The sequence below is a fragment of the Amorphus sp. 3PC139-8 genome, from assembly GCF_040750475.1.
In the GTDB taxonomy this organism is placed as follows: Bacteria; Pseudomonadota; Alphaproteobacteria; order Rhizobiales; family Amorphaceae; genus Amorphus.
The window spans coordinates 54,034-107,241 of sequence record NZ_JABJVY010000020.1 but is presented as its reverse complement, the minus strand read 5'-3'; the positions used below and the strand labels follow the sequence as shown (position 1 = coordinate 107,241).

The window sequence follows — 53,208 nt, the reverse complement described above, 5'->3', positions numbered from 1 at the left end:
AGGGCCAAACTCATCCTCGGTCGCGTCACGACAGACACGACCCGCGGAGTGACGGCCGCCTGACCGCGTCGGGAGGCGTCGCCACGCCTTCCGACGCTCAAGCAAACCACAAATCAAACACACAAGCGGAGTTGGGGGGAACGACCGAGTAAAATTGGCGAACGCGGCGGCCGGCCGATCAGCCGGCCAGCATCCGTCGCCAACGGCCCGGCGCGAGGCCATAGGTCTCCTTGAACTGTCGGGTCAGGTGGCTTTGGTCGGCAAAGCCGGCGTCAACCGCCGCATTCGCAAGGCTCGCGCCGGAGCGGATCAAGGCGCGGGCTCGGTCGAGCCGGCGCATCTTGGCGTAGCGGTAGGGGCTGACGCCGTGCACGGCGCGGAACTGGCGATAGAGCGACCAGCGATCGTGACCGCTCGTTTGTTCCAGTGCTTCGATCCCGAGATCGGAAGTCACGGCCGCGTCGATCAGGGCGGCCACCCGGTCCATGGCGGGTTTGTCGATGAAGGTGGGGGACCCGGGCGGGTCGTCGGACACGGCAGCCAGGGCATCGGCAAGGGTGGCGACAATCTCGGTGGCCCGCATCTCGCCAATTTCGCTGTCGAATTCGGTCATGGCCGATTGCATCGCCTGGACCAGCCGGGGATCGCCACTCACCGGTTCGGCTAGGAACGGCAGCGCGCCACCGAGTGCCTCCGCAATTCGCTTCGGCGAGACGTAGAGCGCGCAATAGGCCAGTCCCGCCTCCGTGCCGGGATGGCCGTCGTGCAGCTCGTCGGGATGGAGCACGAACACCTTGCCGGAGACCGAGGCACGCGCCGCGCCGCGATAACGAAATGCCTGGATGCCGGTCAGCGTCATCCCCAGCGCGTAGGTGTCGTGGCGGTGCGGCGAATAGGCCTCTTCGGCGAGCACGATCTTGGCGCGCTCCAGCCCTTCGCTCCCGCCGCCATAGCGCACCTGGTCTTTCATCGAAGCTGCCTTGGCTCCAGGATCGTTCAAGAACGGGCCGCCCCCAAGCGCTAACTTCGCCTTCCAGAGATTGGAGGCGTGTCATGCTCGAAGCGGTTCTGGTGGTAATTTCGGTTGCTTTGCCGCTGATGGGAAGCCCGGGACCGGCGACCCTGTCGTCGGCGGCCGTGGGATCGGCGTTCGGGGTGCGCGCCGGCATTCCCTACGTGGCCGGAATTTGCCTCGGCACGTCCACTGTCGTCGCGATCGTCGCCTCGGGCGTGACCGGCATCGTGTTCGCCGTGCCCGGTCTCCTGCCGGTGCTGACGATCGCGGCCGCCGCCTACATTCTCTATCTGGCCTGGAAGATCGCGACCGCGCCGGTCGCCGTGGCGCGCGACGCCGGCAGGCGGGCGCCGTCGTTCCTGCCGGGTTATCTGCTGGCGATCGCAAACCCCAAGGCCTACGCAGCGTTCGGGGCAATCTACGCGTCGACTGCCACGCTCGGCGATGGCACAGGCGCTTATGTTGCGCTGCGCGTCGGCCTCGTCATTGCGTTGGTCTTCTTCGTGAATCCTGCTTGGCTGCTTTTGGGCTCCGCCTTTACGCGCGTGCTGGCTTCGCCGCGATGGGGACGGATCGTGAATGTCGTGTTCGCGGCCCTTTTGGTCGCGTCGATGGCGGCAATTTTTATCTGACCGGACGAAGACCCCTGCCGTGTGGCGCACATTCGTTTCGACGCATTTCCTGACGGCCAACCGGTTCCCACTTGGCCTGGAAATGCTTTAGGCCGCCAGCACCCGAGGAGCCGGGAAGGTGATGTCGACCACCGTGCCGCGGTTCGGTTCCGAGCGGATCTTGAAATCGGCGCGATTGGCTTCGGCGAGCGCCTTGGTCAGCGGCAGGCCGAGCCCTGTGCCGTTCTTCGGCGATTTGCCGACCCGTCGGAACGGCTCCATGGCGGCGGCGAGATCGTCCTCCGACATGCCGATGCCGTTGTCGCTCACCCGCAGGATCACCGCGCCGGTTTCGTCCTGGAAGGTGGAAAGCGAGACCACCCCGCCGGTACGATTGAACTTGATGGCGTTGGACAGAAGATTGAGCGTGATCTGCCGGAGCGACCGGGTGTCGGCGAGAATGCGCGGCAGGTTCTCCTGCAGCCGGCTGCGGATTTCCACCCGGTCCGATTCGGCCTGGGGCTCCATCAGGTTGGTGCAGTCGCGGGCGATCTCGTTCATGGCCACCGGCTCGAACGACAGGTCCAGCTTGCCGGCCTCGATCTTGGAGAGATCCAGGAGATCGTTCACCAGGCTCAAAATGTGCTGGCCGGAGATGGAGATGTCGCGCAGATAGTCCCGGTAGCGCTCGTTGCCGAGGGGCCCGAGCTTTTCCGCCAGCATCACGTCGGTGAAGCCGAGAATCGCATTGAGCGGCGTGCGGATCTCGTGGCTGATCCGGGCCAGCATGTCGGATTTCTGGGCATTGGCGGTTTCCGCGGCTCGGGTCGCCTCGGAGAATTGCGCCTCGGCCGATTTCCAACGCGCGACGTCGCGCATGACTGCGCAGAGGCGCGGGCCGTTGCCGACCAGCCCGATGGAGAGCGCCAGTGGGATCGGGCCCTGGTTAGGACGCAGCCCGATCACCTCGTCGGCAAGGCGCGGTCGGGTTGGATCGCTGCCCGTGGCGATCTGTTCGAGAAGGTCGTCGACAATCTCACCGCTGTCGCCGTCCAACAGGTCTTCCAGACGCATGCCGCGGAAGGCTGTGGTCGGACGTCGGAAGATCGCTTCCGCGCCGTGATTCGCTAACACCACTGTGCCGTCGGGGTCGATTACGAACACCGCATCGGGAATGGCGTTGAGCACGCCGGTCAGTTGCGGAGCGACATCCTCCGGCGCAGCCGGCGGGCGGCTGCTGCTGTCTTGGGAGCGCTCGTCGTCGCGATCCTCGCTCATTCGGGCCTCCTCGCCGCGATGGTCGGCGGGAAGTGCTCTGAGGATGACCAGAAGCGCGCGCTCCTCGCCCCAGGGCACGGTATGAAGCCGCACCTCCGCCGGGATCGTCGTCCCGTCCGCCTGTTTCAGAAGGATTGCGTTGTCCGCGGCCCCGGATGGGGAGGGCGTGTTCGCAAACAGCGCCGCAACGCCTCCGGCCTTCGCCAGCGCATCGGCATTCGGGTAGCCGAGCAGGGAGAGGGCAGCGGCATTGACATGCACCAGCCGGTCGCGTTGCGACACCACCAGGGCAAGCGGCAGCCGGTCCAGAATGCGGGTATCGGGTTGCGACGCAACGGTGGCGAATGCCGACGGCATCGGGCCGGGCCGCGCTTCGAACCGTGCCGGGCGGACGATGGATGCGGGTTTTGGCGCAGGCGCTGGCTGCTCCGCAGGCTCGGAAGGCGTTGGCGGGGTCTCGTCGCCTTCGAAGCGGGCGCCAAGCGCGGCCGCGATCATCCGGAAGGCTTCCCGCTCGGGTCGCGAAAGATGCGTCGTCGGTTGCGGCTCGGCCGGCTCATGGCGGTGCAAGCGAACCACATTCGAAGGCGAGGCGGCAAGAACCGGCTCGGTTTCGGCAACGTTCTCTTGGCTCGTTGCGGCGACCGCTTCGTCGTCGGGTGCGGGCGCGGAGCGCTCGAGCCCGGCGGAGGGGGGCGATTCTGCCGGTGCGACGCTGGTGTCGACTTCGCCAAGGCGGATCAGCCCGAACCCGCGAAAACCGACGAACCGGCGTTCGGCGTCCTGGATCGCCAAGCCTGCGACATCCACCGGGACGCGGCCGCCGGCGGCGGAGGTTGGCCAGAAGATGGTGGTTCCGCTCCAGGCGACCCGGTCCGACAGCGCCGCCATTAGCGTGCCGTCGGGATCGAAGGCGAGGCTGCGCGCCAACTCCTGCCAGGAGCGGCCGAGGATCGCATCGCTAGAGCCGAGTGCCTGGGCGAATTCCGGAGAGAGATAGGAGATCCGGTCGTCGGCGTCCGACTGCCAGGTGAAACGAACCGGCCGCGGCCGCTGGCTGGCGTCGCCCACCACAAGTCCGGTCTTCGCCGCCTCGGTTTCGGGCACGGTGTCCGATTGTTCCGGCGCGCGATCCGTCACGGCCTTGGCGCCAAGATCGGCTGCTCGGGGTGTCCGTATCGCATCGGTCTCCTCGAGGGGAAAGGATTGTGGGGGCGGATCCGGCAGGCGCAGCGTCAGTCCCGTCGCTCCGATGGGCACCCGGCGAGCTCCCGGCCGCGAATCGCGCAACCCGCGATCCCCAGCAACGAGCGTTCCGTCCGCGTTGACGATGGTCGCGTGCGAACCGCCGACAAATTCGGCGAAGGCAGCCAGGGGGCGGGCCTCGCGCTCGTCGTCTGGTGCAGGCGCCACCACGAGCACGCGCGCATACGGGCGAAGCTCCCCGGTGGAGATGGCGCGCACACGGCAATCGAGCACGATGGGCGAGAGGCCGTCGCGAATGCGACAGAGGGCGGTGCGCTCCCCACTGATGTGGGGACGGATTTGCTGGGCGAGATCGTGGGCAATCGTCCGGGCTCGTGACGCCATGCCGGCACCGAACTCGTACACGGACGACAGACCGCATAGGCGGGCGCCGGCGGCATTGGCCCAGACCATCTCGGCGCGCGCAAGCGAGACGACGAACGCCGGACGCACGTCCCCCACCGCATTCCCGACTTCGGGATGCGCGCACAATGTCAGGAAGGTCTCGTACGCGTCGTCCATCTTCGACCGGACCGGTTTGACCGGTGCCTTCTGCAACTGTCTCGTCCCGAACAGCCAATAAAAGCGCGGTTTTGGGCTAATTTCGCGTTAATACAAGGGCATAGCGCCAGGGTCCACAAAGGCGACCTCGGTCGGCGGCATCGATCGCTTTGAGGGTTAACGCGCGCGGTCGCGTTATTGCGGCGCAGCAACGTTCGTGCAAAGGTAGCATCGGTTCCGACTGGAACGAACCGGCGACCCCGGGCATATTCTTATTGGCTTCATATTGATGTGAGCTTTTACCCGGGTGCAGTTGACCCGCGCGGACCGTGTACGAGGGAGGTGTCCCCGATGAGTGACAAGCCGAACAATCAGTTCGAAATTCCCGACCAGCTTCGGACTTACGCCGAACAGAGCGTGACGCAGGCGCGCAAGGCGCTGGAAGATTTCATGCGGGTTGCCCAGACCACCGTGACGTCCGTCGAGGGCTCCACCCAGCAAATGCAGGCCGGTGCCGCCGACCTCAATAAGAAGATGCTCTCCTACGCGGAGGAGAACATCTCCGCCGCCTTCGATTTCGCCGAAAAGATGGCGAAAGCCAAGGACATGGACGAGATCGTGAAGCTCCAGTCGGAGTTCATGACCAATCGCATGTCGGCCTTTGGCGAGCAGACGCGCGAAATCGGTGACAGCGCCGCCAAGACGGCGAGCGACGTCGGCAAGAAGGCCGCCAACAGCTAATTCTCCCGAACGATCGACCGACGACGAGGAGCAGCATGGCTCTTCCTTGCCGGTTCGAGCGCGGCTTTCGCCTTTTTAGAAAGAGGCAAGGTGCGCGAAAGAATGCCAAAGCGCGACACTTTTCCTCGCGCTCCGGCACGATATCCGAGCCTGGACAAAATGTCGCAATCAAGTGGTTTCGAGGCGTATGGGTCCCGAAGCCACCAAGCGGGATCGCTTCCTGTAATTTCTAGCGGGAGGGCATGTGGAGACGGAATCTCCACTCCCAAACCTGCTCTCGAATTTGCGAATTTTCATCGGCGCGTCGGAGGGTAGTCGGCGCGCACAGGTGCCCTTGTCCTGCGATTTTGCTGCAGTGCAAAAAAGTTGTTGCAACGCACAAGGCATGCCCCTATATGGGAAGTGTCGCCCAATGGGGCTGATAGGCGGGACCATTTTGAGTTGCGGAGTTGGGCCAGTTCGACCCGTCCCGCCCGTGCACTCAATCGCGCGACTCGACGAACGGGTCGGCGCGCAGATTGAAAGGATATTGTCGAGATGACCGAGACAACGGAATCGAACGAGGCCGTAGATCCGGTGAAGGAAGCGGCCAAGGCTGCTGACGAGGCGGTTGCAGCGGCGCCGAGCAACGTCACTCCGTTCCCGGGCTTCGGAAACCAGAAGCTCGAGATCCCCGACACGGTCCGCGAGATGGCGGAACAGCACATCGATCGGGCCCGCAAGTCTTATGAAACGTTTAAGAACGCGGCTGAGGAGGCCACTGATATGATGGAAGATGCTTACGAGAACGCCCGCAAAGGCTTCGTCGACCTGAACCTCAAGGCGATCGACAACGCCAAGGCCAACAGCGACCGTGCTTTCGCCTTCGCGAAGGAGTTCGTTTCGGCCAAGTCGATGTCCGAGGCTGTCGAGCTGCAGACCAAGTTCGCTCGCGAGCAGTTCGAGTCCGTCTCCGGTCAGATGAAGGAGATGCAGGAGCTCGCCACGAAGATCGCGTCCGAGAGCTCGGCTCCGATGAAGGAAGCCTGGGAGAAGACCCAGGAGAAGATGAAGGTCGCGTAACGCGTCCTTCCCTTCGAGAGATTTATGAGAGAGCGCGCCAGGACCGCCTGGCGCGCTCTTTCCATTTGGTGCCCTTGAAGCCGAAATTCGACGCGGCCACATCGCCGTTTCGGTCAGTTGGCGAGCGACCAACATCCGTCCTGCGAGGGTGGCAATATCCCGTCCACAGGCGATCGCGAAAGCCGTGGAGGACGCAGTGCAACACGCCTTGCCAAATGCGTCCGTTGAAACTAGGGTGCCGCTCCACTCAAGCCGCCTTAGCTCAGTTGGTTAGAGCGCTGGATTGTGGATCCAGAGGTCCCCCGTTCAAGCCGGGGAGGCGGTACCATCCTATTTCCTCACAATTCGACGATGGCCCGGTGGGGCCAAAGCGCGTGGATGGCGCGGTCCAGGCCATGATGCGGCGGGTGGTCTCTCGGCGTCAGGTCCGCACGCTGAAGCGGCTCGCCCGATTGACCACCTCGCTGATGGCATTGCGGGCGAATGCCGCGGGACCAAACGCAACCTTCGACATGGGATCGATCACCAGCGTGCGCTGCCGCCCGATGGCGCGATAGGTCGCTTCGACCACGCGTTCCGGCGCGATCGCTCCGGGCAGATAGGGCCGTTGGTAGCCGGCATGGGTTCCGAATTCGGTCTTGACCGGTCCGGGGCAGACCGTGAGTACGTCGATCGGCTCGCCGGCAAGTTCCGCCGCAATGGCTTCCCCGAAGGACAGCACGAAGGCCTTGCTGGCGGCATAGGTCGCAAAGCCCGGCACGGGCACGAACGCCGTTCCGGAAGCGACGTTGACGAGGCCCGCCCGTCCGCCTTTGCCGTCCGCCTCGGCGATCAATGTCGGCACCAGCGCATGGGTGAGCGTGAGAAGGGCGGAAATGTTGACGTCGACCACCGCCTGATGGCGCTCGACGGGGACATCGAGAAAATTGCCGAATGTGCCGAGTCCGGCATTGTTGACGAGAAGGTCGATGCCGTCTGCTTCGGCCGCGTTGATGACAGCCTGGCGCCCCTCCGGCGTGGCAAGGTCCGCCACTACGGTGTCGACGCGCTGCCCTTTACCCCGTAAGGCCCCGGCGGTTTCGGCAAGCGCCTCGCCGTTCCGTCCGGTCAGGAGCAAGTCCGTCGAGGGCGACAGGCCTTCCGCAAAGGCTCGTCCAAGCCCGCGGGATGCGCCGGTGATCAGCGCGCGCTGGAACGCCGTGTTGCCTCGGCAGGACATCATGCTCGTCTCCCTCCGGAACGGGATTGGTTGCGGTTCTGGATTCGTAATTTAGGGCGGGGAACCGCTTGTGGCGACGCCGGCGCCGATCCGCCATTGGGCGGCACGACCCGATTCCGCTTGGGCGAAGCCTGGCTCGCACCCTTGTCGCCGCTGGCTTCGACCGCTAACATGAGCCATGAATCATGTTTCATGTTTGACGGGTAACAACGGATCATGGCGGCGCGGCCCCAACCCAAGACACCTCGCGGCGAGGCGACGCGCCGGGCCATTCTCGACGCCGCGGAAAAGGTGATCGGAACGGCCGGCTACAACGACGCTTCGATCGCGGAAATCACCAGGGTCGCCGGCGTCGCTCAGGGCACGTTCTATATCTACTTCAAAGGCAAGGAGGAGGTGTTCCGCGCGCTGGTGCTTTCCATGGGGCGGCATCTGCGCGGCGCCATCTCCGACGCGATCGAGGCGAGCCCGGATCGGATCGCTGCCGAGCGCGAAGGGTTGCGCGCCTTTCTGACCTTCGTTGCTTCCCATCCGGAGCTCTACCGGATCGTGCAGGAAGCCTTGTTCGTCGATCCGGATGCCTATCGCACCTACTTCCAAACCTTTGCCGATGCCTACCGAGAAGGCCTGGAGCAGGCCGCGGCGGCCGGCGATATCCGCTCCGGCGACGCCGAGGTGCGCGCCTGGGCCCTGATGGGCATGGCGAAAACGCTGGGCGAGCGTGCCGTGGTCTGGGGCGACAAGCGTCCGATCGACGAGGTGGTCGAGGCTGCTCACGATCTGATCGTCAACGGACTCGGTCGGAGCTGACGTCATGGCGCTGGTGCGGTCGGAAGTGCGAAATGGAGCGACGGTCCTCACGCTGGATCGGTCCAAACGCCACAATGCGCTCGTCCCGGAGCTGCTGGACGAACTGCGCGCAGCCATCGCCGAGGCCAGTGCCGCGGAACCGACCGCGCTGGTGCTGACCGGGGCGGGGCCGAGCTTTTCCACCGGCGGCGATGTCGGCGGCTTCCTCAAGGCGGCTTCTTCGCCGGAGGCGCTCGACAGCTACGCCTACCGCACCGTTTCCGCCCTGCATGCCACGATCCTGGACCTGCTTGCATTGCCCTGTCCGGTGATTGCCAAGGTCAATGGCCCGGTGACCGGGGGATCTGTCGGGTTGGTGCTCGCCGCCGACCTGGTCGCGATGGCGGAAACCGCGTTCATCCAGCCTTATTACTCCGAAGTGGGATTTTCGCCGGATGGCGGCTGGACGGCGCTGTTGCCGGAGCGGATCGGGACCGCGGAGGCGCTTGCGATGCAGGTTCTCAATCGACGGATTTCGGCGCAGGAGGCGCGCGACCTCCGACTTGTGACGACCGTCACATCCGCCGCGGATCTGGATGGCCTCGTCGAGACGTGGCTCGCCCAAATCGCCCAAAAGTCGCGGGCGTCGCTCGCCGCCACTCGTCGGCTGGTGTGGAGCGGCGAACGGGTCGCGCGCGTGGCCGTAGGGCTCGATGCGGAGTTGCACTCTTTCCTGGCGGAGATCGGTACGGACGAGACCCGGGCGGGCATGGTGCGGTTCGTCACCAAAGCGCGAAAACAAGCCGCTCAATAAGAAGCGCCACTGTCTATGGGGGAGGTCATGGACACCATCACCGACATGTCCGCCAAGCGGGCGGAGCTGATGCCGGACCGGCCGGCCTTCGTGGACGGCGTGCGCGGAACGCTCACCTTCGCCGACGTCGACGAGCGTGCCAACCGGCTGGCCGAGGCCTTGCGTGGTCTCGGCTTGAACCCCGGCGACCGGATTGCGGTGCTCTGCCTCAACCGGACGGACTTTTTCGTCCTCCTGTTTGCATCCCTGAAGGCGGAGCTGGTGCTGGTCCCGTTGAATTGGCGTCAGCCGCCGGCGGAGCTCGGCCCCATTCTCGCCCGCTCCGGCGCGAAGTACCTTATCCACGATCGCGCCTTTGCCGAGGCTGCCACGGAAATCGCCGAGGCAGGAGGCGTCGCGCGGATTGGGATGGACCCCGACCTCGACGCCGCCCACGACCTGGAGGCGCTGATCGCCGCTGCCTCTGGCAAGCCGTGCGGTCCCGGTCGGCGTGGCTCCGACGAGGTCTGGTATCTCTTGTTCACCTCCGGCACGACAGGCGAACCGAAGGCGGTAATCTACACCTTCGCCATGGCCTGGGCGAACGCCATCAACTACGGCCAAGCGTCCGACCTCACCTCGCGCGACGTGACGGTGAACTATCTACCGCTGTTCCATACCGCCGGTATCAATCTGCCGACGCTGCCGGTCTTTCTGGCTGGCGGGCTCAGCCACGTGCTGCCGAAGTTCGAGCCCGACGCGGTGCTCGACTTGATCGAGCGCGGCGAACTGACCCATTTCTTCGCCGTCCCGGCGGTCTATCAGGCGCTATCGCTGTCGGAGCGGTTCGCGACACTGTCGGCGCAGAGCGTCGGCTTCTGGGGCTGCGGCGGCGCGCCCCTGTCGGCTGCGCTGATTGCCCGCTTCGCCGAGCGCGGGATCGTGGTCTGCAACGGCATGGGCATGACGGAGACCGGCCCAACGGTGTTCCTGATGGATCGGGCGCACGCAGCGGAGAAGATCGGCTCGGTCGGAAAGGCGCAGATCCTGGCGGAGGTCCGTATCGTGGGCGACGACGACGCGGCGATCATTGGCGAAGGGGAGGGCGAGCTGCAAGTGCGCGGTCCCGGCGTCACGCCCGGCTATTTCGAGAACGACCAGGCAACGGCCAATGCCTTCACCGCCGACGGTTGGCTCAAAAGCGGCGATGTCGCCCGGCGCGATGGCGACGGCTACTTCTACATCGTCGACCGGATCAAGGACATGTACATCTCCGGCGGCGAGAACGTCTATCCGGCGGAGGTCGAGCGGGTGCTTGCCGCCCACGAAGGCGTGCTGGAGGCGATCGTCGTTGGCGTTCCCGATGAAAAATGGGGCGAGGTCGGCCATGCCTTCCTCCTGCCGCGCCCGGGCCAGACCGTCGAGCCCGACGCGCTTCGAGCGTGGTGCCGAGAGCGGCTCGCCGCCTACAAGGTGCCCAAGCATGTGAGCGTGGTCGCCGATTTCCCCCGCACGGCGGCAGGCAAGGTTCAAAAGCACGTTTTGAAAAAGGAACAGGCATGAGCGCGACCGAGACCGGTGCGATCGAAGCGCAGTGGACGCCGACGCAGGCGGAGTTCGATTTGTTCGCCAAGCTGTCCGGCGACGACAATCCGATCCATGTCGATCCGGAATTTTCGGCGCGCACCCGGTTCGGCCGCACCGTCTCCCACGGCATGCTGATCTATTCGCGGGTGTGGGCGCTGATCCGCACGGGCTGGCCGCAAGCCGGCCACGCCGCCCAGACGATGATGTTTCCGAACCCGGCCTATGCCGGCGAGCCGCTGACGATCCGCATCGCGCCGGACGCTGACGGCACGCTCCAGATCGCGGTGGCGCGCAAGGCGGACGGCGAGATCGTGTTTCAGGGAAGCTGCACGCTTGAGGAGGCAGCACGATGATCGAGGTCGGGCAACGCACCGAGATCCGCCGGCGCTACGATAAGCACGATGCCGCCACCTTCGCCGAGCTGTCCGGGCAGGAGGGGCTTCAAATCGAGGCAGTTCCCGAGCCGCTGATCGGGGCGCTGTTTTCCTATCTGCTTGGTGTGAAGCTGCCCGGTTTCGGCACCAACTACCTGAAGCAGGAGATGACCTTTCTGCGGCCCGCGCCGTTCGATGAGGACCTGACGGCCTCGGTGGAGGTCACGCGGATCCGAACCGACAAGGATCTGGTCGATCTCGCCACCGTCTGCCGTACTGCCTCCGGCGACGAGATCTGCACCGGCCGGGCGTTGGTACTCGTCAAGGATGTGGGAGCGTGATCAAACTCTCGCTGCGAAATCGCCCAGGAGCCGAATGAAGGCCTCCGGCTCTTCCAGGTGCGGCGAGTGGCCGGACTGCTTGAAGATCTCCAACTCGGCGCGGGGAAACTGCGCGACTTGATGTCTGCCGACGGCGAGATCGTAGATCCGGCTCTTCGCGCCGTGGATCAGCAAGACCGGCAAATCGAGGGTCGGCTGTAGCGCCCGAAAATCCTGCTGGGCGAGCGAGTCCCACATCGCCACCATCGCTTCCGGGTCGTTGGCGCGGACATCGTCCAGAAGGGCTGCCGTCTTGGCATCGGTGGGGGAGACGCCATCGGCGAACATGTTCTGGGTCAGCGCGCCGGCATAGGTCGTCCAATCCGTGCGCATCAGCCGCTGCGCAAGTCGGTTGCGACCTTCGTCGAAGCCGCCGGAAATCCCAAGCGTCCAGCTCCCATCGTTGACGATCTTAGGCGTCATGTCGAGGGACGCGAGCGCGGAGATGCGCGCACGGCCGTGACGTTCGATCACGGCGTAGGCGACATGGACCCCCATCGACCAGCCGACCAGAACGACGTTGGAGAGGTCGCGTTCCGCTAGCAGCGCAGCGCAAGCATCCGCCGCCGCCTCGATCGAGAGCGCGGGGCCGTCGGTTCCCGTCAGCCCATGGCCCGGCAGATCCGGCGCCAGGCAGTGGAAGCGGTCGGCCAGGCCGGCATTTGCATCGGCAAAGAAGCCGCCATGGCAGCTCCAGCCGTGCAGGAACAAGATCGGCCGGCCGGCGCCGGTTTCGCGCACATGAAGCCCACCGGTGCTTTCCGTCACGCCGAGCGGCCTCTGAGCCGGCCGACGATCCCGGTGGGGAAGAAATAGACCGACAGCACGAACAGGACGCCGAGCCAGAGCAGCCAGCGGCCGGGATCGATCAGATGGGGCAGGAGCGGGATGGATGAGGTCGCTTCGGAGGCTGCGCCCATCAGGGTCTGCAGATAGGTCTGGGCGAGAATGAACAGCGTCGCCCCGATGACGGCGCCATACATGGTGCCCATGCCTCCAATCACGACCATGAGGAGGATGTCGATCATGATCTCGAAGGAAAGCGTGGTCGCCGGCCCCGTGTAGCGCAGCCAGACCGCGATCAAAACCCCCGCCAGAGCCGCCATTGCCGCCGACAGCACGGTCGCGGCCGTCCGGTAGACGACGACGCGGTAGCCGATGGCCTCCGCGCGGAAGGCGTTTTCGCGCACTGCCTTCAGCACCCGACCGAACGGCGAATTCACCATTCTCAGCATCACCAGGAACAGGATGAGGGCGCAGACGAACACGAAATAATAAAGCAGCAGCTTGCCATCGAGCCGGACGCCGAAGAGCCGACCGTCCATCAGCTTGGTGGCCGGCTTGAAGACGCTCGGGATAGCGTAGTTGAGGCCGTCTTCGCCGCCGGTGATCGCCGACATCTGCGACACCAGGACCGCGAACGCGCTCGCCACCGCGAGCGTCACCATGGCGAAGAAGATCGCCTTCACGCGCAGCGAAAACAGGCCGATCAGGAGCGCCAACAGCATGGCGACAAGGACCCCGCCGACGGCGCCCACCAGGATCGCGGCGAAGCTCGCTCCCATGACGGTGATGGCGAGCGCCACCCCGTAGGCTCCGATGCCGAAGAACATGGTGTGGGCGAAGGAGACGATGCCGGTATAGCCGAGCAGGAGATCGTAGCTCGCCACCAGCACGATGAAGATGCAGATGCGCGCGGCGGTCTCCACCGAGCGGGTTCCGGGAAACAGGAACGGAGCGAAGGCGAGCGCCAGGAAGATGGCGAGCACGACAATTGCAAGAATAGGGCTGCCGGGCCGGTCGCCGGAAAGGAGCTTGGAGATCATCGCCGCCGCCTCATTTCGCTTTCACGACCGGGTAGAGACCTTGGGGCCGCCACATCAAAACCGCGACCATCAGAACGATGGTCGAGACCAGCGCGAATTTGGGCATCAGGAACGCGGCATAGTTGGACAAGAGGCCAACCAGCATGGCGCCGATGAAGCAGCCGCCGACGGAGCCGAGCCCGCCGATGATCACCACGATGAAGACCAGGACCATGATCTCCGAGCCCATGTGGGCGGTGATGGTCTCCTGGTAGAGGCCCCACATCACGCCGCCGAGGCCGGCGAGCGCCGAACCGGTCATGAACACGCCGAGGAACAGCCGGCCGATCCGATAGCCAAGCGCCTCGACCATCTCGCCATTCTCCACCCCGGCGCGCACCAGAAGGCCGATCTTGGTGCGGTTCAGAACGTAGCTCATGGCGAGGAACAGGATCAGCCCGACGACGACGGCGAGCAGGCGATATTTCTCCACCAGCGCCGTGCCGAAGATGAACGAGCCCTGCAGCGCTTCCGGTCGCGAAAGGTGGATCGCGTCGGGCCCCCAGATCACGATGATGAGCTGCTGGGCGATGATCAGCCCGCCCATCGTCACCAGGATCTGCTTCAAATGGCTGCCATAGACCGGCATCACGATGGTGCGCTCGAAGGCATAGCCGAGCAGGCCGGTGACGGCCATCGAGGCGAGGATTGCCAGGAACACGGCGGTCAGGTTGATCAGGATCGAGGGATCCGAGGTCCAGCCGGCGAGCCAGGCGAGCACCGTGAAGCCGACGAAGGCACCGACGGTGACGAACGCGCCGTGGCCGAAATTGATGACGTCCATCAGCCCGAACACCAGCGTCAGGCCGGAGGCCATGATGAAGATCATCATGCCCATGGCGAGGCCGGCGACCGTCAGCGTGACCCAGGTCGGAAACGAGCCGATCGCCAGGAAGCCGACGAGCGCGAGTGCCGGCACCAGGGCCAGCGGTGCGCGCGTTTTCAGGCTTTCCGCGAGGCTCGCGCGTTCGATTTTCGGACGGATTGCCGCGTCGCTCACTGGTGTGCCTCCAGGCTCAGTCCCATCAGCCGCTCCTGCAGGCTGCGGTCGGCGGCAAGCTCGGCCATCTCGCCGGTGTGGATGATCCGCCCGTCGTCCATTACCGCGACCGTGTCGCCGACCCGGCTCGCCAGCGAGAAATTCTGCTCCACCAAAAGGATGGTGGTGTCGGTCTCTTTCAAGGCTTCCAGCGCCTTGCGCACCGACAGGATGATCGCCGGCGCGAGCCCCTTGGTCGGCTCGTCGATCAGCACCAGCCGGCGCGGCTCCACGATCGCCCGCGCGATCGACAGCATCTGCTTTTGGCCGCCCGAGAGGTTGCCGGCCGGCATGTCCCAGAAGGTCTTGAGCGGCGGAAACAGCTCGAAAATCCAGTCGAGCCGGCTGTTGTCCATGGTGCCGGCGGTGGCGGCGAGCACCATGTTCTCGCGCACGGTCAGATCGGAGAAGATGCCCATGCTTTCCGGCACGTAGGCAATCCCGAGCCGGGCAATGTCGGGGGTGGAAAGTGCGGTGATGTCGCGGCCGTCGAAGCGGACGGCGCCGGAGGACGCGTGCCACAGCCCCATGATGGTGCGCAGCGTCGTGGTCTTGCCGGCACCGTTTCGGCCCAGGAGCATCGTCACGCCGCCGGCCGGCACCTGAAACGAGACGCCCTGCAAGATGTGATATTGGTCGATGTGAGTGTGGACGCCATCCAAGGCGAGGAGCGGCTCAGACATCTTCCGCCTCCACGCCGAGATAGGCCTGCTGAACGATCGGCGAGGCGATCACCTCCGCCGGGTCGCCGTCGGCGACGAGCTGGCCGTTGTGAAGCACGATGATGCGATCGGCGAGCGAGCGGATCACGTCCATCTTGTGCTCCACCAGAAGGATCGTGCGGCTGGTGTCGGCCTTCATCTGGGTAATCAGATCCAGGATCACGGGCACCTCGTCGACGCTCATGCCGGCGGTCGGCTCATCGAACATGAGCACGTCCGGGTCGAGCGCGATCAAAAGCGCGACCTCGAGTTTGCGCTGGTTGCCGTGGGAGAGGAAGGCGACTTTCTGGTCGGCCACCGTGTCGAGCCGCACCTGGGCGAGCACATGGTCGGCCTTTTCGATCAGCTCGGTGTGGCTGTTGGCCATGGAAAAAAGATCGAAGCCGCGGTTGGCCTTCGCTTGCACCACAAGGCGCACGTTTTCGCGTACGGTCAGGTCGGGAAACAGGTTGGTGAGCTGAAACGCGCGGCCGATGCCACGCCGGGTTCGATCCGCCACGCCGAGCCGGGTGATGTCTTCGCCATTGAGGCGGACCTCGCCGCGGGTAGCGGGAAGCTGGCCGGAAATGAGGTTGAAATAGGTGGTCTTGCCGGCGCCGTTCGGGCCGACGATCGCCGTCAGCGTGCCGCGGCCGAACGCGGCGGAGACGGCATCGACAGCCACGTGACCGCCGAAGCGGATGGTGAGGTCGCGGGTCTCAAGGACCGGATGCTCGCTCATGGGCGGCCTGATCGTTCCATTCGTGATGAGCCGGTGCCGGCCGGTTGGCCGACACCGAAAGTGGAGGAGAATGCGTGAAAACGCAGGACCGGTGGTTCGAGCCGTTTTTTAGACGCAATTTCGGACGGAAAACCGGTTCCCACCTTTCCTGAAATTGCTCTAGTTGCGGACCGGGATGTCCATGTCCTCGATCTTCAGCTCGCGGACCAGGACCGGAATGCCCCACGGCACGTCGTCCTTCACGTCGATCTTGAAGTGGTACATGGACTGCAGCGCCTGGTGGTCCTCCGGACGGAACATCATGGTGCCCTTGGGCGTCTGGAACTCCATGCCCTCCATGGCCGCAATCAGTTCGTCGGTGTCGGTGGACCCGCCGGTCTTCTTGACGGCTTCCACGATCGCCATGCCGGCCGCCATGCCGCCAGCAGTGAAGAAGTCCGGCGGCTCGCCGTAGCGCGACTGGTGTTCCTTCACCAGCCAGTCGTTCACCGGGTTCTTCGGGATCTCGTAGTAGTAGTAGGTCGCGCCTTCCATGCCCGGCAGCTCCTTGTAAGCACGCATGGCCGCCAGGATGTTGCCGCCGGTGGCGATCTCGATGTCGAAGCGCTCCGGCGCCATCGCCTTGATCTTGCCGATCGGGTTGTTGCCGCCGGCCCAGATCACGAACAGGAATTTGCGGCTGTCCTCATCCTTGAGCGCGTCGAAGATGCGCTGGGCGGAAGCCGTGAAGTCCTGGGTGTCGGTCGGCACATATTCCTCGTGCACAAGCTCTGCGCCGGTGCCGTCAAGCGCCTCCTTGAAGGCGGTTACGCCGTCGCGGCCGAAGGCGTAGTCCTGGGCCAGGGTGGCGATCTTCACGTTCTCGTCGCCGAGAGCAACCGCGTTGGCGATCGCGTCCTGGGAGGAGTTGCGGGCGGTGCGGAAAATGTAGCGGTTGAAATTCTCGCCCGTGATGGAATCGGCGACCGCAGGCTCCACGATCAGCACCTTTTCATATTCCTGTGCGACCGGCAGCATGGCGAGCGCCACGCCCGACGACACCGGCCCGACCGCAATGTCGACCTCGTCGTCGCCATAGGCTTCGGCAAGTGCGGCCTTGCCGACATCGGGCTTGCCCTGGGTATCCTTTTCCAGGACTTCGATCTTGCGGCCCTCGACCTCCATGGTGCCGTCGGTGGCGTATTCGAGGCCCATCATCAGCCCGATATTGGACTGCTTGCCGTAGGCTTCCAGCGGCCCCGTCTTGCCATAGACGTGGGCGATCTTCAGCGGTTCGTCCTGTGCGAACGCGGATCCGCTCGCGCAGACCATCGCGGCCGCCATTAAGGCGGTCATTGCTCGTTTCATTGTGCTCCTCCCTGGATCGGCTTGGCGTCGACCGGTGTCGATCGAACGTCCAAAAGCTGACCGATTCTAATAACTTCGAGCGCGGCCAAGGCGGAATGCCGATCCGCTCCCTGACCGGGATCCGCTCTTAAACATCCGCTATATGACGCATGACTCATGTTTCATGTCAATGCGTCGCTAGGTCCGGAAATCCTGGCATGTGGCCACCTTCTTTGACGACAGCGGCGCGCGGGCGCTGACGCCAAAGGGTGGCATCCGGCGATGTCAATTTAGAGAAGTTTGTCGACCGGTCTGAAACCGCATGCAAGCGGGCTCACGCCGACAAGCGCGCCTCGGCGCAGAGAAGCGCAAATCGGCTCCATGCCATCGGTTCGGCGCCACTATGCCTATAGAAAAAGTTCGCGCTCGGCGGCGATCTGATCGGCGATGAAGTCGCCTACGGCGCGCACGCGCGCGGTGTCGCGCAAATCGGCGTGGACGATCAGCCAGAAGGTCCGCGTCAAGCCAATCTCGCTCGGAAGCACCTGGATCAGATCGGGATCTTCCCGCGCCATGAAGTCCGGCAGGATGCACAAACCGGCGCCGGCTTGGGTCGCGCGCATCTGGGCGATCAGGTTGGAGCTGGTCAAGCTGGGCTGACGGCCGCCGAGGGTCTCCTCGAAATAGTCGAGTTCCGGCACCACGATTAGATCCGAGATGTAGCCGATCAGCGCATGGCCGGCGAGATCCTCCCGGCTTTCGATTGCTGGATGTGCGGCAAGATAGTCGCGCGCGCCGTAAAGATGCAGCCGATAGTCGGTGAGCTTGCGGGAGACGAGCCGACCTTCGCGGGGGCGCGCGAGAGAAATGGCGATGTCCGCCTCTCGTTTCGACAGGCTGAAGACGCGTGGCATGGCCACCACCTGCAGCTCAAGCCCCGGATAAAGCCGCATCAGTTCGCCGAGGCGCGGGGCGAGGAAGAAGGCGCCGAATCCGTCGGGAGCGCCGACCCGGACGGCGCCGGAAAGCGCCAGATTTTCGCCGGAGATCCGGTTCTGCATCTCCGCCACCGAGCTTTCGATGCGCTCCGCGTAGCGCAACAGCCGCTCGCCGGCCTCCGTCAGGGCGTAGCCGCGGGGGGAACGTTCGAACAGGCGGGAATCCAGCGTGCGCTCCAAACTTCCCATGCGTCGGCTGACGGTAGCGTGGTCGACGCCGAGAAAGCGTGCCGCCGCCGTCAGGCGCCCATTGCGGGCGACCGCTAGAAAATAGCGCAGATCGTTCCAGTCGAGCTCCATAAGAGGAGGTGTTTGCGCACAATGGATGTGCAATCAAGCCCATTCCGGTGCACAAAAGAAGGGTTATTCTGAAATCGGAGAGGAACACCATCAAGGACGGTTGAGATGCGTACCATCGGACACTTTATCGGCGGCAAGACGGTGGCCGGCGGCTCCGGCCGGACGGCGCCGGTTTTCGACCCGAACACGGGCGAAGTTCAGGCCGAAGTGGCGTTGGCGTCGAAGGCCGAGGTCGAGGCGGCAATCCAGAATGCGGCTGAGGCGCAGCCGGCGTGGGCCGCGACCAACCCGCAGCGCCGCGCGCGGGTGATGATGAAATTCGTCCAACTCCTGAACGATCACATGGACGAGCTGGCGGAACTCTTGGCCTCCGAGCACGGCAAGACGGTTCCCGACGCGAAGGGCGACGTCCAGCGCGGTCTGGAAGTGGTGGAATTTTCGATCGGCATTCCGCACCTGTTAAAGGGCGAATACACCGACGGCGCCGGTCCGGGCATCGATATGTATTCCATGCGGCAGCCGCTGGGGGTGGTCGCGGGCATCACGCCGTTCAACTTCCCGGCAATGATCCCGATGTGGAAGTTCGCGCCGGCGATCGCCAGCGGCAACGCCTTCATCCTGAAGCCGTCCGAGCGCGATCCGTCCGTTCCCATGCGGCTTGCCGAGCTGATGATGGAGGCCGGGTTGCCGGCCGGGATCCTCAATGTCGTCAACGGCGACAAGGAAGCGGTGGACACAGTGTTGACCGATCCACGCGTCATGGCGCTTGGCTTCGTCGGCTCCTCCTCCATCGCCGAATACGTCTATTCCACCGCAGCTGCCCACGGCAAGCGCGCACAGTGTTTCGGCGGCGCCAAGAACCACATGATCATCATGCCCGACGCCGACATGGAGCAGGCGGCGAACGCGTTGATCGGCGCGGGCTATGGCTCGGCCGGCGAGCGCTGCATGGCGATCTCCGTGGCGGTGCCGGTCGGCGAGCAGACGGCCGAGACGCTGATGAAGACGCTGGTGCCGAAGGTTCAGGCGCTGAAGATCGGGCTTTCCAGCGACCATGAGGCCGACTACGGCCCGATGGTGACGAAGGCCGCGCTCGACCGGGTGAAGGGCTATGTGGACCTCGGCGTGGAAGAGGGCGCTGAGCTCGTGGTCGACGGCCGCGACTTCAAAATGCAGGGCTACGAGAATGGCTTCTTCATGGGAGGCTGCCTGTTCAACCGGGTGACGCCGGACATGCGCATCTACAAGGAAGAGATCTTCGGGCCAGTGCTCTCGGTGGTGCGTGCCCAGGACTACGAGGAGGCGGTCCGGCTGCCGAACGACCATGAATACGGCAATGGCGTTGCGATCTTCACCCGCGACGGCGATGCCGCCCGCGACTTCGCCGCACGGGTGAATGTCGGCATGGTCGGCGTCAATGTGCCGATCCCGGTGCCGCTCGCCTACTACACCTTCGGTGGCTGGAAGCGGTCGGGCTTCGGCGATTTGAACCAGCACGGACCGGACGCGGTGCGCTTCTACACCAAGACCAAGACCGTGACGTCGCGCTGGCCGTCGGGCATCAAGGACTCTGCGGAGTTCGTCATCCCGACCATGGGATAATCGTCGCCATGGATTTCTCTTACAGCGAGGAACAGGCCGCCATCCGGGAGATGGCCCTGTCGTTCGCCGCCGACGAGCTGGCCCCGCACGCGATCGAATGGGACCAGGAGAAGCATCTTCCGGTCGAGACCTTGCGGGCGGCGGCGGCTCTCGGCATGGGCGGCATCTATGTGCGCGATGATGTCGGCGGTTCGGGCCTCTCGCGGCTCGATGCCGCGCTGATTTTCGAGGCGCTGTCGACCGGGTGTCCCTCGGTCGCCTCCTATCTCTCCATCCACAACATGGCCGCGTGGATGATCGATGCGTTTGGCTCCGATGCTCAGCGCCAGACCTTCCTGCCGGACCTGACTTCGATGGCACGGCTGGCGAGCTACTGCCTGACGGAGCCGGCCGCCGGATCCGATGCCGCTGCCTTGAAGACCAAGGCGGTGCGCGACGGCGACATGTATGTCCTCGACGGTCAGAAGCAGTTCATCTCCGGGGCGGGCACGAGCGATCTCCTGGTCGCGATGGTGCGCACCGGCGGCGAGGGACCGAAGGGTATCTCAACGCTGGTGGTGCCGAAGGATACGCCGGGGGTCAGCTTCGGCGCCAACGAGCGCAAGATGGGCTGGAACGCGCAGCCGACCCGGGCGGTGATCTTCGAGGGCGCCCGGGTGCCGGTCGAAAACAGGCTGGGCGAAGAGGGGGACGGCTTCAAGATCGCCATGGCCGGCCTGGATGGCGGCCGGCTCAACATCGCCGCCTGCTCGCTGGGCGGAGCCCAGGCCGCGCTCGACAAGTCGCTCGCCTATATGGCCGAGCGCACCGCGTTCGGCCGCCATCTGAAGGATTTTCAGGCGCTCCAGTTCCGCGTGGCCGACATGGCGATCGAACTGGAAGCGGCGCGCACCTTCTTGTGGCGGGCGGCCACGGCAGTCGATGCGAAGGCGCCCGAAGCGACGCGGCTTGCCGCCATGGCGAAACGGTTCGTGACCGACGTCGGCTTCGAGGTGGCCAACGAGGCGCTGCAGCTTCATGGCGGCTATGGTTACCTGTCGGAATACGGGATCGAGAAGATCGTGCGGGATCTGCGGGTGCACCAGATCCTGGAGGGGACCAACGAGATCATGCGCCTGATCGTGGCGCGCGAGCTATTGGGGGTGCGTTGATGGATGCCGAGACCGCCGTGCCGGACGTTCTCGCCGAAAGGGTCGGCTCGCTGGGGCGGATACGGCTGAACCGGCCGAAGGCGCTGAACAGCCTGACGCTCGATATGGTGCGGGCGATCGATACGGCGCTTGAGCGGTTCGAGACCGACCCGGACGTGGCGTCGATCCTGATCTCCGGAGAGGGCGAGCGCGGCCTGTGCGCGGGCGGCGACATCCGCCGGATTTTCGACAGCGGCCGGGCGGGCGACGCAGGCGCGGCAACCTTCTGGCGCGAGGAATATCGACTGAACGCCCGGATCGCGCGCTGTCCCAAGCCCTATGTCGCTTTTATGGATGGCATCGTCATGGGCGGCGGGGTCGGACTTTCCGCCCATGGCGCCCACCGTCTGGTGACCGAGCGCACCAAACTCGCGATGCCGGAAACCGGAATTGGCTTCGTGCCCGATGTCGGCGGCACCTATCTGCTAGCCCGTTCGCCGGGCGAACTCGGGACCTATCTCGCACTGACCGGTACGATCATCGGGGCGGGCGATGCGATCCGCGCCGGCCTTGCCGACCATATGGTGGCCTCGGACCGGCTGGACGAGATCGTCGAAACGCTGTCGGAACTGCCGGCCGGCGCGGACCACCAGGCGGTGGACGCGGCGCTGGATACGTTCATCCAGGATGCTCCGAATGTGTTGGAGGAGAATCGCGCTCTGATCGACCGCGCCTTTGCCGCCGACAGCGTCGAAGCCATCGTCGCCGCGCTGGAGGCCGACGGCTCGGAATTCGCGGCTGCCACTCGCAACATCATCCTCGGGCGCTCGCCCACCAGCCTCAAACTCGCTCTTCGCCTGGTTCGGCTCGCGCGCGACACCGACACGCTGGAGGCGTGTCTGGAGCGGGAGTTCACGGCCGCGATGAGCACGCTCTCCGGCCATGACTTCTACGAGGGAGTACGCGCGGCCGTGATCGACAAGGACCGCAATCCGCACTGGCAGCCGGCGACGCTGGACGACGTGCCGACGGACGAGATCGAGACTTCGGTCCGAAATCTGGGCTCCGTCTTCGGCTGAACCAAACGACCGAAGCCCGAGGCAGACAGGTCCGTTCGTGCCCGGACTGCATCCGGCCGGTTGGCAAGACACAATCACGACAGCGCGTTTCGGTTCGCGGTCGGGCCGAATGCGGTGCGAACATAATGCGGGAGGAACACATGACGGGACGCAAGATCGGTTTTATCGGGCTTGGCAACATGGGCGGTCCGATGGCCGCCAATCTCGCCAAGGCGGGGCACACGGTGAAGGGGTTCGATCTCTCCGCCGAAGCAGTGAAGGCCGCGGAAGAGGTCGGTGCCTCGGCGGCGGCTTCGGCTGTTGAGGCGGCGCAAGATGCCGACGTCGTGATCACGATGCTGCCGGCGGGCAAGCACGTGATTGCGGTGTGGAGCGAGCTTCTGGACGCGGTTCGGCCGGGCACGCTCTTGATCGATTCCTCGACCATCGACGTTGATAGCGCGCGCAAGGCCCACGCACTTGCCGAGGAGAAGGGATGCCTCTCCATCGATGCGCCGGTTTCCGGCGGCACCGGCGGGGCCAAGGCCGGCACGCTCACCTTCATGGCCGGCGGCAGCGCAGAGGCTTTCGAGGCGGCAAAGCCGGTCTTGGAGGCCATGGGACGCGCGATCTTCCACTGTGGCGAGGCGGGCAACGGCCAGGCTGCGAAGATGTGCAACAACCTGATACTGGGCATCTCCATGGCCGGGGTGTGCGAGGCGTTCGCGCTTGCCGAAAAGGTGGGGCTCGATCCCCAGGCGCTGTTCGACGTGGCCTCGGTGTCGTCCGGCCAGTGCTGGTCGTTGACCACCTACTGCCCTGTGCCCGGACCGGTGCCGACCTCGCCCGCCAACAATGGCTATAAGGCCGGCTTCTCCACCGCCTTGATGCTGAAGGATCTGAACTTGGCGCGAACGGCCGCCGAGACCTCGTCCTCGGAGCTTCCTATGGGCGAGCGGGCGGCGGCGCTCTATAGCGAGTTCGACGCCCTCGGTCATGGTGGCGACGATTTCTCCGCCATAATCAAGCTTTTGCGCGGCGACGTGACGGGAGAGGCGACCTGACATGGCCTATGAAACGATCCTGACGGAAACCCGGGGCCGGGTGTGCCTGATCACGCTCAACCGACCCGGCGCCCTGAACGCGCTCAATCGGCAACTCGCCGCCGAGCTGATCGAAGCGGCGACGGCTGCGGACGCCGATCCGGCCATCGGCTGCATCGTCCTGACCGGCTCGGAAAAAGCGTTCGCGGCCGGTGCCGACATCAAGGAGATGCAGCCGCAAGGCTATCAGGAAATGTACGCCGCCGACTGGTTCGGCGAATGGGAACGCTTCACCGCGGTCCGTACGCCCATCATTGCCGCGGTGGCGGGCTATGCGCTCGGCGGTGGCTGCGAGCTCGCCATGATGTGCGACTTTATCCTGGCCGCCGACACGGCGAAGTTTGGCCAGCCGGAGATCAAACTCGGTGTCATGCCGGGTATGGGCGGAAGTCAGCGGCTCACCCGATTTGTCGGCAAGTCCAAGGCGATGGAGATGTGCCTGACGGGGCGCATGATGGATGCAGACGAGGCCGAACGGTCAGGGCTCGTTTCGCGGATCGTGCCCGCCGATGAAATGCTTGGCGAGGCACTCAGTGTTGCCGACAAGATCTCCGGGATGTCGCTGCCTTCGGTGATGATGACCAAGGAAGCGGTGAACCGGGCCTACGAGACCACGCTCGGCGAAGGCGTGCGCTTCGAACGTCGGATCTTCCATGCCCTGTTTGCAACCGAGGATCAGAGCGAAGGCATGGCCGCCTTCGTGGAGAAGCGCAAGCCCGACTTCAGGCATCGCTAAGCGCTTCCAGGCGAAGTGGGCACCGGTTCGCCGTCCGGAAGCGCGCTAAGAAAAGGTGGGTCGCTTCCAGGCGAAGTGGGTACCGGTTCGCCGTCCGGAAGCGCGCTAAGAAAAGGTGGGTCGCTTCCAGGCGAAGTGGGCAGGTTCGCCGTCCGGAAGCGCGCTAAGAAAAGGTGGGCCGCCTTCCAGGCGAAGTGGACACCGGTTCGCGGTTCCAACGGCGGCGATCGGTACATTCGGCTCTTCGACATAAAAAAGACCGGGCCATTCCGGCCCGGTCCAATTCGATTGACGTGAAGTCGATTTCTGTCGTTTACTAGGCGTCGAGCAGCCGTTTCAAGGTTTCGATGTCCTGAGCCAGGGTTTCGTCATTGGCAAGCAGGCTGTCAATCTTGCGGACGGCATGTAAAACAGTTGTGTGATCACGTCCACCGAAGCGGCGGCCGATTTCCGGCAGCGAGCGCGGGGTGAGCGTCTTGGCCATCCACATGGCGACCTGACGCGGACGAACCACCGCGCGGGTGCGGCGCGCCGACACCAGATCTGCCTTCGAGACGTTGAAGTGCTGCGCCACGACGCGCTGGATGTCCTCGATCTTGGGGCGGCGGCCTTCGCGCGCCCGCAGCAGATCCTTCAGCGCCGACTCTGCCATGTCGAGGGTGATGGCCGCGCCGGTGAGCTGGTTGCGGGCCACGAGCCGGTTCACCGCGCCATCCAGGTCACGGCCGTTGGTGGTGACGGAGCGTGCGACGAAGTCGAGCACTTCGTGCGGGAAATCAAGCTCCGGGAACGCGGTCTTCTGGGCGGCCAGCCGGCGGGTCAGGATCTTGCGGCGCAGGTCCAGGTCCGGGGCGCCGATCTCGACAGAGAGACCGGCGCCGATCCGCGAGCGCACCCGTGGCTCGAGACCATCGAGTTCGCTTGCCGGGCGGTCGGCGGCGATCACCACCTGACGAGCACCGTCTACCAGCGCATTGAGCGCGTGCCCGAACTCTTCCTGAACCTTGCTGCCATGCAGGAACTGCAGGTCGTCGATCAGAAGCAGATCGATGTCGCGCAGGAGCTCCTTGAAGGCGAGCGCGGTTTGGTTTTTCAGCGCGGCCACGAAGCGATAGCGGAAATGCTCCGCCGTCAGATAGAGCACGCGGCGCGGCGTGCGCCGGCGGGCCTCTGCGGCGGTGGACTGGAGCAGGTGCGTCTTGCCGAAGCCGACGGCGCCATAGACGAACAGCGGATTGAAGGCGACGGCCTCGCCGGACGCCGCAATCGCGACCCGCTTGCTGGCGGCAAGCGCCAGCATGTTAGAGGCGCCCTCTTCAAACGAATCGAGGGTGAAGCGGGGATCGAGCGGAGAGCCGTCCAGAGCGTCTTGAGCCTCGCCGGCGGCGGAAACCGGCGTCGGGGTGGTCAGGCTCGGTGCGGAGGAGGAGGCAGGAGCGGCAGCCTTCGGCGCGGGCGCAGGCTTTTCCGCCTGGGCGGGCCGCGCCTGGACGGGCGTACGGACAGCACCGCGAACCACGAATTCGATGCGTTGAACGTCCTTGGCCTCGCGCTGCCACAGCTCCAGGATCCGGTCCCCGTAGTGGTTCTTGACCCACTGACGGATGAACGCGGTTGGAACGGACAGCGACACGACGGCGCCTTGCCGGCTTTCGCAGTCAATGCTCGCAAACCAGCTAGAATAGACGTTTTCACCGAACTCATGGCGCAAACGCGACTTCACGCTTTCGCACTGGTCTTCCAGCGTGGTGTCGATCTGGGCCGTCGTCATCGTGTCCACTCCTTCTCCGCTTTGTTTGTTGGTCCGCCTCGGTACTGATCGAAGTCGGCGCATTTGCTGCGCCTTATTTTGTAAGCCGGCTATTTATCTTCCGGCGGTCCGGCTCTTTGCGAGCCTTTAAGGGGTCAATCGGTCAGGATTGAATCCAGGGAAGTCCTGAGGCCTTCCATCCCGCGACGCCACCTCGGTGGCGCGCGGTGTCGATGGGGCCTTCGAAGCCGTCGGAGACGTTGAAGCAGGCCTTGAAGCCCGCTGCCGTCATGACGATCGCCGCTTGGCGGCTGCGGCCGCCGGAGCGGCATAGGAAATAGATCGGGGTGTCTGCCGTCGCGCCGCGTTCGGCGAGCGCCTTGCCAACCAGATCCACGAACTCGGGATTCGTGTCCATCGTCGGATAGCGTTGCCATTCGACAAGCGCCGGCATCTTTCCGACCCCTGAGAGATCGGGAATGCCAACGAAAGTCCATTCAGCTTGGGTGCGTACGTCGATGAGCACCGCGCTCGTGTTTTCTTTCAGGGCGTTCCAAGCCTCCGTGCTCGGGAGGTCGCCCGCATAGGCTTCGTCCGACGTCATCGACAAAAAAACCCCATGGCACGCCGTCCTGCGCTGGCCGGCGCCTTCTGCAACTTTCGGTTGGCTTTTGATGGCAACACGACTTCGTCCCGAACGCAGTGACGTTCGGCCAAGTCGGCTGCCGGGAGACTAGTGATTATTTTCTGGTAGGTCTAGAGGGAGATGATGTCGCCATGTCCTCTCCATCTACTTAAATCTGGAAAACTATACGCAAATTTTACTGAAACATTTTGGATTTTACTGGGAGTTGCCGGGGCTTTGTGCCCGGCGATGACTTGAAGATACAACGCCGCTCCGAGGGCCGCAATGGCTTGTGATGACCAAATCGTAAACGCGGCGAGCCAGGGGATGGGACCAGAATGAGAACCCTTTCGCAGCCGATCCGACAACCCGTTTCGACTCAATGGATTCCTGGGATGAAAGCGTACCTGGTGCATTGTGGAAGGAAGTCGGCAAAAAAGTTTTCTGCCGTTCACTCTTGACATGCTTTCTGGATGGAAATCGCCATCCATTGAATCGACCATGTCCTAACTCTTTGTAAATTCTTCATTTTTTTGGCCGCCTCCGCAGAGCTTGAAACACTGGCAGCGATCGCAGGATCGTTTAGCCGGTTAACCCTTGTGGACAGACGTGGATAGCGCCGCAGACCGTGACGAAAGCCGTGCATAGACGAAAATGGGCCCGGCGCGGAGACGCCGGGCCCATCGTTCGAAACCGTCTTTTGACGCGTGCGGGACCGGCTTAGACGGCCAGCGCCTTCACCCGCTGCGCCAGCCGCGAGACCTTGCGGCTTGCAGTATTGCTATGGATCACGCCCTTGCTCGCCGCGCGCATGATCTCCGGTTGTGCCTGGTTGAAGGCCGCAAGGGCCGCGGCCGCATCGCCGGACCCAATCGCTTCCTCTACCTTGCGCACGAAGCTGCGCATGCGCGAACGGCGCGACTTGTTGATCTCGGTCCGCCGCTCGATCTTGCGGGTCATCTTCTTAGCCGATCGCGTGTTGGCCATCGACGCTCCTGTCCTTGTCTCGTGTCTCGCCCAGGCCGCGTCCGGGACGCTGCGTGAGCCGCTATCGGTTGCCATTTCCGGCCTGACCGCCGCATCGCTCTGCGCGGGCCGAACCGGTTCGCTCGGGTGTTCGACGACGCCGGGGAAGCTGTTGGTGTCGGGACCCTTCGGAGAGACCCGCTGCCGACCAGCTTTTGAAGTCGCGGCATCTTTGGATAAGGGCGCGTCTATACGCCCCTCGGCTCGCCCGGTCAACGGCTGGGCGAGCATTTCGCACTTGCGCTCTTGGGGCCATATGGGAAGAGGGCGCGCCGCTGTCAGCGGTTCTTGAACTGCGGCGTGCGCTTTTCGACGAAGGCCTCCATGCCTTCCTTCTGGTCCTCGGTCGAGAACATGGCATGGAACAGCCGGCGCTCGAACCGCACGCCTTCGGCCAGGGTGGTCTCGTAGGCGCGATTCACGCTCTCTTTGGTCATCATCACGATCGGATGGGAGAAGTCCGCGATCTTCTCCGCCGCAGCCACGGCGACGCCGAGAAGCTCGTCCACCGGCACGACCCGCGAGACAAGTCCGGAGCGTTCGGCCTCGGCGGCGTCCATCAGCCGGCCGGTCAGGACCATCTCCATCGCCTTCGACTTGCCCACGAAACGGGTGAGGCGCTGAGTGCCGCCTGCGCCCGGCATGATGCCGAGCGTAATCTCGGGCTGGCCGAACTTGGCGTTCTCCGCCGCCAGAATGAAGTCGCACATCATGGCAAGCTCGCAGCCGCCGCCGAGCGCATAGCCCGAGACCGCCGCGATCACCGGTTTGCGCATGGTCGCCACCTGGTCCCATGGCGCAATGAAGTTGCCGGTATAGGCGGCGACATAGTCGAGCGACGCCATCTCTTTGATGTCGGCCCCGGCGGCGAACGCCTTCTCCGACCCGGTCACGACGCTGGCGCCGAGCTTGGGGTCGTTGTCGACGCCTCTCAACGCATCTGTGAGCTCGTCGACGAGCTGCGCGTTCAGCGCGTTCATGGCGTTGGGGCGGTTGAGCGTGATGACGGCCACCTTGCCGCGCGTCTCATAGAGAATGGTCTCGTAAGCCATGGGTCTTCCTCCGGTCAGCGCCGGCCGGCAGCAGGGCGGCGCGACGATGGCAAAAGCGGTAGCGAAGCCGCACCGGGCTTTCAACCGCCCGCGGCGGGCCGAGCGTGGGAGGATTTCATCGCGGCGCACAATCGTCTAGATGAGAAGCGTCCCCTCCCGCTTGTGACCTGCGAGCTTCCATGTCCTCTGATACCGTGCTCGATCGCTACGACGCGATGGTCGCTGCCGGCTCGATCGATCGCGATCCCGCCCAAGAAGCGGTTGCCGAACGCCTGAGCGAACTCGCCGATGCGCTGGCGAACGGCGCCGGAAATGGCGGGGAGGCAAAAGCCGGTATGATCGGCCGCCTGTTCAAGCGGCGTGAGAAGGGCCCCAAGACGAAGGGGCTTTATCTCTGGGGGGAGGTCGGTCGCGGCAAGACCATGCTGATGGACCTCTTCTATGAGAGCGTACCGATCCAGGCCAAGCGGCGGGCGCACTTCACGGCCTTCATGGCCGACACCCACTCCCGCATTCATTCCACGCGTGAGGCCATCACCGCCGGCAAGCTCAAAGGGGACGACCCGATCCCACCAGTGGCCGCGGCGATCGCGGAAGAAACCCAGCTTCTGTGCTTCGACGAGTTCTCCGTGACCGATATCGCCGATGCCATGATCCTCGGCCGGCTGTTCACACGGCTGTTCGAAGCGGGCGTGGTGCTGGTCGCCACCTCCAACGTGGCGCCGGACGACCTCTACAAGGACGGGCTCAACCGTAACTTTTTCCTCGGTTTCGTGGAGCTGCTGAAGCGCAATGTCGACGTCCAGCGCCTCGACGCTCATGCCGACTATCGCCTCGACAAGCTCGCCGGCGCCAAGGTCTACTTCTTGAGCGGCGTGCCCGACGACACCGCGGCGCTTTCCCGGCTGTGGCGGCGCCTGCTCGGTGGTCTCGATCCCAAGCCGGAGACCCTTAATGTACTCGGCCACAAGGTCGAGGTGCCGCAGGTCGCCGGCGGGGTCGCCCGGTTCGCCTTCTCCGATCTTTGCGAGCGTCCGCTCGGGGCGAGCGATTATCGCGCGATCGCCGACCGTTTTCACACCGTGGTGTTGACCAAGGTGCCGGAGATGTCGCCGCAGATCCGCAACGAGACCAAACGTTTCATCACTTTGATCGACGTACTCTACGACGCTCACGTTCGGCTGGTGATCGAAGCGGCGGCGGAGCCCGATCATTTGTTTTCCGGCGAGGACGGTACAGAGGCATTCGAATTCAAGCGGACCGCGTCCCGGCTCGTGGAAATGCGATCGGCCGGCTATCTCGAAGCGTCGGAACAGATGCCGATGACTTGATGGATCAAATCGGCGCATACACGGTCGCCTCGTGGCTTGAACCGGCTTCCCAAAGGGAGTAGTGACACCCCCGGCTCGCCCTCCGGCGCCAGTCTTCGCTCGTCTTCGTCTCGAAAAATCAAAGGGGTCCGGTTCTCATGGCGCGCACCAAAATCGCATTGATCGGCGCTGGCCAGATCGGCGGCACGCTTGCGCTTCTCGCCGGCTTGAAAGAGCTCGGCGACGTCGTTCTGTTCGACATCGCCGAAGGTACGCCGCAGGGCAAAGCGCTCGACATCGCCGAAGCGTCGCCCGTTGAAGGCTTCGACGCGGCCGTCTCCGGCACCAACGGCTACGAAGGCATTGCCGGCGCCGATGTGGTGATCGTTACCGCGGGCGTGCCGCGCAAGCCCGGCATGAGCCGCGACGATCTGCTCGGCATCAATCTGAAGGTCATGGAGCAGGTCGGCCAGGGCATCCGCGACAATGCGCCGGACGCCTTCGTGATCTGCATCACCAACCCGCTCGACGCCATGGTCTGGGCACTGCAGAAATTCTCCGGCCTGCCGGCCAACAAGGTCGTCGGTATGGCCGGCGTTCTCGACAGCGCCCGCTTCCGCTACTTCCTTGCCGAAGAGTTCAAAGTCTCCGTCGAGGACGTGACCGCGTTCGTGCTCGGCGGCCACGGCGACACCATGGTGCCGCTGGTGCGCTACTCCACCGTCGCAGGCATTCCGCTGCCGGATCTCGTGAAGATGGGCTGGACCACCGACCAGCGCCTGGAAGAAATCGTTCAGCGCACTCGCGACGGCGGCGCGGAGATCGTCGGCCTGTTGAAGACCGGTTCGGCCTTCTACGCCCCGGCATCTTCGGCCATCTCGATGGCGGAAGCCTACCTGCGCGACAAAAAGCGCGTGCTGCCCTGCGCTGCCTACCTCACCGGCCAGTACGGCCTCGACAGCATGTATGTCGGCGTCCCGACCGTGATCGGCGAAGGCGGTGTGGAACGGATCGTCGAGATCTCGCTGGAAGGCGAGGAAAAGGACAACTTCCAAAAGTCCGTCGATGCCGTGCGCGGCCTGATGGACGCCTGCAAGGGCATCCAGCCCGCGCTCAACGACTGATTTGCCGAAGGGCCGGGCGATCCGGCCCTTCCTCTTTTTTGCTTCTCGATAGGCCGGGAGACAGCCCGTGAACATCCACGAATATCAGGCCAAGGAAGTCCTAAAGGGCTATGGCGCGCCGGTGGCCGCCGGTGTGCCGATCACCGACGCAGCCGAGGCCGAAGCCGCCGCCAAGACGCTTCCCGGACCGCTTTATGTGGTCAAGAGCCAGATCCATGCCGGCGGTCGCGGCAAGGGCAAGTTCAAGGAACTCGGCCCTGACGCGAAAGGCGGCGTCCGGCTTGCCAAGTCGGTCGACGAGGTCGTGGCCTTCGCCAAGGAGATGCTCGGCAACACCCTGGTGACCAAGCAGACCGGCCCCGCCGGCAAGCAGGTCAACCGGCTCTATATCGAGGATGGCGCCGACATCGAGCGCGAGCTTTACCTCTCGCTGCTCGTGGACCGCACGGTGGGCAAGGTGGCCTTCGTCGCCTCCACCGAAGGCGGCATGGACATCGAGACCGTCGCGGCGGAGACGCCGGAGAAGATCATCACCGTCGCGATCGATCCGGAGACGGGCGTGAGCGAGGCCGATGCGACCAAGCTGTGCGATGCGCTGGAGCTTCAGGGCGATGCGCGCGCCGACGGCATGGCGCTGTTCCCGGTGCTCTACAAAGCCTTTGTCGAAAAGGACATGAGCCTGCTTGAGATCAATCCGTTGATCGTGATGACCAACGGCCATCTCCGCGTGCTCGACGCGAAGGTTTCCTTCGACGGCAACGCGCTGTTCCGTCACGAGGACATCAAGGCGCTGCGCGACATCACCGAAGAGGACGCCAAGGAAATCGAGGCATCCAAGCACGACCTCGCCTATGTGGCGCTCGACGGCAACATCGGCTGCATGGTCAACGGCGCCGGCCTCGCCATGGCGACGATGGACATCATCAAGCTCTACGGGGCGGAGCCGGCCAACTTCCTCGACGTCGGTGGCGGCGCTTCGAAGGAGAAGGTGACGGCTGCGTTCAAGATCATCACTGCCGATCCGAACGTGAAGGGCATCCTGGTCAATATCTTCGGCGGCATCATGCGCTGCGACATCATCGCGGAAGGCGTGGTGGCCGCGGTGAAGGAAGTCGGCCTGAAGGTGCCGCTCGTTGTGCGCCTGGAAGGCACCAACGTGGAGAAGGGCAAGGCGATCCTCAACGAGAGCGGACTCGCCATTACGGCCGCCGACGATCTCGACGACGCCGCGAAGAAGATCGTTGCGGCAGTGAAGTAGCGACGCATATCCGGCCGCCGGCCCCGCGCCCGCCTGCGCGGGCGGCGCGCTCGGACGGTGGTCGCCACTCGATGCACAGGTAAAGAAGGCTCGTTATGTCCATTCTCGTCGACAAGAACACCAAGGTGATCGTGCAGGGGCTGACCGGTAAGACCGGCACGTTCCACACCGAGCAGGCGCTCGCCTATCATGGGACGCAGATGGTGGCCGGCGTCCATCCCAAGAAGGGCGGCGAGATGTGGCAGGGTAACGCCGGCGGCAAGGCGGTGGAACTGCCGATCTTTGCCTCCGTTGCGGAAGCCAAGGACAAAACCGGTGCCTCCGCCTCCGTGATCTACGTGCCGCCGGCAGGGGCCGCGGCCGCGATCGAGGAAGCGATCGACGCCGAAATCGATCTGATCGTCTGCATCACCGAAGGCATTCCGGTGGCCGACATGGTCAAGGCCAAGGCGAAGCTCGACAAGTCGAATTCGCGCCTGATTGGCCCGAACTGCCCGGGCGTCCTGACCCCGGACGAGTGCAAGATAGGCATCATGCCGGGCAACATCTTCAAGAAGGGCTCCGTGGGCGTGGTGTCGCGCTCAGGCACGCTCACCTATGAGGCGGTGTTCCAGACAACCAATGCCGGCCTTGGCCAGACGACCGCCGTCGGCATCGGCGGGGACCCGGTCAAGGGCACCGAGTTCATCGACGTCCTTGAGATGTTCCTCGCCGACGACGCCACGGAATCCATCATCATGATCGGCGAGATCGGCGGTTCGGCGGAAGAAGACGCCGCGCAGTTCCTCGCCGACGAGGCCAAGAAGGGTCGTAAGAAGCCGATGGTCGGCTTCATCGCGGGACGCACGGCGCCTCCCGGGCGGACCATGGGGCATGCCGGTGCGGTGGTCTCTGGCGGCAAGGGCGGCGCGGAAGACAAGATCGCTGCCATGGAAGCGGCCGGGATCAAGGTGTCACCGTCCCCGGCCCAGCTCGGCAAGACGCTCGTGGACGTGCTCAAAGGCTGATCTATGCAACCAGACGTCGCGCGCTTTATACGCGGTGCGCAAGTTCGGCTCCCGTGGCTGTTCGGCTTGAAAAATGCCGTGCAGCGCAGTGTGCGACGTCGCCTGGGACGGCCTTTCGAAGACGACTTTCGAGCACTCAAAGCGCTGAATCTACCGCCCGACGGCCTGGTGCTCGACATTGGTGGCAACCGGGGCCAAAGCATCGATGCTGTCCGGCTGTTCATGCCGAAGGCCCGGATCGTGTCGTTTGAACCGAACCCGCTGGTTGCGGACGAATTGAAGCGGCTCTACGCCGACGATCGACGCGTCGAAATCCGGTCGATCGCATTGGGAAATCGGCCGGGTGAATTGTCGCTCTACATTCCCTATTATAACGGTTGGATGTTTGACGGCCTCGCCTCCCTGGACAAGGCGGAAGCCGAAAACTGGTTGAGTTCCGACAATTTGGCGGGATTCGATCGGGAGTGTTTGGAGATCCGATCCGTGACGTGCGAGGTCGCGACCCTCGACGATCTGATGTCGGACGCCGCGCCGGTGTTCGTCAAAATCGATGTGCAGGGGTTCGAAGCGAACGTGCTCGACGGCGGACGAATGATGCTTGAGCGCGCGCGTCCGGTTGTAATGACCGAGACGCGAAACGATGTCGATATGCTGGATCATTTGCCGGCAGCCTACATGGCGGCGTTCTGGGATGGCGAGAGAATGGTGCGCGGCCAACGGCAGACCTTGAATACGTTTTTTCTCCCAGAGACCATCGCCAGACACTTCTGAGGCTTGTGTGCCGCCACGACCTGCGGCACGACAGGCACGAGACCACACCCGCGGAGCCTATGGCCTCGCATCCGGAACGAAAATGAGGAGACGGCACCCGATATCGGGGCCGCGACGCTAAGATGGCACGCAGCAACGAGGCGAACGAGTTCTTCACTCAAACCTCTTTTCTCTATGGCGGCAACGCCGCATACCTCGAAGATCTCTACGCCCGTTATCAGACCGATCCGGCATCGCTCGATGCCGAATGGCAGGTCTTCTTCAAATCCTTGAAGGACGAGAAGAACCAGGTTCTGGCCGAAGCGCGCGGCGCCCCCTGGCAGCGCAAGGACTGGCCGATCCCCATGAACGGCGAGCTGGTCTCGGCGTTTGATGCCGACTGGGGCCCGGTCGAGACCGTCATCGGCGACAAGGTCAAGAAGAAGGCCCAGGAAAAGGGCGTCGAGATCTCCGAGGCCGACGCGCTGCGGGCAACCCGCGACTCCGTGCGCGCCCTGATGATGATTCGCGCCTATCGCGTGCGCGGCCATCTGCACGCCGACCTCGACCCGCTCGGCCTTGCGCGGCTTGAGGATCACGATGAGTTGAAGCCGGAGACCTACGGCTTCACTGAGGCCGATTACGACCGGCCGATCTACATCGACAACGTGCTCGGGCTTGAGTTCGCGACCATCCGCGAGATGAAGGCGATCCTGAAGCGCACCTATTGCTCCACCATCGGCGTGGAGTTCATGCACATCTCCGATCCCACGGAGAAAGCGTGGCTGCAGGAGCGCATCGAGGGACCGGACAAGGGCGTCGAGTTCACCGAGAACGGCAAGAAGGCGATCCTGAACAAGCTGATCGAGTCGGAAGGCTTCGAGAAGTTTCTGGGCGTCAAATATACGGGCACCAAGCGCTTTGGTCTCGACGGCGCCGAGGCGCTGATCCCGGCGTTGGAACAGATCATCAAGCGCGGCGGCAACCTCGGCCTGAAGGACATCGTCCTCGGCATGCCGCATCGCGGTCGCCTCAACGTGCTTGCCCAGGTGATGGGCAAGCCGCATCGGGCGATCTTCAACGAGTTCAAGGGTGGCTCGTTCGCGCCCGACGAGGTGGAGGGGTCGGGCGACGTCAAGTACCATCTCGGGGCGTCGTCGGATCGCGAATTCGACGGCAACAACGTGCATCTGTCGCTGACGGCGAACCCGTCGCACCTGGAGATCGTCGATCCGGTCGTGCTCGGTAAGGTCCGCGCCAAGCAGGATCAGCTCTCCGATACCGAGCGCACCATGGTCATGCCTGTGCTCCTGCATGGCGATGCGGCGTTTGCCGGCCAGGGCGTCGTCGCGGAGTGCTTCGGGCTATCGGGCCTGAAGGGACACCGCACCGGTGGTTCGATCCACTTCATCGTCAACAACCAGATCGGCTTCACGACCAATCCACGCTTCGCGCGCTCGTCGCCCTATCCCTCCGATGTGGCGAAGATGATCGAAGCGCCGATCCTGCACGTGAACGGCGACGATCCGGAAGCCGTGGTCTACTGCGCGAAGATCGCGACGGAGTTCCGTCAGCAGTTCCACAAGCCGGTCGTGATCGACATGTTCTGCTACCGGCGCTTCGGGCACAACGAGTCCGACGAGCCGGCGTTCACTCAGCCGCTGATGTACAAGGTGATCCGGGATCACCCCTCGACCCTGGATGTCTACGCCAAGAAGCTCATCGACGGAGGTCTCGTCAGCCAGGACGAGTTCGACGGCATGAAGCAGGCGTGGCGCGACCGGCTGGAGCAGGAATACGACGCCGGCGAGAGCTTCAAGCCGAACAAGGCCGACTGGCTCGACGGTCGCTGGAGCGGCCTCGGCATCGCCGACAGCCCGGACGACCCGCGCCGCGGCAAGACCGACGTGGACGAGCCGGCCCTGAAAGAGATTGGCAAGAAGCTGACCGAGACCCCGGAGGGCTTCCATGCCCACCGCACCATCGGCCGCTTCCTGGAAAATCGCCGTAAGGCCATCGAGAGCGGTGAGGGGATCGACTGGGCGACCGGCGAGGCCCTCGCATTCGGTTCGCTGCTGGTGGAAGGCTTTCCGGTCCGGCTTTCCGGCCAGGATGTCGAGCGCGGCACGTTCTCCCAGCGCCATTCAGTGCTCTACGATCAGGAGAACGAAGAGCGCTACATTCCGCTCAACAATCTGTCGGAGAACCAGGCGCGCTACGAGGTCATCAACTCGATGCTCTCGGAAGAGGCGGTGCTCGGCTTCGAGTACGGCTACTCGCTGGCGGAACCGAACACGCTGGTGTGCTGGGAGGCTCAGTTCGGCGACTTCGCCAACGGCGCCCAGGTCGTGATCGACCAATTCATCTCGTCGGGCGAGCGCAAGTGGCTGCGCATGTCCGGCCTGGTGCTGCTGCTGCCGCACGGCTACGAAGGCCAGGGGCCGGAGCACTCTTCCGCCCGTCTGGAGCGCTATCTGCAGCTTTGCGCCGAAGACAATATGCAAGTCGCCAACTGCACGACGCCAGCGAACTATTTCCACATCCTGCGTCGCCAGATCAAACGCGACTTCCGTAAGCCGCTGATCCTGATGACGCCGAAGTCGCTCTTGCGGCACAAGCGGGCTGTGTCGCGCCTGGACGAAATGACGCCGGAGACGAGCTTCCACCGGATCCTGTTCGACGATCGCGACGGCAAGCTCGGTGGCGAGGGCAATCTTGCCCCCGACGACAAGATCCGGCGCGTGGTGCTGTGTTCCGGTAAGGTCTACTACGACCTTCTGGAGGAGCGTGAGGAGCGCGGCATCGACGACGTCTATCTCCTGCGCGTCGAGCAGCTCTATCCGTTCCCGTCGAAGTCGGTGCTGAACGAGTTCAAGCGGTTCCCGAACGCCGAGATGGTCTGGTGTCAGGAAGAGCCGGCCAACATGGGCGCGTGGACCTTCGTCCGGCCGTTCCTGGAATGGGTGCTCGCTCAAGCCGGATCGACGCAGAGCGCGCCGCGCTACGCCGGGCGTCATCCCGCCGCCTCGACGGCGACGGGCCTGATGTCGAAGCACACCGCACAGCTCAAGGCATTCCTGGAAGAGGCTCTCGGTTCTTCGTCCTAGTGCCGGAATCTCACCCGAATTCAATCGACACGCAGCAATTCACGACTGAAGAAGCATACGGAAGCAGGCGCCATGGCCACTGAGATCCGCGTCCCCAGCCTAGGGGAATCCGTCACCGAGGCGACGATCGCCCAGTGGTACAAGAACGAGGGCGACACGGTCGCCCAGGACGAGCCATTGGTCGAGCTGGAGACCGACAAGGTCACGGTCGAGGTGCCGGCTCCTGCGGCGGGAACGCTCGGCTCGATTTCGGCCAAATCCGGCGACACGGTCGAGGTCGGGGCACTTCTGGGTGAGATCTCCGAAGGTGGCGGTGCCGCCAAGTCGGAGGCGCCGGCCAAAGCTTCCGCCCCCGCGGAGGCGGCTCCTGAGAAGTCCGAAGAAGCGCCTGCCAAGGCGGAAGCGGAATCGGCTCCGTCCGACAGCGGCGGTGGTGGCGAAGGCGTGGCGATCAAGGTGCCGGCGCTCGGTGAGTCCGTGACGGAAGCGACGATTGCCAAGTGGTTCAAGCAGGAAGGCGACAGCGTCGCTCAGGACGAGCCATTGGTCGAGCTGGAAACCGACAAGGTGAGTGTCGAGGTTCCGGCTCCGGCAGCCGGAACGCTGGGGTCGATCGCGGCCAAGGAAGGCGACACGGTCGAAGTCGGTGCACTGCTCGGCGAAGTGCTGGCCGGTAAGGGCGGCGCCGCGGCGGCACCCAAGGCCGAAGCGAAGACGGAAGCCGCGCCCGCCGCCAGCGAAGCCCCGAAGGCGGCTTCGGGCGGCTCGGACATGCCGCCGTCGCCGGCGGCCGCCAAGCACCTGAAGGAGGCGGGGCTCTCCGCCGACCAGGTCGAAGGTACGGGCAAGCGCGGCCAGGTCCTGAAAGAGGATGTGTTGGCGGCGATCGAGAAGGGGCTGACCGACATGCAGTCGTCCGAGCCTGCGGCCAAGGCGCCGCGCGCGCCGGTCGCGGCTGAGGACGACGCGCGCGAAGAGCGGGTGAAAATGACCCGGCTGCGCTCCACCATCGCGCGCCGTCTGAAGGATGCCCAGAACACCGCGGCGATGCTGACCACGTTCAACGACGTGGACATGGGCGCCGTGATGGAACTGAGGAAGAGCTACAAGGATCTCTTCGAGAAGAAGCACGGCGTTCGCCTTGGCTTCATGGGCTTCTTCGCCAAAGCGGTGATCCAGGCTCTGAAGGAGATCCCGAACGTCAACGCCGAGATCGACGGCAACGAGATCGTCTACAAGAATTTCTACCATATCGGCGTGGCGGTCGGCACCGAGAAGGGCCTGGTCGTGCCGGTGGTGCGTGACGCCGATCAGCTTTCGATCGCGGAGATCGAGAAGACCATCAACGATTTCGGCAAGCGTGCGCGCGACGGCCAGCTCAAGCTGGACGAGATGCAGGGCGGCACGTTCACGATCTCAAACGGCGGTGTCTATGGCTCGCTGATGTCGACGCCGATCCTGAACGCGCCGCAGTCGGGCATTCTCGGCATGCACCGGATCGACCAGCGCCCGATGGCCGTCAACGGTCAGGTGGTGATCCGGCCGATGATGTATCTGGCGCTGTCCTATGACCACCGCATCGTCGATGGCAAGGAAGCCGTGACCTTCCTGGTCCGCGTGAAAGAGGCGATCGAGGATCCGCAGCGGCTCGTGCTGGATCTCTAATACGCGCGGTGTCCGGCGATGGACTGGCTCGCCGATGTCGCCGCCATCCTCCGCGATCTGGTGATTGCGGTTGCGGCTGGCATCGGTGCCGTTCCGGCCTGGAAGCGGCTTTCGCCGGCTGGCCAGCCAAGCAAACGCGGCCCAGATGCAAGCGTCCTTGGCCCACCGTTCTCATGTGACGGAGCTATTCAATAGGGCCGTCGGCCAACTTCGAGATCCCAATATTGAGGTCTGGCTTGGAGCGATCTATATCTTGCGCAAGATTGCTCGGGATTTTCCCGACCTCGCAAATCCCGTGTTCGAGCTCCTGCAAGCGTATCTGCGAGAAAGTCGCAGCGAGTATGGGGATAGCGAACCTCCGATTGATATCCGAACGATTGCGGATGTCCTCCGGGAGAGACTGGGAGAAAGGTCATGCCGCCAATCGCGGAAGTGCCGCCGCCACCCACTCTTGATGTTCACGGCGCCTATCTTCGCAAAGTCAATCTAAGCGGGACGTCCTTGAAAGGGGCCAATCTCGAGAATGTCGATGCGAAAGGCGCCAATTTCTCCGGATCTGATTTCGAAGGCGCAAAATTGGATGGGGCGGATTTGTCAGGGGCCGATCTTTCCGAGGCGACAAACCTCACGGTCGAGCAACTGAGCAAGGCGACATTGGATCGGTCGACCATCCTGCCCTCCTACATCGATCGAACCCGTCTTCGTCTCGACACCAAATCATCCTCCTAAGTGATCGAGGTTTTCAAACGATGCCGCAATACGACCTGATCGTGATCGGAACCGGCCCCGGCGGCTATGTCTGCGCCATTCGCGCGGCCCAGCTCGGCATGAAGGTCGCCGTGGTCGAGAAGCGCGCGACGCATGGCGGGACGTGCCTGAATGTCGGCTGCATTCCCTCCAAGGCGCTTCTGCATGCTTCCGAGCTTTACGAGGAGGCCGGGCACGGCTTCGCCGGAATGGGCATTAAGGTTCAACCGGAACTCGATCTCCCGGCTCTGCTCGCCTTCAAGGATGAGGGCGTCGAGGGTAACGTGAAGGGTGTCGAATTCCTTCTGAAGAAGAACAAGATCGACGCCTATCATGGCCTTGGCACCATCGAAGCGGCCGGCAAGGTCAAGGTGACGCCGGACAAGGGTGAGCCGCAGACCCTGGAGACCAAGGCGATCGTGATCGCGACCGGCTCGGAAGTGACGAGCCTGCCGGGCATCGAGATCGACGAGAAGAAGGTGGTGTCGTCCACCGGCGCGCTGTCGCTTCCGGAGGTGCCCAAGCGCCTGGTCCTGATCGGCGGCGGCGTGATCGGTCTGGAGCTCGGCTCGGTGTGGCGCCGGCTTGGCGCCGAGGTCACGGTGGTCGAATTCCTCGACCGGATCGTGCCGACCGAGGACCAGGAGATCTCCAAGCAGTTCCAGCGGATCCTGCAGAAGCAGGGCATGACCTTCAAGATGTCCTCGAAGGTCACCGGCGTGGAGCCGGCCGGCGAGGGGCTGAAGGTGACCGTCGAGCCGGCCAAGGGCGGTGACGCGGAGACGCTCGAGGCCGACGTGGTGCTGGTCTGCGTCGGGCGCCGGCCCAACACCGAAGGGCTCGGTCTCGACGAGATCGGGGTCGAGCGCGACGAGAAGGGCCGCGTGAAGACCGATGGCCACTTCAAGACCAATGTCGACGGCATCTATGCGATCGGCGACGTCATCTCCGGCCCGATGCTCGCTCACAAGGCGGAGGAAGAAGGTGTGGCGATCGCGGAGAGCCTCGCCGGCCAGGCAGGGCACGTGAACTATGACGTGATCCCGAGCGTGGTCTACACCTATCCGGAGATCGCTTCGGTCGGGAAGACCGAGGAGGAGCTGAAGGAGGCCGGTGTCGCCTACAAGGTCGGCAAGTTCCCGTTCCTGGCGAACGGCCGCGCCAAGGTGAACCGCACTACCGATGGCTTTGTGAAGATCCTGGCCGATGCCAAGACCGACCGTGTGCTCGGCGTGCATATGATCGGCCCGGACGTGGGCAACATGATCGCGGAGGCCGCTCTCGGCATGGAGTTCGGTGCCTCCGCCGAGGACATCGCGCGCACCTGCCACGCCCATCCGACGCTGCCGGAAGCGGTCAAGGAAGCCGCTCTCGCCGTGGATGGCCGAGCGATCCACATGTGAGTCCGGCCGGCGGATCAAAACCGCCATCCATGTCCCGGGACAAAAAAAAGGAAAACGGCGAAGCGGAGCCCGCTTCGCCGTTTTTCTGTTTCATGGAGAGTGTGCGGTTGACCGGGCTCAGGCCCGATTGGGCAGTCCGAGCGGTGCGCGGCCGGGGGCCGGCAAGGCGGGTCCGGTGGCCGGCTCCTGGGTCGTCTTGAAGGTCTCGACTTCTTCGCGCAGATGAGCGGCTTCGCGGCGATTGCGGCGTGCCGCCTTGCGGTAGCGGCCCTGGCGGAACCACACCGCGAACCCGCCCAGGATCACTCCCAATGCGAGAGCGGCGAAAATCACCCAATAGAGCGGCACCGTGACGGTGAGGGCCGTTTCTTCCGGGCGAAATGGGTCGAGGGAGAGGCTTACCGGCGTGCGGTTCGCGACGGCGAGAACCGCGAGCACGACGGCGATGGGGACGAGGATAAGCGTTTCGAGAAAGCGTTTCACGAAGGGTCAGTCTCCCGTCCGAATTTGTACCGCAGTAGAATCTTAGACCTTCTACCGGTGCAATCAAAATCGAGAACGTCTCAAGCCGCTGGCCCCGCGCTCCCTTCGATCGCTTTATTCGTCTGCGGAGCCGTCGTTGAGACGTTCCCGCATCTCCTTGCCGGTTTTGAAGAACGGCACGTGCTTGGCCTCGACTTCGACCTGATCGCCTGTGCGCGGATTTCGCCCGACGCGCGGCGGGCGACTCTTGACCGAAAACGCCCCGAAGCCGCGCAGCTCGACCCGGTCGCCGCGCGTCATCGCGTCGGAAATCTCGTCGAGGATCGCATTGACGATGTTTTCGACGTCTCGCTGATAGAGATGCGGATTTTGCTCAGCGATCCGCTGAACGAGTTCGGATTTGATCATATGGCGCGCCCCTGGATCATTGCCCAGCTCCGTCGGGCAAGTTCGAACCGTGCCAAAGGGATACCAGACCGTCAAGCTGAGTGGGACCCGCAAGATCGAGCGGGATCGCATCTTTCAATCCGAGCGCGGAAAGCGCGCCCTGGACCAGGCCGTGGCCGATGCGCGAGGCGAACGGCAGATCCTCCAACTCGTTGTCCGTCGACCAGGTCCGCACCGGCAGCTTCACGTCGATGCCGTGGGACTTGCCGAGCCAATCGACGGCTGCCATTTCGCCGCCGATTTCGTCCACAAGCTTGGCCTGAAGGGCCTGGTGGCCGGTGAAAATCCGGCCGTCGGCCAATCCGCGTACGGTCGCCATATCGAGATTGCGTCGCTCCGAAACGAGCCCGGTGAACCAGTCGTAGCTATCGCCGACCACACCCTGCAGCATCTGCACGGCGGCCTGGGGCGGGGTGGAGAAAGGCGAAGGTTCGGCCTTGAGCGGGCCGCTTTGAACGGTGTCGACCTCGATCCCGAGCTTGTCGAGCATCTTGTGAACCTGCCCGTACTGCATCAGCACGCCGATCGAGCCGGTGAGGGAGGTGTAGTGGGCCACGATGTGATCGGAAGCCAGCGCAATCATGTAGCCCGCAGAGGCCCCGAGTGTGCCGATCTGGGCCACCACGGGCTTCTTTTCGGCCAGACGCCGCAACGCGTTGTAGGTGACCTCGCCGCCGGTGGTGCTGCCGCCGGGCGAGTTGATGTAGAGGATGACAGCCTTGACGGCGTCGTTGTCGGCAAGTTCCTCGATCCGGTCGACGGTATCCCGGTCGTCGGTGATCACGCCCTCGATCGGCAGGCGCGCGATGTGCGGCGTGCTCTTGCCGACGAACCCGTCTCCCGCACCGGAGGCGACGAACAGGGCGGCGACGGCGGCAGCGATCGCGATCACGGCCAGAACGCGCCAGACCGTGACGGAGCGGCGAAGCCGCCTGCGGTCGACCAGCACATCGGCGTCGAGGCTCATGAACGTGCCCTTTCAAGACAATGGGGCCGGGGCCGGAGGCAACCGGCCAACAGACCATACAAGATCGGCGGCAGAGCTGTCAGGTTGGCGGCGTACCGTTCTGGGAGAGGACGTCACCGGCCAGATAGAGCGATCCGCAAATCAGGATGCGCGGCGGCGGCTCGAACCGCCAGCTTTCCGACAGCAGCCGCAGTGCGGTCTTCACGCTGGAGACCGGTTCCGCGGAAATTCCGGCCGCTTCCGCCATGTCGGCGAGCGGACCGGGCTCGACCCCCACTTCCGAGCCGAAAACCGGCACCGTGAAGGCGTGGCGAACCAGGCCGGCGAACGGCTGCAGGAAGCCGACGGCATCCTTGGTGGAGAGCATCCCTGTGATCAGGAACAGCGGCCGGGAGACCCGATCTTCCAGGTCGGCCATATGGGCGGCGAGTGCCTCGCCGGCATCCGGATTGTGGCCCCCGTCGAGCCAGATCTCCGCGCCCGGCATCGCGGCATCGACGATACGGCCACGCGTGAGGCGCTGGAGACGGGCGGGCCAGTCGGCGGTCTCAAGGGCCCGCTCGGCCTGGTGCAGCCCTTCCCAAAGCCCGGCAGCGCGCAAGGCCGCAATGGCCGTGCCCGCGTTCACGAACTGGTGGCGACCGGGAAGCCGCGGGGCCGGCAGATCGAACAGCGCCGTCTCGTCTTGATAGACGAGGCGGCCGTGCTCTTCGATCACCGACCAGTCCTGGCCGCCGAGATAGAGGGGTGCGCGGGCGCGCGCCGTCGCGCGCTCCAGCACGGCAGTGACCGGATCGATCTGCGGCGAGGACACCACAGGCCGGCTCGGCTTGATGATGCCGGCCTTTTCGCCGGCGATCGCCTCGATGGTGTCGCCGAGGAAGCGTTGATGGTCCAGGCCGATTGGCGTCAGCACGCTGACGAGCGGGGCATCGACGACGTTGGTGGCGTCGAGGCGCCCGCCAAGGCCGGTCTCCAGAACCAGAACATCGGCGGGGCGCTCGGAAAACAACAGCATCGCGGCCGCCGTGGTCACCTCGAAGAAGGTGATGGGTTCGCCGGCATTGGCGCGCTCGGTGCGCTCTAGCGCATCGGTCAGCGTCTCGTCATCGACAAGCTGCCCGCCGTCAGGGCCTGCAAGCCGAATGCGCTCATTGAAATTGACCAGGTGCGGCGAGGTGTAGACGTGAACGCCCTTGCCTGTGGCTTCCAGGGCAGCGCGCAGGAACGCCGTGGTCGAGCCTTTGCCATTGGTGCCGGCAATGTGGATGGTCGGCGGCAGCCGTCGCTCGGGGTGGTCGAGCGCGGCAAGCAAGCGCTCCATGCGCTCCAGCGACAGGTCGATGACCTTGGGGTGGAGCGTCAGCAGGCGCTCCAGAATAGCGTTGGTGTGATCCATGGGGGGACTACCGCGTTATGCGGTCTGGGGCTGGTCTTGTTCGGTGGGGTGCGTGGCGACAGACGTGTTCGTGGCCGCCAGCTCGGTGGCCTCGGTCTCGCTCTCCGCATCGGGCTCGAGGGGAACCGGCAGGCTCGCCGGGTCCGGCTGGCGCATCAGGAGCCGCAGGAGGCGCGCCAGCGTCGCTCTGATCTCGTGGCGATGGACGACCATGTCGACCATGCCGTGCTCCAGCAGATATTCCGCCCGCTGGAAGCCTTCGGGAAGCTTTTCGCGGATGGTCTGCTCGATCACGCGCGGACCCGCGAACCCGATCAGCGCTCCGGGCTCGGCGATATGGACGTCGCCGAGCATCGCATAGGACGCGGTCACGCCGCCGGTGGTCGGGTTGGTGAGCACGACGATATAGGGAAGTCCGGCTTCCTTCAGCGCCATGACCGCGGCCGTGGTGCGCGGCATCTGCATGAGCGACAGGATACCCTCCTGCATGCGCGCGCCGCCGGAGGCGGCAAACAGCACGAACGGCAGGCCGCTTTCGCGCGCTTTGTCGAGCCCGGTGATCAGCGCTTCGCCGGCCGCCATGCCCAGGGAGCCGCCCATGAAGGCGAAGTCCTGCACGGCGACGATCGTCTCCAGGGCCTCGATATGTCCACGCGATACCAGCACGGCGTCGTCACGACCGGTCTTGGTGCGGGCATCGCGTAGCCGGTCGGAATAGCGCCGCTCGTCGCGGAAGCGCAGCGGATCGGCGGCTGCCGGCGGCGTTGCGATGGTTTCGTAGCGGCCCTCGTCGAAGAGGGTTTCCAGCCGGCGGACCACCGGAATGCGCATGTGCACGTTGGAGGAGGGAACCACATACTGATTCGCCTCCAGATCGCGGTGGAAGACCATCTCGCCGGTCTCCGGACACTTGATCCAGAGATGCTCCGGAACCTCCCGCTTGTTGAGGAAGGAGCGGATCTTCGGTCGAAAGACGGTGTTGATCCAGTTCACGGGAAAACCCTTCGGTCGGTCGCGTTCAGCGCGCTCAGGCGGCGGCGCCGGCGGGGGCGGAATGGATGCCTTCGGCGAGGCTTCGCACGAGCGTGTGCACGTCGTCGGCGGTCGTGTCTGTGGCCTTACCGGCGCTATCGAGCGAATTTGCGACAGCGCCGACCAGCGCGGAACCGACCACGACGGCATCGGAGGCGGTGGCGAGTTCGCGGGCCTGCTCTGCGGTCTTGACGCCGAATCCGACGGCGACCGGCAGCTCGGTGTGCGCCTTGATCCGGCCGACGGCCGCTGCAACGCGCTTGGGGTCGGGCGTCGCGGTACCGGTCACGCCGGTGATGGAGACGTAGTAGACGAAGCCCGACGTGTTCGCGAGCACCTTAGGCAGCCGCTTGTCGTCGGTGGTCGGCGTGGCGAGCCGGATGAAGGCGAGCCCGGCCTCGAGCGCCGGCAGGCAGAGCTCGTCGTCCTCTTCCGGCGGCAGGTCCACCACGATCAGCCCGTCGACGCCCGCCTCGACCGCGTCGGCCAGGAAACGTTCGCGACCATAGGAAAAGATCGGGTTGTAGTAGCCCATCAGCACGATCGGGGTGTCGGCATCCTTGGCGCGGAAGGCGCGGACCATGGCGAGCGTCTTCACCATGGTCTGGCCGGCCTTCAGCGCGCGCAGCGAAGCGGCCTGGATCGCCGGGCCGTCGGCCATGGGATCGGTGAAGGGCATGCCGAGCTCGATCACGTCGGCGCCGGCGGCCGGCAGGCCGTCCAGGATCGCCTGGGACGTGGCCGGATCGGGATCGCCAGCGGTGACGAAAGTGACGAGGCCGGCGCGGCCTTGCGATTTGAGCGCGGCGAAACGGGCGTCGAGGCGGGCGACGGTCACAGGTCCCATCCCATGGTCTTGGCGATCGTGTGGACGTCCTTGTCGCCGCGACCGCAGAGATTCATCACGATGATCTGGTCCTTGCCCATCTCCGGCGCAATCTTGGCGACATAGGCGAGCGCGTGCGCGGGCTCCAGCGCGGGCAGGATGCCTTCCGTGCGTGCCAGAAGCTGGAACGCCGCCAACGCCTCGGTGTCGACGGCGGGCACGTAGGACACCCGACCGATCTCCTTCAGCCAGGCGTGTTCCGGCCCGATGCCCGGATAGTCGAGTCCGGCGGAGATGGAGTGCCCCTCCAAAATCTGGCCGTCATCGTCCTGCAGCAGATAGGTTCGGTTGCCGTGCAGCACACCCGGCCGACCCGCCGTGATGGAGGCGCAATGGCGCTCGCCCTCGAGCCCCTCGCCGCCGGCTTCCACGCCGGTGATGGCGACGTCGGCATCGTCCAGGAACGGATGGAACAGGCCGATCGCATTCGAGCCGCCACCCACGGCGGCGACGATGTGATCGGGCAACCGGCCTTCCGCCTCCAGGATCTGGGCGCGCGCTTCCGTTCCGATTACCGACTGGAAGTCGCGGACCAGCTCCGGATAGGGATGCGGCCCTGCCGCTGTGCCGATCAGATAGTAGGTGTCGTCGACGTTGGCGACCCAGTCGCGCAGCGCCTCGTTCATGGCGTCCTTGAGCGTACCGGCGCCCGAAGTGACCGGGATCACCTCCGCGCCGAGCAACTTCATGCGGAAGACGTTGGGCTTTTGCCGTTCCACATCGGTGGCGCCCATATAGATGACGCAGGGCAGGCCGAAACGAGCGCAGACGGTCGCGGTCGCAACGCCGTGCTGACCAGCGCCGGTTTCCGCGATGATGCGGGTTTTGCCCATGCGGCGCGCCAGCAGGATCTGACCGAGGCAGTTGTTGATCTTGTGGGAGCCGGTGTGGTTCAGCTCGTCGCGCTTGAAATAGATCTTCGCGCCGCCGAGTTCCTCCGTCAGTCGCTCGGCGAAATAGAGCGGCGAGGGGCGGCCGGTATAGTGAGTGTTCAGATCGTCGAGCTCGGCCTGGAACGCCGGATCGGCCTGGGCGGCACGGTAGGCCTCTTCCAGCTCCAGGATCAGCGGCATCAGCGTCTCGGCCACGAACCGACCGCCAAAGGTCCCGAAATGCCCGGAAAGGTCCGGGCCGGTGCGGAAAGTGTTGCGCTGGTGGGTCACGATCGATCGAGCTCGCTGGTTGCAGAGAAGACGGACGGCCGCCTCTAAACGGATTCCGGATGCCGGGCGACGCCTTGGCGCGCGGCCGCAACGAAGGCTGCGATCCGGGCCGGGTCTTTTCGGCCGGGCGCCGTCTCCACGCCGGACGACACATCCACCGCCGCCGGGCGCACCGTGGCGACGGCATCCGCCACCGTCTCCGGCGTCAGGCCTCCCGAAAGCATGAAGGGGAAGCTGCGGTCAAGCGCGCCGAGCAACGTCCAGTCGAACGCGGCGCCGTTGCCGCCGGGCCGGGTGGCGCCCTTGGGGGCCTTGGCATCGAGCAGGAGCCGGTCGGCGGCTTCGCGGTAGATCTCGATTGCAGCCAAGTCTTCGGCGCCGGAAATCCCGATCGCCTTCATCACCGGACATCCGGTCCGCGCGCGCGTCGCCGCGATCGTCTCCGGTGTTTCCTTGCCATGGAACTGCAGCAATGTCGGCCGTACGCGCGTGACGATCTCGTCCAGGAGATCCGGAGCCGCATCCACGGTCAGGGCGACGATCTCGGCACGTCCCCTGGCGCGCTCGGCCAGAGCGGCTCCGAGCTCGATAGACACGTTGCGCGGGCTGGGCGGAAAGAAAACGAGGCCGATCAGGTCGGCCCCGGCGTCCAGCGCAGCGTCCACGGACGCGATGTCGGTCAGCCCGCAGATTTTGACCGCAAGCGGGGCGAGACCGGGGACCGTGCTCATCCGCTTGCCGAACGCGTCGGGTGGATCGGCCGCCCCGCCGCCTCCAATTCCTCTTCGACCTGCTCGCGCCGCTCTTCCGCCTTGAGCTCGTCGAGCTTCGGCATGGAGATGATATTGTAGCCGGAATCCACGAAGTGGATCTCGCCGGTCACGCCCGACGACAGGTCGGACAACAGATAAAGACCGGTGCCGCCGATTTCCTCGATGGTGACGGTTCGGCGCAGGGGCGCATGCTTGCGCTGGTAGTTGAAGGTGAAACGGGCATCGGAAACGCCGGCGCCGGCGAGCGTGCGGACTGGCCCCGCCGAAATCGCGTTGACCCGGATATTCTGGCTGCCGAAGTCGACGGCGAGATAGCGCACGGACGATTCCAGCGCCGCCTTGGCCACACCCATGACATTGTAGTTGGGCGTGACACGGGTCGCTCCGCCGAAGGTGAGGGTCACGATCGAGCCGCCGTTCGGCATCAGGTCCGCCGCGCGCTTCGCCGCTTCGGTGAAGGAAAAGCACGAGATCAGCATGGTGCGCACGAAATTGTCGCGGCTGGTGTCGGCGTAGCGGCCGCGCAACTCGTTGCGATCGGAATGAGCGATCGCGTGCACCAGAAAGTCGATTGAGCCCCAGGTCTCGCGCGCCTTGTCGAACACTGCGTCCACCGAGGCGACGTCTTCCACGTCGCACGGCACCACGAACGGCGCGTTGACCGAAGTCGCAAGCGGCTGCACCCGGCGGCCGAACTGGTCGCCCTGATAGGTAAAGCCGATTTCGGCACCTTCGTCGGCGAGCCGCTTGGCGATTCCCCAAGCGATCGAATGGTTGTTGGCGACGCCCATAACCAGGCCCCGCTTACCCGCCATCACACCCGCCATTCGATCAACCTCCTGGATTCGACCGCACGTTCCGACGTATCCTTGTGCGAACTCCGCGCCGCGGCGCCCGTCATCCGTCGTACCGTTTCATGACGATCGACGCGTTGGTTCCGCCGAAGCCGAACGCATTCGACATCACGCATTCGAGCGCAACGTCGTCCTGGCGTTCACGCACGATCGGCACGTCGGCGAAGGCCGGATCGAGCGTCTCGATGTTGGCCGATTCGCAGATGAAGCCGTTGTTCATCATCAAAAGAGAGTAGATGGCCTCGTGCACGCCGGCGGCACCCTGGGAGTGGCCCGTCAGCGATTTGGTGGCCGAAATCGGCGGGATCTTGTCGCCGAACACCGTCTTGATGGCCTCGATCTCGCGCAGATCGCCGATCGGCGTGGAGGTCGCGTGCGGGTTGATGTAGTCGATCGGCATTCCCGCCTGTTCGACGGCCATCTTCATGCAGCGCGCGCCGCCTTCGCCGGACGGCTGCACCATGTCGAAGCCGTCGGAGGTGTGGGCATAGCCGACGATTTCGCCATAGATGCGCGCGCCGCGCGCCTTGGCGTGTTCCATCTCTTCGAGCACCAGCACCCCGGCACCGGCGGAGATGACGAAGCCGTCGCGTTCGGCGTCATAAGCGCGCGAGGCCTTCGACGGCTCCTCATTATATTTGGTCGACATCGCGCCCATGGCGTCGAACAGCACCGACAGCGTCCAGTCGAGTTCCTCGCAGCCGCCGGCGAAGACCAGGTCCTGCTTGCCCATCAGGATCTGCTCATAGGCGGAGCCGATGCAGATGTTGGTGGTGGCACAGGCCGCCGAAATGGAGTGGTTAAGGCCTTTGATTTTGAACCAGGTCGCAAGCGTCGCCGAGGCGGTGGACGACATCGCTTTGGGGACCGCGAACGGTCCGACGCGGCGCGGGCCTTTTTCACGTGTGATATCGGCAGCCTGCACGATCGCATGGGTCGACGGACCGCCGGACCCCATGATGATGCCGGTGCGCTCGTTGGAGACCTCGTTGTCTTCCAGACCGGCGTCGCGAATCGCCTGATCCATCGCTACATGGTTCCAGGCGGTGCCGCCGCCGTGGAAGCGCATGGCACGCCGGTCGACGACCTCTTCGGCATTCAAGGTCGGTGCGCCGTGCACATGGCAACGAAAGCCGAGCTCGGCATAGCGTTCCGCACGCACGATGCCAGGCTTGGCTTCCCGCAGCGAGGCAAGCACCTCCTGCGTGGAATTGCCGATCGACGAAACGATCCCCATTCCGGTGACGACCACTCGTCTCATTGGGGCCTCCGTGGTCTTTCAAGTGCGTCGAAGCTACCGCCGCCCTCCAAAAGGGCGAAGCGTGATCCTGCTTCGGATTCAATCATGATCGGGAACCTTCGGCTCGTCCATGGCGACACGTCAGACTCAAGGCACCGAGCCAGTTGCTCGCCATGTCGATAGCGCGATGCCGGCACCAATGGCCGATGGTCATCCCATTTCGACCGCGGCGTCGTCCACGAACAGGCCGACCCTGAGGTTCTGCGCACGATAAATGGTGTCGCCATCGGCCTTTAGCCACCCGTCGCCGATCCCCAGCGTCAACTTGGAGCGCATCACGCGCTTCACGTCGATGCCGTATTCCACCTGCTTGATCGACGGCAGCACTTGGCCGGAAAATTTCACTTCGCCCACCGAGAGGGCGCGACCGCGCCCAGGCGAGCCGAGCCAGCCCAGGAAGAAGCCGAGCATCTGCCACAGGGCGTCGAGCCCCAGGCAGCCCGGCATCACCGGATCGCCTTTGAAGTGGCAGGCGAAGAACCAGAGGTCGGGTCGGATGGCGAGCTCCGCCTTGATCTGGCCTTTGCCGTGTTCTCCACCGTCCTCCGAAATCGAAGAGATCCGGTCGAACATCAGCATTGGCGGCAGCGGTAGCTGGGCATTGCCCGGCCCGAACAGTTCGCCGCGACCACACGCCAGAAGATCTTCGTACTCGTAGCTGGAGCGGCGCTGATCAGTGCCCATACCGGTTTCTATTCCCTCATCCTCTTATCGCCTACCCGGTGCATCGCATGGCAGCCGGGCGGGACAGTTGGCCCCAACGCAGTGATCGGCGTGTCCGAGCTGAGCAAAAAAGGGCTCGACGACACCCCCGGAAACGCCGCATCCTGCGCCGAGGCGGCCGCAAGCGACCCGTTCGCCAAGCAGCGCAGTGGCGCGTTTCCTAACACACGGTTTTCAGGTCGCAAAGCCACCCGCGAGGCACAGCCGTTGCGCGGCCTTCGCGACATGTTGGCGCGTGCGCGCGGTCCGCCATTGAACCGCCTTCTTGCGAATGATAATCAAGACCATTGTGATCTGCTTTTTTTACGGTTACAGTCGCAACAATATGGAAGACAGCCAGCTCGACGGAGCGTTCTAGCAGCGAGGTTGGCGCAGACGAGGACGAACGGCGCGATGACGCCAGAAAGGGAGATTGGGATGCACGTGACCCGCTCGCATCACGACCACACCAGCGCGGGTGCGAAGGCACGCGACATCAAATCGATGTTGCGGGAAGCCGGATTGCGTCCGACGCGTCAGCGCATCGCTCTCGCCGACCTGCTCTATCGGTTCGGCAATCGTCACATCTCCGCCGAGCAGCTGCACGAGGAAGCCATCGGCGCGCGCGTGCCGGTTTCGCTGGCGACCGTCTACAACACGCTGCATCAGTTCACCCAGGCCGGCTTCCTGCGCGAAGTCGCGGTGGACGGCACCAAGACCTATTTCGACACCAACACGAGCGATCATCACCACTTCTTCAACGAAGAGGATAACTCGGTGGTGGATATCCCCGGCGGCATGCTGTCGATCGACGACGTTCCGGAAGCGCCGGAAGGGATGGAGATCGTGCGCGTCGACGTGGTGGTGCGCATTCGGCCGATTCAGCGTAGCTGATCGCGCCAACACCGACACACCGACGTCTGATCGAACGAATCGCGGGCCGCACCGGCAACGGTGGCGGCCCGTCTTGGTTTGCGTGCTCGCGCCAGGCGCTCCAGCGTTTCCGGCCGAAGGGAAAACCGTTCGCCGTCTGAAAACGCAACAACATAGCGCCGTTCTGCGATTCCCGTGAAAAGCGGAACGATAAGACCTGGCTCAACCTATTGAATCTGAAGCCATTCCTTGTCGCTCGGATGTTTCCGTTCGAGCGGAACGGGACTAGTCAAAGCTTTCGTTGGGGTAGACTCCGAACAGGGTCTTCTGGGAGATGAAGCCGCTCCAGGCCTTGCCGGAAATTTCGCACCAGCGCTTGTCGCAGCTTTCCACCCTGGCCAGCACCAGCGGTTCCAAAAGCGCGACGACACGGGCCTCGTCATCCGGTCCGGCGCGAAGCGGTACCGGGTCGGAGCGCCAGGGGGCGACCAGCGCGGTGCGATCGCTGGACAGAAGGCTGTGATAGACCCAGCCTTCCGCGCCATCCGAATCGCGGATGCGGCGCCAGTTGTCGAACTCCTGCACGACTTCGACCGGCCATCCCTGGCGCTTGAAGGTCCATTTGATCGCATAGTCGGTGCCGGGTCCCACCCGCACGTTCACCTCGTTGGATTTGAGGCTCACGAATCGGGGCAGGGGCAGGCCGCTGGGTCCTTTGGCGGTCTGGGCCTGCGCTGCGACAGCGCCCCCGACGGCCAGCACGGCGGCGACAAGGGCGACGATGACGGTGCGGCTGAAAGATAGCCTGTGGACCACGCGAAACACTTCCAGGATCATGGACGTACCCGCGTCTTGCTAGGAGACCTCGTGTCTGCGATCAAGTTTCTTGCGTGAGCGAGATGGCTCGGGACTGGGGAGCTTGAGCGCTGAGGGCAAAAGCGGGAACCGGTTTCGCGCAAAAACCGGCGCGACAGGGAGGAACGAATGCGTCGGGCGATGCGAGGTCTTCGCCTGATACAGGCTCCGCCCTGGTTCCAGGCTAAACGTTGCGCGAAGGCGACGTGAGAACGGTGGTGCGAGTTGTGTTTCGACCTCCGTCTGATAGAGGTTTTGACCGTGTGCCGGAGGCTGCGTCGGGGAGGCGACGGTTGCTGCCGGCGAAATCCGAGATTGCACCAACAGCCCGGGCGAGTCGTTGACGATGGCAAAGAAAAAGCCGCTAGTGGTGGTTACACGAAAACTTCCCGATGCCGTCGAGACGCGGATGCGGGAGCTTTTCGACACGCGGCTCAATATCGACGACCGGCCGA

General features: G+C 64.4%; 50 protein-coding genes and 1 tRNA gene (1 of these 51 only partly in view). 25 read left to right on the top strand and 26 right to left on the bottom strand.

Features of this window, described 5'->3' with window-relative positions:
- Positions 1 to 178: 178 nt before the first annotated feature.
- Entirely contained in the window at positions 179 to 970 is a 792-nt protein-coding gene (locus HNS03_RS17950; RefSeq protein ID WP_367197288.1) for an AraC family transcriptional regulator, read from the bottom strand.
- Positions 971 to 1,053: 83 nt separating this feature from the next.
- Between HNS03_RS17950 and HNS03_RS17945 the strand changes: the two genes are divergently transcribed.
- A complete protein-coding gene (locus tag HNS03_RS17945) occupies positions 1,054 to 1,647 on the top strand; it encodes a LysE family translocator (protein ID WP_367197287.1) in 594 nt (197 codons plus the stop codon).
- An 87-nt stretch (positions 1,648 to 1,734) separates the two neighbouring features.
- On the opposite strand, the gene HNS03_RS17940 is transcribed toward HNS03_RS17945, so the two are convergent.
- Positions 1,735 to 4,671 (bottom strand): ATP-binding protein, encoded by a 2,937-nt coding sequence (locus HNS03_RS17940; protein ID WP_367197286.1) that lies wholly within the window; start codon positions 4,669 to 4,671, stop codon positions 1,735 to 1,737.
- 330 nt (positions 4,672 to 5,001) lie between these two features.
- Here HNS03_RS17940 and HNS03_RS17935 point away from each other — a divergent pair, with 330 nt between their 5' ends.
- From HNS03_RS17935 to HNS03_RS17925, 3 genes are all read left to right on the top strand, one after another.
- Entirely contained in the window at positions 5,002 to 5,391 is a 390-nt protein-coding gene (locus tag HNS03_RS17935; RefSeq protein ID WP_367197285.1) for a phasin family protein, read from the top strand.
- A gap of 537 nt (positions 5,392 to 5,928) precedes the next feature.
- Positions 5,929 to 6,453, top strand: coding sequence for a phasin (locus HNS03_RS17930; RefSeq protein WP_367197284.1), 525 nt, complete (start codon positions 5,929 to 5,931; stop codon positions 6,451 to 6,453).
- Positions 6,454 to 6,704: 251 nt separating this feature from the next.
- Positions 6,705 to 6,781, top strand: a tRNA-His gene (locus tag HNS03_RS17925).
- A gap of 93 nt (positions 6,782 to 6,874) precedes the next feature.
- Here the strand turns inward: HNS03_RS17925 and HNS03_RS17920 are convergent.
- Positions 6,875 to 7,675 carry an SDR family NAD(P)-dependent oxidoreductase gene (locus HNS03_RS17920; RefSeq protein ID WP_367197282.1) on the bottom strand — a complete coding sequence of 267 codons (801 nt, stop codon included), beginning with the start codon at positions 7,673 to 7,675 and terminating at the stop codon, positions 6,875 to 6,877.
- Positions 7,676 to 7,888: 213 nt separating this feature from the next.
- Between HNS03_RS17920 and HNS03_RS17915 the strand changes: the two genes are divergently transcribed.
- Genes HNS03_RS17915 through HNS03_RS17895 form a run of 5 tightly spaced genes read left to right on the top strand, consistent with a single transcriptional unit; the run spans position 7,889 to position 11,556 of the window.
- Positions 7,889 to 8,482, top strand: coding sequence for a TetR/AcrR family transcriptional regulator (locus HNS03_RS17915; RefSeq protein WP_367197281.1), 594 nt, complete (start codon positions 7,889 to 7,891; stop codon positions 8,480 to 8,482).
- 4 nt (positions 8,483 to 8,486) lie between these two features.
- Positions 8,487 to 9,275 (top strand): enoyl-CoA hydratase/isomerase family protein, encoded by a 789-nt coding sequence (locus HNS03_RS17910; RefSeq protein ID WP_367197280.1) that lies wholly within the window; start codon positions 8,487 to 8,489, stop codon positions 9,273 to 9,275.
- A gap of 27 nt (positions 9,276 to 9,302) precedes the next feature.
- The gene (locus HNS03_RS17905) at positions 9,303 to 10,817 is read left to right on the top strand and encodes an AMP-binding protein (RefSeq protein WP_367197279.1); all 1,515 of its coding nucleotides are present in this window, start codon (positions 9,303 to 9,305) and stop codon (positions 10,815 to 10,817) included.
- Positions 10,814 to 11,194: a MaoC family dehydratase gene (locus HNS03_RS17900; protein ID WP_367197277.1), complete on the top strand. Its 381-nt coding sequence runs from the start codon at positions 10,814 to 10,816 to the stop codon at positions 11,192 to 11,194. The genes HNS03_RS17905 and HNS03_RS17900 overlap by 4 nt, the downstream gene beginning before the upstream one ends.
- Entirely contained in the window at positions 11,191 to 11,556 is a 366-nt protein-coding gene (locus HNS03_RS17895; RefSeq protein ID WP_367197275.1) for a phosphate acetyltransferase, read from the top strand. Before HNS03_RS17900 ends, HNS03_RS17895 begins: the two co-directional genes overlap by 4 nt.
- Here the strand turns inward: HNS03_RS17895 and HNS03_RS17890 are convergent, their stop codons facing one another.
- From HNS03_RS17890 to HNS03_RS17860, 7 genes are all read right to left on the bottom strand, one after another.
- Positions 11,557 to 12,363, bottom strand: a complete 807-nt coding sequence (locus tag HNS03_RS17890; RefSeq protein ID WP_367197274.1) for an alpha/beta fold hydrolase — start codon at positions 12,361 to 12,363, stop codon at positions 11,557 to 11,559.
- On the bottom strand, positions 12,360 to 13,421 hold the full coding sequence (locus HNS03_RS17885; RefSeq protein WP_367197272.1) for a branched-chain amino acid ABC transporter permease: 1,062 nt from the start codon (positions 13,419 to 13,421) through the stop codon (positions 12,360 to 12,362). The genes HNS03_RS17890 and HNS03_RS17885 overlap by 4 nt, the downstream gene beginning before the upstream one ends.
- Before the next feature lie 10 nt (positions 13,422 to 13,431).
- Complete coding sequence (locus tag HNS03_RS17880; RefSeq protein ID WP_367197270.1) at positions 13,432 to 14,460, bottom strand: branched-chain amino acid ABC transporter permease; 1,029 nt, start codon at positions 14,458 to 14,460, stop codon at positions 13,432 to 13,434.
- Entirely contained in the window at positions 14,457 to 15,182 is a 726-nt protein-coding gene (locus HNS03_RS17875) for an ABC transporter ATP-binding protein (protein WP_367197268.1), read from the bottom strand. Before HNS03_RS17875 ends, HNS03_RS17880 begins: the two co-directional genes overlap by 4 nt.
- Positions 15,175 to 15,942, bottom strand: coding sequence for an ABC transporter ATP-binding protein (locus HNS03_RS17870; RefSeq protein ID WP_367197267.1), 768 nt, complete (start codon positions 15,940 to 15,942; stop codon positions 15,175 to 15,177). Before HNS03_RS17870 ends, HNS03_RS17875 begins: the two co-directional genes overlap by 8 nt.
- Before the next feature lie 159 nt (positions 15,943 to 16,101).
- Positions 16,102 to 17,289, bottom strand: coding sequence for a substrate-binding domain-containing protein (locus tag HNS03_RS17865; protein ID WP_367197265.1), 1,188 nt, complete (start codon positions 17,287 to 17,289; stop codon positions 16,102 to 16,104).
- A gap of 386 nt (positions 17,290 to 17,675) precedes the next feature.
- Positions 17,676 to 18,566: a LysR family transcriptional regulator gene (locus HNS03_RS17860; RefSeq protein ID WP_367197264.1), complete on the bottom strand. Its 891-nt coding sequence runs from the start codon at positions 18,564 to 18,566 to the stop codon at positions 17,676 to 17,678.
- A 105-nt stretch (positions 18,567 to 18,671) separates the two neighbouring features.
- On the opposite strand from HNS03_RS17860, the gene HNS03_RS17855 reads away from it, so the two are divergent.
- The 5 genes from HNS03_RS17855 to HNS03_RS17835 all read left to right on the top strand — a co-directional run bounded on the left by HNS03_RS17855 (position 18,672) and on the right by HNS03_RS17835 (position 24,195).
- Complete coding sequence (locus HNS03_RS17855) at positions 18,672 to 20,168, top strand: CoA-acylating methylmalonate-semialdehyde dehydrogenase (RefSeq protein WP_367197262.1); 1,497 nt, start codon at positions 18,672 to 18,674, stop codon at positions 20,166 to 20,168.
- A gap of 8 nt (positions 20,169 to 20,176) precedes the next feature.
- Positions 20,177 to 21,319, top strand: coding sequence for an isobutyryl-CoA dehydrogenase (locus HNS03_RS17850; RefSeq protein ID WP_367197260.1), 1,143 nt, complete (start codon positions 20,177 to 20,179; stop codon positions 21,317 to 21,319).
- Positions 21,319 to 22,377 carry an enoyl-CoA hydratase/isomerase family protein gene (locus tag HNS03_RS17845; RefSeq protein ID WP_367197259.1) on the top strand — a complete coding sequence of 353 codons (1,059 nt, stop codon included), beginning with the start codon at positions 21,319 to 21,321 and terminating at the stop codon, positions 22,375 to 22,377. Before HNS03_RS17850 ends, HNS03_RS17845 begins: the two co-directional genes overlap by 1 nt.
- Before the next feature lie 125 nt (positions 22,378 to 22,502).
- Positions 22,503 to 23,420, top strand: a complete 918-nt coding sequence (gene mmsB / locus HNS03_RS17840) for a 3-hydroxyisobutyrate dehydrogenase (RefSeq protein ID WP_367197257.1) — start codon at positions 22,503 to 22,505, stop codon at positions 23,418 to 23,420.
- 1 nt (position 23,421) lies between these two features.
- Positions 23,422 to 24,195 carry an enoyl-CoA hydratase gene (locus HNS03_RS17835; RefSeq protein WP_367197255.1) on the top strand — a complete coding sequence of 258 codons (774 nt, stop codon included), beginning with the start codon at positions 23,422 to 23,424 and terminating at the stop codon, positions 24,193 to 24,195.
- A 316-nt stretch (positions 24,196 to 24,511) separates the two neighbouring features.
- Here HNS03_RS17835 and dnaA read toward each other — a convergent pair whose 3' ends face one another.
- From dnaA to HNS03_RS17815, 4 genes are all read right to left on the bottom strand, one after another.
- Positions 24,512 to 25,966 (bottom strand): chromosomal replication initiator protein DnaA, encoded by a 1,455-nt coding sequence (dnaA, locus tag HNS03_RS17830; protein ID WP_367197254.1) that lies wholly within the window; start codon positions 25,964 to 25,966, stop codon positions 24,512 to 24,514.
- Between the two features lie 142 nt (positions 25,967 to 26,108).
- Entirely contained in the window at positions 26,109 to 26,549 is a 441-nt protein-coding gene (locus tag HNS03_RS17825; protein ID WP_367197252.1) for a rhodanese-like domain-containing protein, read from the bottom strand.
- A gap of 741 nt (positions 26,550 to 27,290) precedes the next feature.
- A complete protein-coding gene (gene rpsT, locus HNS03_RS17820) occupies positions 27,291 to 27,557 on the bottom strand; it encodes a 30S ribosomal protein S20 (protein ID WP_367197250.1) in 267 nt (88 codons plus the stop codon).
- Between the two features lie 317 nt (positions 27,558 to 27,874).
- Complete coding sequence (locus HNS03_RS17815) at positions 27,875 to 28,648, bottom strand: enoyl-CoA hydratase (RefSeq protein ID WP_367197249.1); 774 nt, start codon at positions 28,646 to 28,648, stop codon at positions 27,875 to 27,877.
- A gap of 179 nt (positions 28,649 to 28,827) precedes the next feature.
- Between HNS03_RS17815 and zapE the strand changes: the two genes are divergently transcribed.
- The 9 genes from zapE to lpdA all read left to right on the top strand — a co-directional run bounded on the left by zapE (position 28,828) and on the right by lpdA (position 41,019).
- Complete coding sequence (gene zapE / locus HNS03_RS17810; RefSeq protein ID WP_367197247.1) at positions 28,828 to 29,979, top strand: cell division protein ZapE; 1,152 nt, start codon at positions 28,828 to 28,830, stop codon at positions 29,977 to 29,979.
- A gap of 137 nt (positions 29,980 to 30,116) precedes the next feature.
- Entirely contained in the window at positions 30,117 to 31,082 is a 966-nt protein-coding gene (mdh, locus tag HNS03_RS17805; RefSeq protein ID WP_367197245.1) for a malate dehydrogenase, read from the top strand.
- 67 nt (positions 31,083 to 31,149) lie between these two features.
- Positions 31,150 to 32,340: an ADP-forming succinate--CoA ligase subunit beta gene (sucC, locus tag HNS03_RS17800; RefSeq protein ID WP_367197243.1), complete on the top strand. Its 1,191-nt coding sequence runs from the start codon at positions 31,150 to 31,152 to the stop codon at positions 32,338 to 32,340.
- Positions 32,341 to 32,435: 95 nt separating this feature from the next.
- Positions 32,436 to 33,347, top strand: coding sequence for a succinate--CoA ligase subunit alpha (gene sucD, locus HNS03_RS17795; protein ID WP_367197242.1), 912 nt, complete (start codon positions 32,436 to 32,438; stop codon positions 33,345 to 33,347).
- Positions 33,348 to 33,515: 168 nt separating this feature from the next.
- On the top strand, positions 33,516 to 34,118 hold the full coding sequence (locus tag HNS03_RS17790) for an FkbM family methyltransferase (protein ID WP_367197240.1): 603 nt from the start codon (positions 33,516 to 33,518) through the stop codon (positions 34,116 to 34,118).
- Between the two features lie 122 nt (positions 34,119 to 34,240).
- The gene (locus tag HNS03_RS17785; RefSeq protein ID WP_367197238.1) at positions 34,241 to 37,204 is read left to right on the top strand and encodes a 2-oxoglutarate dehydrogenase E1 component; all 2,964 of its coding nucleotides are present in this window, start codon (positions 34,241 to 34,243) and stop codon (positions 37,202 to 37,204) included.
- Positions 37,205 to 37,276: 72 nt separating this feature from the next.
- Positions 37,277 to 38,869 (top strand): 2-oxoglutarate dehydrogenase complex dihydrolipoyllysine-residue succinyltransferase, encoded by a 1,593-nt coding sequence (odhB, locus tag HNS03_RS17780; protein ID WP_367197237.1) that lies wholly within the window; start codon positions 37,277 to 37,279, stop codon positions 38,867 to 38,869.
- A 414-nt stretch (positions 38,870 to 39,283) separates the two neighbouring features.
- Positions 39,284 to 39,598 (top strand): pentapeptide repeat-containing protein, encoded by a 315-nt coding sequence (locus tag HNS03_RS17775; protein ID WP_367197235.1) that lies wholly within the window; start codon positions 39,284 to 39,286, stop codon positions 39,596 to 39,598.
- 20 nt (positions 39,599 to 39,618) lie between these two features.
- The gene (lpdA, locus tag HNS03_RS17770; RefSeq protein ID WP_367197234.1) at positions 39,619 to 41,019 is read left to right on the top strand and encodes a dihydrolipoyl dehydrogenase; all 1,401 of its coding nucleotides are present in this window, start codon (positions 39,619 to 39,621) and stop codon (positions 41,017 to 41,019) included.
- Between the two features lie 117 nt (positions 41,020 to 41,136).
- Here lpdA and HNS03_RS17765 read toward each other — a convergent pair whose 3' ends face one another.
- The 11 genes from HNS03_RS17765 to fabA all read right to left on the bottom strand — a co-directional run bounded on the left by HNS03_RS17765 (position 41,137) and on the right by fabA (position 51,007).
- Complete coding sequence (locus HNS03_RS17765; RefSeq protein ID WP_367197232.1) at positions 41,137 to 41,502, bottom strand: LapA family protein; 366 nt, start codon at positions 41,500 to 41,502, stop codon at positions 41,137 to 41,139.
- A gap of 114 nt (positions 41,503 to 41,616) precedes the next feature.
- Complete coding sequence (gene ihfB, locus HNS03_RS17760) at positions 41,617 to 41,910, bottom strand: integration host factor subunit beta (RefSeq protein WP_367197231.1); 294 nt, start codon at positions 41,908 to 41,910, stop codon at positions 41,617 to 41,619.
- Positions 41,911 to 41,926: 16 nt separating this feature from the next.
- The gene (gene sppA, locus HNS03_RS17755) at positions 41,927 to 42,916 is read right to left on the bottom strand and encodes a signal peptide peptidase SppA (RefSeq protein ID WP_367197229.1); all 990 of its coding nucleotides are present in this window, start codon (positions 42,914 to 42,916) and stop codon (positions 41,927 to 41,929) included.
- Between the two features lie 79 nt (positions 42,917 to 42,995).
- Positions 42,996 to 44,315 (bottom strand): folylpolyglutamate synthase/dihydrofolate synthase family protein, encoded by a 1,320-nt coding sequence (locus HNS03_RS17750; protein WP_367197228.1) that lies wholly within the window; start codon positions 44,313 to 44,315, stop codon positions 42,996 to 42,998.
- 15 nt (positions 44,316 to 44,330) lie between these two features.
- Positions 44,331 to 45,371 (bottom strand): acetyl-CoA carboxylase, carboxyltransferase subunit beta, encoded by a 1,041-nt coding sequence (gene accD / locus HNS03_RS17745; RefSeq protein ID WP_367197297.1) that lies wholly within the window; start codon positions 45,369 to 45,371, stop codon positions 44,331 to 44,333.
- On the bottom strand, positions 45,343 to 46,194 hold the full coding sequence (trpA, locus tag HNS03_RS17740; protein WP_367197226.1) for a tryptophan synthase subunit alpha: 852 nt from the start codon (positions 46,192 to 46,194) through the stop codon (positions 45,343 to 45,345). Before trpA ends, accD begins: the two co-directional genes overlap by 29 nt.
- Complete coding sequence (gene trpB / locus HNS03_RS17735; protein WP_367197225.1) at positions 46,182 to 47,396, bottom strand: tryptophan synthase subunit beta; 1,215 nt, start codon at positions 47,394 to 47,396, stop codon at positions 46,182 to 46,184. The genes trpA and trpB overlap by 13 nt, the downstream gene beginning before the upstream one ends.
- Positions 47,397 to 47,440: 44 nt before the next feature.
- Positions 47,441 to 48,127, bottom strand: a complete 687-nt coding sequence (locus HNS03_RS17730; protein WP_367197224.1) for a phosphoribosylanthranilate isomerase — start codon at positions 48,125 to 48,127, stop codon at positions 47,441 to 47,443.
- Complete coding sequence (gene fabI / locus HNS03_RS17725; RefSeq protein ID WP_367197222.1) at positions 48,124 to 48,996, bottom strand: enoyl-ACP reductase FabI; 873 nt, start codon at positions 48,994 to 48,996, stop codon at positions 48,124 to 48,126. Before fabI ends, HNS03_RS17730 begins: the two co-directional genes overlap by 4 nt.
- A gap of 70 nt (positions 48,997 to 49,066) precedes the next feature.
- Entirely contained in the window at positions 49,067 to 50,284 is a 1,218-nt protein-coding gene (gene fabB / locus HNS03_RS17720; RefSeq protein ID WP_367197220.1) for a beta-ketoacyl-ACP synthase I, read from the bottom strand.
- 189 nt (positions 50,285 to 50,473) lie between these two features.
- On the bottom strand, positions 50,474 to 51,007 hold the full coding sequence (gene fabA, locus HNS03_RS17715; RefSeq protein WP_367197218.1) for a 3-hydroxyacyl-[acyl-carrier-protein] dehydratase FabA: 534 nt from the start codon (positions 51,005 to 51,007) through the stop codon (positions 50,474 to 50,476).
- Positions 51,008 to 51,463: 456 nt separating this feature from the next.
- Between fabA and irrA the strand changes: the two genes are divergently transcribed.
- Entirely contained in the window at positions 51,464 to 51,919 is a 456-nt protein-coding gene (irrA, locus tag HNS03_RS17710; protein ID WP_367197296.1) for an iron response transcriptional regulator IrrA, read from the top strand.
- Between the two features lie 264 nt (positions 51,920 to 52,183).
- Here irrA and HNS03_RS17705 read toward each other — a convergent pair whose 3' ends face one another.
- Positions 52,184 to 52,735, bottom strand: a complete 552-nt coding sequence (locus HNS03_RS17705) for an SH3 domain-containing protein (RefSeq protein WP_367197216.1) — start codon at positions 52,733 to 52,735, stop codon at positions 52,184 to 52,186.
- A 364-nt stretch (positions 52,736 to 53,099) separates the two neighbouring features.
- Between HNS03_RS17705 and HNS03_RS17700 the strand changes: the two genes are divergently transcribed.
- Positions 53,100 to 53,208 carry the 5' end (the start) of a 2-hydroxyacid dehydrogenase gene (locus tag HNS03_RS17700; protein WP_367197214.1) on the top strand. 887 nt of this gene lie beyond the right edge of the window, so the window shows 109 of its 996 coding nt (coding positions 1-109); its start codon is at positions 53,100 to 53,102; its stop codon lies beyond the right edge, outside the window.

What these genes read in the sequence shown, in the direction of transcription:
- HNS03_RS17950 (WP_367197288.1), bottom strand. Translation starts at nt 970, where the DNA reads ATGAAAGACCAGGTGCGCTATGGCGGCGGGAGCGAAGGGCTGGAGCGC.
- HNS03_RS17945 (WP_367197287.1), top strand. Translation starts at nt 1,054, where the DNA reads ATGCTCGAAGCGGTTCTGGTGGTAATTTCGGTTGCTTTGCCGCTGATG.
- HNS03_RS17940 (WP_367197286.1), bottom strand. Translation starts at nt 4,671, where the DNA reads ATGGACGACGCGTACGAGACCTTCCTGACATTGTGCGCGCATCCCGAA.
- HNS03_RS17935 (WP_367197285.1), top strand. Translation starts at nt 5,002, where the DNA reads ATGAGTGACAAGCCGAACAATCAGTTCGAAATTCCCGACCAGCTTCGG.
- HNS03_RS17930 (WP_367197284.1), top strand. Translation starts at nt 5,929, where the DNA reads ATGACCGAGACAACGGAATCGAACGAGGCCGTAGATCCGGTGAAGGAA.
- HNS03_RS17920 (WP_367197282.1), bottom strand. Translation starts at nt 7,675, where the DNA reads ATGATGTCCTGCCGAGGCAACACGGCGTTCCAGCGCGCGCTGATCACC.
- HNS03_RS17915 (WP_367197281.1), top strand. Translation starts at nt 7,889, where the DNA reads ATGGCGGCGCGGCCCCAACCCAAGACACCTCGCGGCGAGGCGACGCGC.
- HNS03_RS17910 (WP_367197280.1), top strand. Translation starts at nt 8,487, where the DNA reads ATGGCGCTGGTGCGGTCGGAAGTGCGAAATGGAGCGACGGTCCTCACG.
- HNS03_RS17905 (WP_367197279.1), top strand. Translation starts at nt 9,303, where the DNA reads ATGGACACCATCACCGACATGTCCGCCAAGCGGGCGGAGCTGATGCCG.
- HNS03_RS17900 (WP_367197277.1), top strand. Translation starts at nt 10,814, where the DNA reads ATGAGCGCGACCGAGACCGGTGCGATCGAAGCGCAGTGGACGCCGACG.
- HNS03_RS17895 (WP_367197275.1), top strand. Translation starts at nt 11,191, where the DNA reads ATGATCGAGGTCGGGCAACGCACCGAGATCCGCCGGCGCTACGATAAG.
- HNS03_RS17885 (WP_367197272.1), bottom strand. Translation starts at nt 13,421, where the DNA reads ATGATCTCCAAGCTCCTTTCCGGCGACCGGCCCGGCAGCCCTATTCTT.
- HNS03_RS17875 (WP_367197268.1), bottom strand. Translation starts at nt 15,182, where the DNA reads ATGTCTGAGCCGCTCCTCGCCTTGGATGGCGTCCACACTCACATCGAC.
- HNS03_RS17870 (WP_367197267.1), bottom strand. Translation starts at nt 15,942, where the DNA reads ATGAGCGAGCATCCGGTCCTTGAGACCCGCGACCTCACCATCCGCTTC.
- HNS03_RS17865 (WP_367197265.1), bottom strand. Translation starts at nt 17,289, where the DNA reads ATGAAACGAGCAATGACCGCCTTAATGGCGGCCGCGATGGTCTGCGCG.
- HNS03_RS17860 (WP_367197264.1), bottom strand. Translation starts at nt 18,566, where the DNA reads ATGGAGCTCGACTGGAACGATCTGCGCTATTTTCTAGCGGTCGCCCGC.
- HNS03_RS17855 (WP_367197262.1), top strand. Translation starts at nt 18,672, where the DNA reads ATGCGTACCATCGGACACTTTATCGGCGGCAAGACGGTGGCCGGCGGC.
- HNS03_RS17850 (WP_367197260.1), top strand. Translation starts at nt 20,177, where the DNA reads ATGGATTTCTCTTACAGCGAGGAACAGGCCGCCATCCGGGAGATGGCC.
- HNS03_RS17845 (WP_367197259.1), top strand. Translation starts at nt 21,319, where the DNA reads ATGGATGCCGAGACCGCCGTGCCGGACGTTCTCGCCGAAAGGGTCGGC.
- mmsB (WP_367197257.1), top strand. Translation starts at nt 22,503, where the DNA reads ATGCGGGAGGAACACATGACGGGACGCAAGATCGGTTTTATCGGGCTT.
- HNS03_RS17835 (WP_367197255.1), top strand. Translation starts at nt 23,422, where the DNA reads ATGGCCTATGAAACGATCCTGACGGAAACCCGGGGCCGGGTGTGCCTG.
- dnaA (WP_367197254.1), bottom strand. Translation starts at nt 25,966, where the DNA reads ATGACGACGGCCCAGATCGACACCACGCTGGAAGACCAGTGCGAAAGC.
- HNS03_RS17825 (WP_367197252.1), bottom strand. Translation starts at nt 26,549, where the DNA reads ATGACGTCGGACGAAGCCTATGCGGGCGACCTCCCGAGCACGGAGGCT.
- rpsT (WP_367197250.1), bottom strand. Translation starts at nt 27,557, where the DNA reads ATGGCCAACACGCGATCGGCTAAGAAGATGACCCGCAAGATCGAGCGG.
- HNS03_RS17815 (WP_367197249.1), bottom strand. Translation starts at nt 28,648, where the DNA reads ATGGCTTACGAGACCATTCTCTATGAGACGCGCGGCAAGGTGGCCGTC.
- zapE (WP_367197247.1), top strand. Translation starts at nt 28,828, where the DNA reads ATGTCCTCTGATACCGTGCTCGATCGCTACGACGCGATGGTCGCTGCC.
- mdh (WP_367197245.1), top strand. Translation starts at nt 30,117, where the DNA reads ATGGCGCGCACCAAAATCGCATTGATCGGCGCTGGCCAGATCGGCGGC.
- sucD (WP_367197242.1), top strand. Translation starts at nt 32,436, where the DNA reads ATGTCCATTCTCGTCGACAAGAACACCAAGGTGATCGTGCAGGGGCTG.
- HNS03_RS17785 (WP_367197238.1), top strand. Translation starts at nt 34,241, where the DNA reads ATGGCACGCAGCAACGAGGCGAACGAGTTCTTCACTCAAACCTCTTTT.
- odhB (WP_367197237.1), top strand. Translation starts at nt 37,277, where the DNA reads ATGGCCACTGAGATCCGCGTCCCCAGCCTAGGGGAATCCGTCACCGAG.
- HNS03_RS17775 (WP_367197235.1), top strand. Translation starts at nt 39,284, where the DNA reads ATGCCGCCAATCGCGGAAGTGCCGCCGCCACCCACTCTTGATGTTCAC.
- lpdA (WP_367197234.1), top strand. Translation starts at nt 39,619, where the DNA reads ATGCCGCAATACGACCTGATCGTGATCGGAACCGGCCCCGGCGGCTAT.
- ihfB (WP_367197231.1), bottom strand. Translation starts at nt 41,910, where the DNA reads ATGATCAAATCCGAACTCGTTCAGCGGATCGCTGAGCAAAATCCGCAT.
- sppA (WP_367197229.1), bottom strand. Translation starts at nt 42,916, where the DNA reads ATGAGCCTCGACGCCGATGTGCTGGTCGACCGCAGGCGGCTTCGCCGC.
- HNS03_RS17750 (WP_367197228.1), bottom strand. Translation starts at nt 44,315, where the DNA reads ATGGATCACACCAACGCTATTCTGGAGCGCCTGCTGACGCTCCACCCC.
- trpA (WP_367197226.1), bottom strand. Translation starts at nt 46,194, where the DNA reads ATGGGACCTGTGACCGTCGCCCGCCTCGACGCCCGTTTCGCCGCGCTC.
- HNS03_RS17730 (WP_367197224.1), bottom strand. Translation starts at nt 48,127, where the DNA reads ATGAGCACGGTCCCCGGTCTCGCCCCGCTTGCGGTCAAAATCTGCGGG.
- fabI (WP_367197222.1), bottom strand. Translation starts at nt 48,996, where the DNA reads ATGGCGGGTGTGATGGCGGGTAAGCGGGGCCTGGTTATGGGCGTCGCC.
- fabB (WP_367197220.1), bottom strand. Translation starts at nt 50,284, where the DNA reads ATGAGACGAGTGGTCGTCACCGGAATGGGGATCGTTTCGTCGATCGGC.
- fabA (WP_367197218.1), bottom strand. Translation starts at nt 51,007, where the DNA reads ATGGGCACTGATCAGCGCCGCTCCAGCTACGAGTACGAAGATCTTCTG.
- irrA (WP_367197296.1), top strand. Translation starts at nt 51,464, where the DNA reads ATGCACGTGACCCGCTCGCATCACGACCACACCAGCGCGGGTGCGAAG.
- HNS03_RS17705 (WP_367197216.1), bottom strand. Translation starts at nt 52,735, where the DNA reads ATGATCCTGGAAGTGTTTCGCGTGGTCCACAGGCTATCTTTCAGCCGC.